The sequence below is a fragment of the Aeromonas tecta genome (assembly GCF_000820185.1).
Taxonomy (GTDB): domain Bacteria; phylum Pseudomonadota; class Gammaproteobacteria; order Enterobacterales; family Aeromonadaceae; genus Aeromonas; species Aeromonas tecta.
Genome location: NZ_CDCA01000019.1, coordinates 55,060 through 111,248, shown reverse-complemented (window position 1 = coordinate 111,248; position 56,189 = coordinate 55,060). Strand labels below are relative to the sequence as shown.

The following is a 56,189-nucleotide window of genomic DNA, read 5'->3' as shown; positions in this document are numbered from 1 at the left end:
ATCTATCAGGCTGAAATTCCACCGGTTGAACAGTTAATAATTCTCTAATCATAATATCTTCATTGTGAAAATATTTAAACTGGCCTTGTTCATTTTTCCTAAATAGAGATGGCTCTAGATGAAAGTCTTTACTTGCATGTCCACGATAAAAAACTTCATTATTTTTAGACACATTAAGTACTAAAACTGTACTGAGAAACTCTTCAATGCTATCAATTGTCTTTATGTCTTCTTCGGGTAAAAAATGTACCCCATTCTGATCATCCTCAAGATCGGTGGTAGAAGAATTATTACCTAAACCCAATTCTAGTAAAATATCAGAAAGCCTTTTGTTTTTAATTGCCCAGTGCGTTCTTGTAAGACCAAAAGAGCCTGCTTCTAAAATTTCTCTATATTGCTTCTGTTTATCTCTATTGAGTTCTATTTCCCCAAAGTTCTCTTCAACTAAAAATTCGAATTCTATATCACCATCATTTATCCTTGGGCTTATTATTTTTCCTGTGCAAATTTTTATTAATTCATCATAGCCACCGTTATCATTATCCCTTGAAAAGAGCTCGGTCATAAAGAGTGTTGGTAAATTTTCTATAAATTTCAAGGCGGCATGATTAATTGGATAGAATTGCTTTGATATTTCTCGTGGTGTATTTTCTAGAAATCTAGAAATGGGGAACGATGTTGTGCCACTGGTTTTACCATGAATGTCCCAGTCGTCATTTTCTATACACATTAAAAGATTAAACATCACTCGTTCCTATATGGAAATAATTTATCAATAGAATAACCACAGCCATAATTTCATTTGGAAATATAACGCTGACTATTTATATTTTATTAAATCACTGGATCAACTTGCTCTCCATCACCCCTTGTCTACCCTCATCTTCGCTGACTTCGCTGACTTCGCTGACTTCGCTGACTTCGCTGACTTCGCTGACTTCGCTGACTTCGCTGACTTCGCTGACTTCGCTGACTTCGCTGACTTCGCTGAGCTTGGAGCGGGCCATCAGCAGGCCCATCTTGACCTCCTGCCAGACGTAGTAGTTTTTACCTGCCTCTGTGCTGAGGGTCAGGGTGGCATCGTTCTCCGACTTGGAGGTGATGGTGTGGCTGCCTAGTGTCACCTGCTTGAGGATATAGCTGTGGGCCACCGTGTCGCCGACCGCCATGCCATCCACCAGCACCGGCATCTTGAGAGCCGCACCAAAGGTTTCATTGCGATAGACATAGAGGTTGGCCACATCCTTGAGTGCAACAAACTGCTTGGCCTGGACATCCGCGGTGGCATCGGCCATGGGTATGGAAGCACAACCGGAAAGCAGCGCCACCGACAGCAGGGCAGCACTCATCATTATTTGCCTGAACATAGTGCTTGGTTTTAGTGGGCTAGCGGGGTTTAAAGGTTCGCATGAGGCTTTGTTACCGGGCAACCACTCAAACCGCAGTTGGTGTGACGGGATTCAATATTCCAACAATTAACCGGAATGGTGCGGTGCTTTGACGGTACGGCGAACCACGGCATACTGCCCCGTCACCAGATGGGAGTCATTGATGTCTAAGTTGATGCCGACACTGCGCCGGCTGGGGCGCTGTTTTTTGCGAAAAGCGACGCTGGCGCTGTTGACCAGCCTGCTGTTTCTGCTCTCCTTCACTCTGTTCCAGTACGCCTCCTGGTGGCCGATGCTGACGGAGGATGATTCTCTGCACTGGGGCGGCTACTTTCAGGGGCGCACCTTTACCGAACTGGCCCTGCCCATGCTGGAGTTTGGCGCCTTGCTGGGTGCACTCTTCTGGCCGCTGTTTCTGTTGGCACCCCGTCTGCTATTGCCACCACTCTTTACCGTGCTTTGGTTATGGCAGGCCTATGAGACAGCCTTCGTGACGGCCAGTGCCTCGACCTGGCTGCCCCACGAGATCATCTGGGCTTTTATCCTGCCTCACACTCACTGGCTGCTGCTCACTCTGTTGCCGCCTCTGCTGCTGATCTGCCATCTCGGCAGGCGGCTGCTGGCGACTGTGCCAGAAACCCAGTCAGGGGCGTCCATCATGTCGGCCAAGTCATAATCAGAACGGGGGAAACGAGGCGTGGGCAAAGCTTGATCTGCACGGGTCTGTGGGACGCCAATGCAATGAGCCATGGGCAAAACAGGGAGAGAAGCGGGGAGGGGGAAATCAGAAACCCGACCGCAGATGGGGCTTGGCGGCCGGGTGAATTGTAAAGAGTAGGGTGACAGGTAATGCCGGGTATCAGCCTAGTCTAATCAACTCGATGGGCGCGTAACGCTCTCGGGAGTTGGCCAGCAGCACGCACTTCTCATGCTCCGCCTCGTAGGGGGTCATATTGTCGGTGTGGGCCTCTTTCAGGGTATCGACGGCGCCGGTGGCGGCAATCATGACGCGCTGACCCAGTTGCAGCGCATTTCTGTTCCGGTCATAGATCTTCATTGCAGTCTCCTTTTGTTGTTCCCGGCGGGGTGCTCCGGGTTGCAGGATCAGACTACGCCCCTGAAAAAGGGTGATGTATGTCACAGATCAAAAAAGAGGCGAAGAGGGACTCATGCAGTGGGTAAGCCCGAGCGGGTCGGTCACAGGGGTCTTGCGGGCTTGCCATATCCTGTTGCCTTGAACGGGGCCGCCTGTGCTTTTTATCGGCATGGGCTCGAACCACAAAGGGGATGCGCTATAGTGGATGCCGCTTGTTTCACTGCCTTCAACCAACCGAGAGTGCATTATGAATCGTGATATCGCCGCCCAGTTTATCAAGATGCTGACCAACCTCGACCAGTGCCTGGCCAAGGCCGAGGCCCACGCCGAAGGGAAGAAGTTCAACGTGGAGAACTTCGTCAATGAGCGTCTCATCGTCGACATGCTGCCCTTCTCCAAGCAGGTGTTGATCTGCTGCGACAGCGCCCGCGCCGTGGTCGCTACCGCCAGCCACAGCGAGCCGCCTGTGCTCGGGGATGACCCCAAGACCATGGCGGATCTGCGCGCCCATATCGGCAAGACCATCGCCTATCTGCAAAGCAAGCTGGAGGCCGATTTCAGCCAGTATGCGAGCAGCCACTACTATCCCTACTGGGCCGGTGGCAAGGGCATGGATGGTCATACCTGCGTGCATGAGTACGGTATCCCTAACTTCTACTTCCACCTGACCATGGCCTATGCCCTGCTGCGTCAGGCCGGGGTCAACCTCGGCAAGGGGGATTACTTGGGTGGCCTGAACCTGCAATAAGAACCCATCCCATTTGGCTATTTAACTCGCCATTTTGAACCCAGGCAGTGCTCGAAATCCTCACGTACTCCAGTACGCTCCGGTTTCTGCGCGCTGGCTGTGTCCAAACTGCCTTCGACAATGACGCCTATTGGGATAGGTTGTAAGTCGCGGTCTGTCGAAACGAAGAGAGCCTGCCAGTTTGGCAGGCTCTCTGCATTTTGGGGGAGCGTCGATGGTTGTTTCTTCTCCCTTTGGGAGAGATGGCCCCTTGCCGGTGACTCGGCAAGCGCCGCCAAGATCATGAATGTTCCCATCCCTCATCCCCAACCCTGCTCCTGCTTATTTGAAAAGTAAGGGGAGAAGGGATCGAAGAGCCGCAACCCGATCCGGGAACTGTGCCCCATTATTCGCTCGGGATCTCCGGTTCCACCAGGGCGGCGAGCTGGGTCAGGGACTCCTGCCAGCCGAGGTAGCACATCTCCACCGGGATAACCGCCGGGATCCCTGCCTGTTCGATGGCGAGCTCGGTGCCGCACAGCACCTTGGTCAAGGTGATGGTGACCCGCATCTCCCCCGGCAGGTTGGGGTCATCGAAACGGTCGGTGTAGCGAATGCGCTTGCCCGGCTCCAGCTCCTGATACTCGCCGCCAAAGGAGTGGGTGTGGCCGGTGCCGAAGTTCGAGAACGCCATCCGAAAGCGACCGCCGACCCTGGCGTCCAGCTCTGCCACCTTGCAGGTGAAGCCATGGGGCGGCAGCCACTTGGCGAGTGCCTCCCCCTCGATAAAGGCGCGATAGACCCGCAGCGGCGGGGCCTTGAGGACGCGATGCAGCGTCACTGTTCCTGTGCTCATATTGGGTTCCTTCTCGGTGGTGTCGCAGCAAGGATAGTCGCTCGGGGGAAGGACAACCGGGAGGAGGGAGTCGTGGCGCTCCCTATGACGGGGTCAGCTTGCTGTCAGGCGTTGCTGGTCCTGGTCGCCATGAGTGGCCGCATTTGCCGCTGGCTGGTCCTCCTTTGTCAGGCACTCCTGCACGCACGCCATAAACACCCGCATGGCGGGGCTGACAAACTTGCCGGCGTGGTGGGCGCACAGGGCCGTGATGACGAGGGGCGTGGGGGAGAAGGGCAGCTCCTGCAGCTCACCCGAACTCAGCTCCCGCTCGACGGCGAAGCGGGGCAGGAAGGAGACGCCGAGGTTGCTGGCCACGCAGCGCTTGATGCTCTCTATGCTCCACAGCTCTATGGTGCCGTCCAGGGTGATGCCACGCTGGCGCAGGGCGCTCTCGAACAGCTGGCGGAAGATGCACTGCGGCTCGTTGATGATGAAGCTGACCGGCAGGTGTTGATCCGGGCGGGTGAAGTCGATGCCGCTGAGGGCGGGGGAGGCCACCAGCACCAGGGGTTGCTCGCCAAAGCTCTCCATCTGCAAGGCGGCGTCGTTGCCGACCCGATAGAAGATGCCGAGATCGGCCTCGCCCGCCAGCAGCGCATCGCGAATGACGTAACAGTTCAGGGACTGGAGCGACAGCCGCACTCCGGGGGCCCGCTGCTTGAAGCGCTCAAGCACTGCCGGCATCTTGTAGGCCAGCAGGGTTTCGCCGATGGCAACCCTGAGCTCGCCGCTCGGCTCGGCGTCCTGTTGCGCCGCCTGACGCAGACCCGCCATCACCCGGATCAGTTCGTGTACATGCGGCATGATATTCTGCCCTGCCTCGGTCAGGCACATGCGGCGGCCTATTTTTTCGAACAATTGCAGCGAAAGCTCCTGCTCCAGCTGCTGGATATGGAAGGTCACCGTGGACTGAGTGCAACAGAGCTTGCGGGATGCCTTCACGAAGGAGCCCTCCTCGATCACCGTCTTGAGGGTCATAAAGCGTCGCAGATCCATGGGGTGCTCCAATTCATCGGAAGTGTTGAAGTCATGATGCTAAAACATTCGATTTTTTGATGCTAGTAGAGACGCTAAGGTGTCACTCCCATTCGGAGAAACACCATGACCTCGACCCTTGTCAGCGCATTTTTAACCTACACCCTGATCACGGCCATGACGCCGGGACCGAATAACATCCTGGCCCTGAGCGCCGCCAACCAGCATGGCCTGCGCCGCAGCGGCCGGGTGCTGGCGGGCATGAGTGCGGGCTTTCTGCTGATCATGCTGCTGTGTGCCCTGTTCACCTTCACCCTGATCAGTCTCTCGCCCATGCTGGTCGGCTGGCTCAGCTGGGCCGGGGCGGCCTACGTGCTCTGGCTGGCCTGGCGTATAGCGACCAGCGACACGACGCTATCCCGCGCCGATGGGGCCTTGCCGGATTTTTGGACCAGCTTCTGGCTGCAGTTCGTGAACGTGAAGATCATCCTCTACGGCATCACGGCGCTTTCCACCTTCGTGCTGCCTCACACCACTGAACTGGTCTGGGTGTTGGGCGTGAGCCTGCTGCTGGCGCTGATCGGCACGTTGGGAAACCTCTGCTGGGCGCTGGCGGGTCATCTGCTGCAGCCCCTGTTTCAGCGCCACGGTCGTCTCGTGAACCTGACGCTGGCGGCCCTGCTGGTGTATTGCGCGGCTCGGATGCTGATCTGACCTGCGTCGTAGTTGTTCGCTAACGCAGTGATTTTTCATCGGATTTTGAAGGAGTTGATCAAGGTAGAGGTTATTGCCGTCGTTCGCTCATATAATCGCCGCCATGCAAGCGACTCGGAAGGATTCGATGATAAAGCTGATGGCGGCCCTGCTTGGGTTGTTTTACGCCTGCCTGGTGTGGGCGGCGCCAACCCCCTTTGTGACGCCGCCGGCCACTTCGCTGGTACACCAGTCCAGCATGGAGCCGCTGCTCTCCTGGTTTACCGGCGAGTTCTCCAGCCAGGAGCAGGCCAGTTACGACAAGCGCTTCACCAGTGCCGAGCTGCGACTGGTGGAGATCTGGCCCGGTTACGATGGCTATCGCTGGGTCTATGCCGAGCAGTTCCTGACCGAGCGGGCGGTGCGGCCGTTTCGCCAGCGCATCTACCGCTTCTCCCCGGTGCCGGATGGCCGCATCCTGATGGCCGAGCTGACTATGCCCAGAGCCATCGACTTCGCCGGCGCCTGGCGCAAGCCCGAGCTGCTCGACACCCTCACCCCGCAACAACTCTCCCTGCGTCAGGGCTGCGAGATCTGGCTGACCCGCCAACCCTCGGGGGAATACGCGGGCCACAGTCAGGTCGGCAGCTGCTCCACCGACTTCGGCGGCGCCAGCACCCTGGTGCAATATCTCTGGATTGGCCCCAACAGCGTCAGGCTGCTGGACAGGGCCTACGACACCGAGGCCCATCAACGTTGGGGCAGCCCCGGCGAGGGCTATGTCTATCTGAGAAGGGTGAAACAGCGTGGGGAGTGACTGGGCCGAGATGGCCCCTTCTTGTGTGCCGTTGATGCTGATTTCAGGGCGGGTCGCCCCCGGGGCGGTGCCTTCACGCCATGGCAAGCGTCGCGATGAACGTGATGGGGGAAGCTGCGAGAGAGGGATTAGCCGGGCGGAGCGAATCGCATGGTAAACAAGCCGCTCAGGCGGGCAGATCCAGCTGGTGGCGGTGTTCGCTGAGATAGTCGATCAGCAGCCGTAACCGCAGCGGCATCGGCTCCCTGGCCGGGTAGAGCATGTTGACCGGGCGCGGGGCGGGCAGGGCATCCGGCAGTATCTCCAGCAGGGCGCCACTTTTGAGTTCGTCGATCAGCAGGGCGCGCGGCTGCAGCACTATGCCCGCATGATGCAGTGCGGCCACCTTGAGGGCACTGCCGTTATTGCTGATGAACTGGCTGTCCCACAGATGCAGGTGTTCGAGGGGAAACGCCTGGGCCAGGCTGGATTGTGTCAGCCAGGGGCTGAAACCCAGGCAGCGGTGACGGGCCAGATCCGCCAGCGCCAGCGGGGTGCCGTGGCGCTGCAAATAGTGCGGCGAGGCGCAGAACACCGAGCCCGAGCTGGCCAGCGGGCGGGCGATGTAGGCGGCATCCTTGGGGGTGCCGACCCGGAAGATGAGGTCGAAGCCATCGCCAATCACATCGACCAGCCGATCGCAGAGATCCAGCTCGATGCGGATCTGCGGATAGCACGCCATGAAGTCGCACAACAAGGGAGTCAGCCGCAGGCTGCCGAAGGTGATGGGGGCATTGATGCGGATCTTGCCCGCTGCCTGGCCGGTGTGGGCCAGGGTGTTTTGCTCCAGCTCCCGATAGTGTTGCAGCAGGTGCTGGCAACCGCCGAGGTACTCCCTGCCCGCCTCGGTCAGGCTCTGGCGGCGGGTGTTGCGGTTGAGCAGGCGGGAGCCGACGCGGGCCTCCAGCCATTTGATGTATTTGCCGATCATGGCCGGCGTCATCTCGAATCGCTCCGCCACGGCACTGAAGCTGCCCGCGCGGGCGACTTCGACGAAGATCTCGATGGCGGTCAGGCGATCCACTCTAAACTCCTGGTTTATAAAGCCGAGCGCCACTATGTCTGGCTGGCGAAGCGGCTGTCAATATACTGGGCGGCATCAAACGAAGATGGAATGCCCCATGAGCCTCGACTATTACGCCCTCTACCTGCTACTCGCCATCGGCACCGTGCTCAGCCCCGGCCCGGCGGTGATCTACACCATAGGCAACACCCTGACCCGGGGAACCCGCCATGCTATCGCCGGCTTCATCGGGGTGGCGGTCGGGATCCTGCTGGTGGCGACCCTGGCCTCGCTGGCGGTGCTCTGGTTTACCCACTGGCTGGCCGCGGGTCAGCAGATCCTGACCCTGGGGGGCGCCCTCTACCTGCTCTATCTCGGGGTGAACTCCTGGCGCCAGCGCGCGGTCAGCCCGCTGATAAGCACGCCAAGCGATCGGGACTGCGGCCGCAGCTTCCTCAAGGGGGCGCTCATCAGCCTGCTCAATCCCAAGGCGATCATCTTCTTCACCAGCCTGTTTCCCCAATTTATCGACTTTCGCCAGGGTGCGCTTGGCCAGTGCATGCTGTTGGCGCTGACCTTCAGCGCCGTGGTGCTGGTGGTGCACGGCGGTTACTGCCTGGTGTTTCGTTGGGTGGGCTTGCAGGGCTATGGCGAGCGTTTCGCCAGAGGGATCAACCGGATGTCGGCACTGATGTTCAGCGGCTTCGCGCTGTTGCTGCTGATCAGGGCACTCGGCTAAGGGATAAAAGGGGAAAGGAGCAGGAGGGAGATGTCTTGCTGCCGAAACAGTGCGGGATGACGCCGGGTAGCGGGCGTCATCCCGTTGTTGTATCAGAGCTTGAACAACGGCCGCAGACGGATGCCGATCAGGCTGCCGCCCAGCGCCATCAGCATCCAGACCCAGCCGTGCAGGCTGCCGGACGCGGTGCCATCGAAGAAGCCGCCGAGGTTGCAGGCGCTGTACATGGCGCCCATGCCCATCAGCAGGCCGCCGATGATGGATGCCAGGCTGTTGCCGAGCCGCATCGGGGCGAAGTTGCCGCCCCCGCTGAGGCAGCGCGCGAGCATGGCCCCCAGGATCCCGAGCCAGAACATGCCGACCATGGGGTTGATGAACAGCGGCTGGGCCAGCTTGGGATTACCTTCAAACAGGCCGAACACAGAGGCGCCGCGCAGCGCCATGTCATAAACGGCCCCGGTGATGGTCCAGGCCGAGCCGTGCAGTGCGACCACGGCGGAGTTGAGCAGGGCGATGAGGATGCCGCCGGTCAGCACGGTGAAGCGGCCATCGCGCCAGAACAGATTGCCACCGCTGAAGATGGGCTTGAGCTCACCGGTGCGCTTCAACTCGCTCCTGCGAAACAGCATGAACAGCACGGCGACCAGCGCCAGGTTCAGCAGCATGCCGCTCCAGATATTGCCGGTCAGATCCTTGGCCAATACCACCTGGCTGGAGAAGGTGGCGTCCAGGGTGGGCCTGAACTGGTTGCTGATCAGGGTGCCGATGCCGTAGCAGAGCAGCACCAGCCAGAAGCGGGGCTGCCCCTCGCCGCAGCAGTAGAGGGTACCGGTGGCGCAGACCCCCGCCAGCTGCATGCCGATGCCAAACAGGAAGGCGCCGACGATGAAGGGCACGCCGATGGCCATGACGTTGCCCACCATGGCATCGCCAAACAGGGCGTGAGTGAAGGAGAGGAAGCAGGTGAACAGCAGAATTTCGATGGCGATGGTAAGCAGGTGAATTCGCACATAGTAGCTGTTGCGCTTGGTCAGCATCTCGCGCCAACCGAAGACGATGCCGAAGCGACTGAAGGAGAGGGTGAAGCCGAAGCCAAATCCGATGAGGGCCATCAGGGCCCATTTCATGCCGAAGCTGCTGCCGAGCCAAAATAAAGCTCCCCCCGCGAGAGCCACGATGGGGAGCGACCATTGTCGAGTCATGCCGATACGTCCATAACGTTATTGTGGTGAAGGCGTGCATCCTAATCCCACAATGAGTCCGACACCAGCTTGCTCGGGGGTAATCTCGCTGTCAGGGCCCGATCAGAGCCTCAGACATAGGCGCTTGCCTCGACGGCCAGCTCGGCCAGGATGGAGAGACTGACGGCGCCAAATAGCAGGCCGGTGACCAGGTTGAGCGGCCGTTGCACCCGGCTGAGTAGCCCCTGAGCTTTCGGGGTGGAGAGGCTCCAGGCCAGCAGCCCGAACCAGGCCAATGACAGCAGGAACAGCTCCAGGATCAGCAGGCCTCGGGTCAGGCCATCCACCTGCGGGGTCACCATGGCCGCCAGCAATCCCATGAAAAACAGCAGCGCCTTGGGGTTGAGCAGATTGGTGGCAAGCCCGCTCTTGATGCCTTTGCGCCAGCCCTGACGCTCTCCGCCCGCCTTGAAAGCCTGCCCCGCAGCGCCCTGCCAGGCGCCCTTGAGTGCCCCCCAACCGAGCCAGCCCAGATAGAGGGCGCCCACTATCTTCACCACCATAAACAGCCAGGGTTGGCTGGCGATGAGCAGGCTGATGCCGGTGAGGCTCAAGGTGGCGTGCAGCAAGATCGCCAGCGCTATGCCAAGCGCCGCGCCGAGGGCGGTGGGTCTGTGCAAGCTGGTGCGCAGGATCAGCGCGAAGTCGGGCCCCGGGCTCGCCAGGGCGATCAGGTGGATGAGACCTATGGTCAGAAACAGGCTGGTGAACATGACATACCTCTACACAAGACGATGAGGTGGCAGCATGGGGGATCGGGGAGAGGCTTGGCTTGTAAAAGATTGCACAGCGGCGGCGTTCGACGGTGCGAGGCTGTTAAATACGGCGGCAACAGGCAGTGTTTGACACTGATTAATAGTAATTAAGCGAAGTTTTATATCGCAAAAGAAAACAAATTCAGTATTAAATTTAGCGAAATAACCGATTGTCGACTGGGTTGGCGGGTAAAGAAGACCCTCTGTTGGCGGTAATCCGTGGGACTGGTTGGTCTAGGGCCTTATCTGCTGGCGGTAATCCACGGGGCTGGCTGGTCTAGGGCCATATCTGCTGGCGGTCATCGACGGAGCTGACTTGTCTAATGCTGAATCCACTGGCGGTCATCGACGGAGCTGATTTGTCTAATGCTGAATCCACTGACGGTCATCTGCGGGACTGGCTGGTTTAGGGCCGAATCTGCTGGCGGTAATCCGCCGGCGTGAGCCCGAAGGCCTGGCGAAAGCCATGGTGGAAGTGGCTCTGATCGAAGAAGCCGACCGACAATGCCACCTCGCTCACCGGCATGCCGGCGCCGAGCAGGCGCTTGCCCTGCTCGAGCCGCAGCCGCTTGAGCCAGGCGTAGGGGGTCATACCGGTCTTCTTCTTGAACTGACGCAGGAAGGCGAAGCGATCCAGCCCGAATTGGGCGGCCAGATCCTCCAGGCTGTGGCGCTGATCGAGCTGACCCAGCAGGTAATCGCGCAGGTAGCGCAGTTGGGGATCCGCCAGGGCGTGGCGCTCCGGCACCAGGTGCAACAGCTCGCCGAGCAGGCCGAGCAGCTCGCTCTCCGCCAGCAAGCCGTCCGGCTGGGATTGGTCCAGATACATGTGCAGACGGGCGAAGCCCTGATAGAGATCGGGTCTGGTCTGCAGGCCCTTGTCGAAGAAGGGCTCGGGGTTGTCTGGCAGCCAGCGCGCCAACTGCTCCGGGGCGATGGCAAACACCCGCACCTCGTAGCCTTCCGGCAACAGGCTGAGGCCGTCGTGCATCTCGTCCGGGTTGACGGTGGAGAGCTCGCCGCGCACCAGATTGTGGCTGCTGCCCTTGTGGATGAACTTCTGGCCACCCTGCTGCACCAGACCGATGTGATAGTCCAGGTGTACGTGGCGGCCATAGCTGAACTCCCGGTGGTGGGAGTGGGATAGTTCAACCCCCGGCAGCAGCCGGGGTTGCCAGTAGTGGATGCGGGATTGGGGAGCACTCATGGCTTATTGATACCCCAAATCCCGCTGGCTGGCTTGTAGATTATTGCGCTGCCTCAGGCCGCATCCCGGCGCCGTTTGCCGCTGCGCAGGCCATCCAGGCTGAACAGCACCAGCGCGCTCCAGATGCAGCCGAAGGTGATCATCTTGTCCAGTGCCAGCTCTTCTCCGTACAGGGTGACCGCCAGGATGAACATCAGGCTGGGGCCTATGTACTGGAAGAAGCCGAGGGTGGAGAGCTTGAGACGGGTGGCGGCGGCGGTGAAGCAGAGCAGCGGCGCCGTGGTGACGGCCCCGGCGGCGATCAGCAACAGGTTGAGGTGCCAGTCGTTCTGGGTCAGATGGCTGGTCGGGCTGTCGGCGAAGCCCCACAGATAGATGGCCGCCGGCGGCAGCATGATCATGGTTTCGATCAGTAGGCCGGTGAGGGCATCGAGGGCCAGTTTTTTACGGATGAGGCCGTAGATGGCGAAGCTCGAGGCCAGCACCAGCGCAATCCAGGGCAGGGAGCCGAAGGCGATGAGCTGGACGACGACCCCGATCACCGCGAGACCGACTGCCCACCACTGCAAGCGGCGCAGCTGCTCGCTCAGAAACAGCATGCCGAGCAGCACGTTGAACAGCGGGTTGATGTAGTAGCCGAGGCTGGCATCGAGCATGTGGCCGTTGTTGATGGCCCAGATGAACAGCAGCCAGTTGCCACCGACGGTGACCGAGGTGAAGGCCAGGGTGAGCAGCACCTTGGGCTGGCGCAGCACCGCCTGCACCTTGTGCCACTGGCGGGCGAGCAGGGTCAGCACCATCAGCAGGGCGCAGGACCAGATCATGCGGTGGGTCAGGATCTCGGCGGCCGGGACGGCAGCAATGGTCTTGAAGTAGATGGGGGCCAGGCCCCAAAGGGTATAGGCGCACAGGGCATAGATGACGCCCTGACGCTGAACTTGTTGCTGCATGCGGATAACCTTCACTGGAGAGTTGGATGTTGGAAAACATCGCAAAAAATCAGTGTAGCGATCCTTTTGGGGGGAAAGAAGTCAATAAATTGGTCGGAGGGGATTTTTACAGTGTGACTGGCGTCAGCGACCGCCGCCACGACGGATCTTCTCCACATCCATCAACAACCACAGCATGAGCACGATGGCGGAGATCCAGGGGCCCCAGGTCACGTAGGCTTCACCCTGACCCAACATGAAGAACAGCAGCGGCAACCCTACCACCAGAAACAGTACACTTCCCAGAAAGAACAACATTTTTATCTTTATATTTAAGGGTTTGCTATTTGATGATTATATCGATTGAGGCTGCTGAGGAAAGGGCAAACATGAAAAAGGGGGATTTCTCCCCCTTTGTTGCCTGATATCGTCATATTCGACGTTAATCGAGCTGGATCCAGGTACTTTTCAACTCGGTATATTTCTCCAGCGCGTGCAGTGACTTGTCGCGGCCGTTGCCGGATTGCTTGAAGCCGCCAAACGGCATCGTCATGTCACCGCCATCCCAGTTGTTGACGAACACGGTGCCGGCGCGCAGGGCGCGGGAGCCCTTGATCGCCTGGTTCAAGTCCGCCGTCCAGATGGCGGCGGCCAGGCCGTAGTCGGTGTCGTTGCCAAGGGCGATGGCTTCTTCGAGGGTGTCGAAACCGGTCACCGCCAGCACCGGGCCGAAGATCTCTTCCCGGAAGATGCGCATCTGCGGCGTCACATTGTCAAAGATGGTGGGGGCGATGTAGAAGCCGCCACTCTCCGGCTGGGTGCGCTCGCCGCCCAGCAGCAGCTTGGCCCCCTCCTGTTTGCCAATCTCGATGTAGCGCAGTACCTGCTCCAGTTGGATGCCATCCACCATGGCGCCGATGCGGGTGCTGGGATCGAGCGGGTTGGCCGAGATCCATTCGCGGGCATGGGCCAGCAGGCGCTCCATGAACTGCGGCTTGATGCTGTTTTGTACCAGCAGGCGGGAGGCTGCGGTGCACACCTCACCCTGGTTGTAGAAGATGGCGCCCACCGCACTCTTGGCGGCGGCGTCCAGATCCGGCGCGTCCGCCAGCACGATATTGGGGCTCTTGCCGCCGCACTCCATAAAGGCGCGCTTGAGGTTCGACTTGCCGGAGCACTGCACCAGATGTTTGCCGATCTTGGTGGAGCCGGTGAAGGTGATGCAGTCCACGTCCATGTGCATGGCCAGCGCCTCGCCGACCGTGTGGCCAAAGCCCGGCAGCACGTTGAACACCCCGTCCGGGATGCCCGCTTCCTTCGCCAGTCCCGCGATGCGCAGGGCGGTGAGGGGGGATTTTTCGGAGGGTTTGAGGATCACCGAGTTGCCGGTGGCAAGCGCCGGTCCCAGTTTCCAGCAGGCCATCACCAGCGGGAAGTTCCAGGGCACGATGGCGGCCACGACGCCAAGCGCCTCGCGGGTCACCAGCGCCAGCGCGGACTCTTCTACCGGGGCGACCTGATCGTAGATCTTGTCGATGGCTTCGGCGTTCCAGGCGATGCAGTTGGCGGCGGCGGGGGCGTCGTAGCCCATGGCGTCACCGATGGGCTTGCCCATGTCCAGCGATTCCAGCAGTGCCAGCTCCACCTGATTGAGGCGCATCAGATCGGCGAAGCGCTGCATGATGAGCTTGCGCTGTTTCGGGGATAACCCGCTCCAGCGTTTGTCGGTGAAGGCGGCGCGGGCGGCTTGTACCGCCAGCTCGGCGTCGGCGGCGTCGCAGGAGGCCACCTTGGTCAGCAGCTGGCCGTTGGCCGGATTGATGCAATCGAAGGTGGCGCCGTTCACGGCGTCCCGGTAGCTGCCGTCGATGAAGGCTTGTGAGGGCAGGGTCAGGTGGGCGGCCTTGTGTTGCCACTGGGCCAGGGTCAGGTCACTCATGTTCACTCCTTGAACCGACAGATAAGGTCTCTGCGTATCAATATGCTAAACATGCCGCCGCTTGTAAATCCATTCTGTAACATTTTGTTAAACATTCGCCCTCGTCAGCAATGAGATACTGACGAGGGCGTTAGCCGGGCTCGGCCGAGTTTTAGAGGGTCTGACCGCAGTTGCTGGAGGTTAGAAGCTGGCGGGGGTATTGGCGGAAATCAGCACGCACTCCTGCTCGCCGACGTTGCGAAAACGGTGCGGGGTGCGGCTGTCGAAGTAGTAGCCATCCCCCGGCGTCAGCAGGTGGATCTGCTCGCCGACGGTGACCTCGACCTGGCCCCGGATGACGATGCCGCACTCTTCCCCTTCGTGGCTCAGCATGTCGTCGCCGGTGTCGGCGCCGGGGGGAAGGATCTCTTGCATCATGCCGATGGCACGGTTGGCGCGGCTGTGGCCGACCAGTCGGTAGCTGATGGGGTGGGTGCCGAGATCCGGCATGTCATCCGCACGGAAGATCACCTCGGAATCCATCTCCGTCTCATCGGTGAAGAAGCTGGCGAGCGACATGGGAATGCCTTCCAGCACCTTGCGCAGTGAGGCCACCGAGGGGCTCACCTGATTTTTCTCGATCTGGGAGATAAAGCCGTTGGTCACACCAGAGCGCTTGGCCAGCTCGCGCTGGGAGAGGGCTGCCTTGGTGCGAACCGCCTTGAGGCGGTGACCGATATCCATCGATAGACACTCCTTGACTGTTTACTATTATTAAAATTGTGTTAAATATCTTATACCACCCCGAGGGGGTGACACCAAGCCGGGGCGATAAAGAGCCCCTTTTTATGGATTCAGGTGTTTAATTTAATAGGCATAAGCCAAGCGTTACTAAACGCCTTAAGGATGAGGTGACCATGAAACCGATCAGCGACATCAATACCCCCGACATGTCCGCCTTCTGGATGCCCTTCACCGCCAACCAGCAGTTCAAGGCGGCGCCGCGCATCCTGAAGTCGGCAGAGGGGATGTATTATCACTCAGAGGATGGCCGCAAGATACTGGATGGCACCGCCGGACTCTGGTGTTGCAACGCGGGTCATGGTCGGCGCGAGATTGCCGAGGCGGTCTCCCAGCAGATCTCCCACCTCGATTTCGCCCCTACGTTCCAGATGGGCCACCCGCTGCCGTTCGAGCTGGCCAACCAACTGGTGGAGATAGCCCCCAAGGGCTTCGGCCACGTCTTCTATACCAACTCCGGCTCAGAGGCCGTGGACACGGCGCTGAAAATGGCGCTGGCCTGGCAGCGGGCACGCGGTCAGGGCACCCGCACCCGGCTGATTGGCCGTGAGCGCGGCTATCACGGGGTGGGCTTCGGCGGTATCTCGGTCGGCGGCATTCCCGGCAATCGCAAGTGGTTCGGTTCCCTGCTCGGTGGGGTGGATCATCTGCCCCACACCCTCAACATAGGGAAAAATGCGTTCACCAAGGGGTTGCCAGCGGAAGATCTCAGTCTGGCCGATGAATTGGAGAAGATTGTGTTCCTGCATGACGCCAGCAACATCGCCGCCGTCATCGTCGAACCTATCGCCGGCAGCACCGGTGTCATCATGCCGCCAAAGGGCTACCTCAAGCGGCTGCGTGAGATCTGCACCAAACACGGCATCTTGTTGATTTTTGATGAAGTGATCACCGGCTTCGGCCGACTGGGGGCCCCCTTCGCCGCCCAGGAGTTCGATGTCATGCCCGACATGATCACCTGCGCCAAGGGGCTCACCAACGGCGCCATCCCCATGGGAGCCGTGTTGGTACGCGATGGCATCTATAACGACATGATGGCCGCCGGCAAAGGCGCCATCGAGCTGTTCCACGGCTACACCTATTCCGGTCACCCGGTGGCCGCCGCCGCGGGTCTGGCGACCCTGGAGATCTACCGCAACGAGAACCTGTTCAGCCGCGCCGCCGATCTGGCGGGTTACTGGGAGGAGGCGGCCCATTCCCTCAAGGGCTGCAAGCATGTCAAAGACGTGCGCAACTACGGTCTGGTGGCGGGCATCGAGCTGGAATCCCTGCCCGATGCGCCGGGCAAGCGTGCCTACGAGGTGTTCGTGCGCTGCTTCGAGAAGGGGGCCCTGATCCGGGTCACCGGCGACATCATTGCCCTGTCGCCACCGCTCATCATCGAGCGCAGCCAGATCGACGACCTCTTCACCCTGCTGCAGGATGTGTTGCAGACGCAGGACTGATTTTTTCACCAGATTGCAGGGTGCCCGCCGTTGCGGGCGCCCTCTTCCTGCGTCTGCGCCAGCAAGCCACGCAGGATCGAGACGGATACCCCATCACGGAGGATTTATGACATACCGGGTTAGCAACTTCATCGACGGCGAGACCATAGAGAGCCGCAGCGAGCGTTTCGGCGCCATCTTCAATCCGGCCACCGGCCAGCAGCAGGGTCAGGTGGTGCTCAGTACCGCCGCCGAGTGCCAGGACGCCATCGCCAGCGCCGAGCGCGCCTTCGCCGACTGGTCCCAGACTCCACCGCTGGTGCGGGCCCGGGTGATGTTCCGCTTCAAGGAGCTGATGGAGCAGCACAGGGATGAGCTGGCCAGGCTCATCAGCCGCGAACATGGCAAGGTGTTCTCCGACGCCCAGGGTGAGCTGACCCGGGGTCTGGAAGTGGTGGAGTTTGCCTGTGGCATCCCCCATCTGCTGAAGGGGGAGCACTCCCTCAACGTGGGCCGCGGGGTCGACAGCCACTCCATGATGCAACCTGTCGGGGTCTGCGCCGGTATCACGCCGTTCAATTTCCCGGCCATGGTGCCGCTCTGGATGTTCCCGGTGGCGCTGGCCTGCGGCAACAGCTTCATCCTCAAGCCCTCCGAGAAGGATCCGTCCCTCTCCCTGCGCATGGCCGAGCTGCTCAAGCAGGCGGGTTTGCCGGACGGGGTGCTGAACGTGGTCAACGGCGACAAGGAGGTGGTGGACGTGCTGCTGACCGACCCGCGGGTGGCTGCGGTGTCGTTTGTCGGCTCCACTCCCATCGCCCAGTACATCTATGCCACCGCCTCGGCTCACGGCAAGCGGGTGCAGGCCCTTGGCGGCGCCAAGAACCACATGCTGGTGATGCCGGATGCGGATCTCGATCAGGCAGTCTCCGCCCTGATGGGCGCGGCCTATGGCGCGGCCGGCGAGCGCTGCATGGCGATCTCGGTGGCCCTGGTGGTCGGCGATGACACCGCCGATGCCCTGGTCGCCAGGCTGTCGCCGCTGGTGGCGGCGCTGCGCGTCGGCCCGGGGCTGGGTCAGAGCCCGGAGAACGAGATGGGACCGCTCATCAGCCGTGAACACCTGGCCAAGGTGCGTGGTTATGTGGATCAGGGGGTGGCCGAGGGCGCCGAGCTGGTGGTCGATGGCCGCACCCATCACAGCGATGAGGGCTACTTTATCGGCGGCAGCCTGTTCGATCGGGTGAGCCCCGAGATGCGCATTTACCGGGAGGAGATCTTCGGCCCTGTGCTGGTCATAGTGCGGGCGCCGGACTATGAAACCGGACTCAAACTCATAAACGAGCACGAGTATGGCAACGGCACCGCCATCTTTACCTGCGACGGCGACACCGCAAGGGACTTCACCACAAGGGTACAGGTCGGTATGGTAGGGGTGAACGTACCCATCCCGGTGCCCATGGCGTTTCACAGTTTCGGTGGCTGGAAGCGATCCATCTTCGGGCCGCTCAACATGCACGGGCCGGATGGGGTGCGTTTCTACACCCGGATGAAGACGGTAACTGCCCGTTGGCCCCAGAGCCTGCGTGCCGGCGCCGAGTTCTCCATGCCGACCATGAAATGACAACCATGCAGTAGCTAGCCCAGGCATGGCCCGGCGGAGGGATCCGCCGGAATGCCCCGCTATCCCTGTGAAGGAGTAACAGATGCGACTGGGAATTCTCGATTGTGACCGGCTGGACCCCGATTTGGTGGGTGATTTTGGCCCCGTTTACTCCGAGATGTTTATCAAGGGTTTCCGGGCGCTGGCCCCGGCGCTGGAATACAGGGTCTGGTCGGCCCTCGACGGCGAGCTGCCAGCGGACTTTAGTGAGTGCGATGCCTGGCTCATCACAGGTTCGCGCCACGATGCCTACAGCGATCTGCCCTGGATCCTGGCGCTGCGCGAGTGGATCCGGCGGGCCCACGATGCCAACGTCAAGCTGGCCGGGGTCTGCTTCGGCCATCAGGTGATCGCCCAGGCACTGGGGGGGGAGGTGATGAAGTCCACCAAGGGCTGGGGGCTCGGCGTCTCGGTGCACCCCATGCAGGCGGCAAAAGCCTGGATGCAGCCGGAGCTTGAGACCATCCGGATCCTGGCGAGTCACCAGGATCAGGTGGAGCAGCTGCCGCCGGGGGCGACCCTGTTGGCGGGCAACGATTTCTGCCCCAACTTCATGTTCTTGCAGGGAGATCACATCGTCGCCATTCAGGGGCACCCGGAGTTCTCGGTGGAGTACAACCGGGCGCTGATCGAGCGGCGCCGGGACCGGCTGCCCGATGAGCATTACCAGAGCAGCCTCTCTTCCCTCGAGGGGGAGGTGGATTCGAATACCATGATGCAGTGGCTGTTGCAGTTCCTCGGCATACTGCCGGTCGGGGCCCCATTGCGCTGAAGCACGTTTGTCATATCCCCCCTGCAGATGCTAGATTTTGTAGCAAAATGAAGGATCAAGCGGTGATATGCCAAGTTCGGGTGATACACTGGCCGCCATCTGTGGCGGCCTTGTCCATCTGATAAACGTCATCTGACGGCAGCCGCGCCAGCCTGTGAGGGTGCAATCTTGAAACTACAGCAGTTGAAGTATCTGATCGCGGTGCGGGACCACAATCTCAACGTTTCCGTTGCTTCCGATGCGCTCTATACCAGCCAGCCTGGGGTGAGCAAGCAGATCGGCTTGCTGGAGAGCGAGTTAGGGGTGCGTATCTTCGAGCGACGGGGCAAGCACCTGCATCGCATCACCCCGGTGGGGGAGGAGATCATCAAGTGTGCCGAGGCCATGCTCAACATCGAGGGCAAGATCAAGGCCATCTCCCGCGAGTATCTGGATCCGACCGTGGGCACGCTCAACATCCACACCACCCACACCATAGCGCGCTACCTGCTGCCCAAGAGCGTCACCTATTTCACCAAGAAGTACCCCAAGATCTCGTTCCATCTGCATCCGGTGATGTCGGCCAACAGGGAGCAGATCAGCAAGGGCTATTCCGATTTTTCCATCGTGGCCCACGAGATTGGCTTCGACAAGGAGCTGATCGCACTGCCCGCCTACCTCTGGACCCTCTCCTTGGTCGTGCCGCAGGATCACCCGTTGGCCAAGGTGAAGAAGCCGACCCTGGAGCAGCTCTGCCAGTACCCCATCCTCAGCTACGAGAGCGGCGCCACCGGGCGTCAGGTACAGGATCAGGTGTTCCAGGCCGCCGGTCTCACCCCTAATTACTACATGACGGTGATGGACGCCGGCGTCATCAAGCGCTACGTCGAACTGGGCTTTGGCATCGGCATCATCTCCTCCCTGGTGGCGAACGATCACGATGCGCCTGGCCTCGTGGCCATCAATCTGGAGTACCTGTTCAACCCCTGCCCGGCCCAGCTCTGCTTTAGCAAGAGCATACTGTTGCAGAACTACATGTACGACTTCATCAGCTCCTTCTCGCCGCACCTCACCAAGGAGGTGATCCAGAACGTCATGCAACAGCCAACCCAGGCGCGCATCGACGAGCTGCTGGCCGGGGTGGAACTGCCCGTCTATTGAGTCACATCGCATCATCGGCCCGAGGCTGATGATGCGGTCACCGGGGCCCTGCCTGGGCCCTTCCTGCCGAGGTACCCATGTCCCGCATCCTGCTGCTTGCCAATCTCAACTGTGACCATGTGCTCTCCCTGGCCGAACCGCTGGTGGCGGGGGCGCGCCTACAGTATGTGGATCAGGGGCGCAGGCTCGGCGGCGGCGCCGCCAACACCGGCATCGGCCTGGTGTGGGCGGGGCACGAGGTCACTATCGCCTCACGGGTCGGGCTGGACGAGACCGGTGACTGGCTACTGGATCAGGCGGCCAGTCATGGCCTGGATTGCACCCATGTGGAGCGCTTCGGGGGGGAGACCGGTGAGCTGCTGATCCTGGTGGACTCCACCGGTGAGCGCACCATCTTGCGGCGGCCGCGTCGCCCGGATCTGCCCGGCGACGTGCCGGTGGAGGGGGTGGATTGTCTCTACGTGAACTATCCCGGCACAGCCATCATCGGCTACATGCGCCAGATGCTCGGCAAGAGTTTCGTGGTGGCCCAGTACCCCAAGGGCGGTCAGGCTCGTCGTCCCTGCCACGTGCTGGTGGCGTCGCGCTCCGATCTGGCGGAGGTGAGCGATCCCTGGCTGCATGCGCGCCAGCTCGCCGGTGATCAGCTTGAATGGCTTGTGCTGACCGAGGGCAAGGCGGGGGCCGTGGCCATCCACGGCGAGGAGCAGATCCGGGTGGCGGCGCGGCCGGTGTCGGTGGTGGATACTACGGGGGCGGGAGATGCCTTCGCCGGCGGTCTCATTCACGGTCTGGCGCGGGGCATGGCTATCAAGGACGCGCTGCAATGTGCGGTGGACTGGGCCGCCTTCGCGGTGGCCTCGGAGAGCTCCATTCCCTCCCAGGCCCTGAAAAACTGGCTCAGATAGCCCCATTGAAGGCAGCGGCTCCACTCTACAACTCCTCTTTTCGGGTCGATCTCTTCGTGCTGGCTGGCGGGATTTAGCCGCCAGAAATGGCCAAAACCTCGCGCCAACCCTGCAAGTTTGCGATCAATCAAAGAAAGTGTCGATTTATGTGCATCTTCATCGACACCCGTTCGGGCTGCTCTTAACCTTGTCACTCCACGACTCGGCTCAAGATGCGGATCCGGTGCGGGCGCACGCGCAATCCCCATCCCCTGGCCCCTGGTTGTCGTCCTGATTTCTGACTTGTAGTAAGAGGCAAGTGCGACCATGCAACTGACACGATTTACCGACTACGCCCTGCGTACCCTGACGTTTCTGGCGATCCAGCCAGGTGATCGCCTGTCGACCATCACAGAGGTGGCCGATACCTTCGCCATCTCCCGCAATCACGTGGTCAAGATAGTGCATCAGCTCGGCATCAAGGGTTACATCGAGACAATACGTGGCAAGCATGGCGGCATTCGCCTCGGTCGCTCCGCGGTCTCCATCAACCTGCGCGACGTGGTGATGGACATGGAGCACGTGCTCTGTCCGGTGGACTGCAAACGCGAGAACTGCCGTCTCTCCGGTGGCTGCCGCATCCAGGGCATCTTGCGCCGCGCGATGAACGCCTTTCTCGAGGTGCTGGGGGAGTACACCCTGGCGGATGCGGTGCGAGATCCCACCCGGTTATGCCATCTGCTTGGCATAGAGCAGGACAATATCCTGACGATGGCCTGAGGGTCATGACTATGAAAGGGCCCCTCGGGGCCCTTTTTGCTGTCTGGAGGCGGCAGGGCCGATTTGAATGCGTGACACCGCCGGGGAGTGTGGATCTTCGGACTATAAGAGCAGTCAGTGTTGGGGGATCAGGGTGATGGCTCCGTGCAGGCAGGCGAGACCGCAGGCGCCGCAACCATCGCAGGCCGCCATGTTGACGCTCACCCCCTCGCTGCTGGCCTTGATCGCCTGCTGGGGACAGGCATCCTCGCACAGCAGGCAGTAGAAGCCCTGACGGGCCTGGCAGCTTTCCTCGATCCTGACCCGGGTCTGTACCTGACGGCCGAGTTGCAGGTCCAGTGCCCCGGTGGGGCAGGCCCTGGCGCAACTGCCGCAATAGCTGCACTGACCGCAGGCGAGATCCAGCACCGGGGTGCCGGCGATGGGGGTGCCGTCGTATTCCGGCTGGTCGGCCGGTTTGAGCAGGCCGTTGGGACAGGCCTTGAAGCAGTCGCCGCAGCGGCTGCAGAGGGAGAGAAACTGCGACTCTTCGATGGCCCAGGGCGGGCGTGCCTCATGGCAAGTCACGGCCGGTTTTGCGGGACTCCCCAGTGCGTGCATCAACCAGCGACAGAAATAATGCGTCATGCCTACCCCTAATACCTATTAGGGGTTAATTTTAGCGAGATTCCCGCCGGCAAGCCAGAGAATAGCGCGACACAGGATCGCAAGCCGGGTTGGCCTTGTGTAAGCTAGGCAGGTCTTTTTGCGTGGTTGAACATACACATGTGGTTATTTCTTTGGCGTGCCTCCCTGCTCTATGTGTTCCCGCTGCTGATGTGGGCCTACTGCCACATCAAGGGGATTGAGTTCGCCGAGCTCGATACCGGGGTCAATAGCCACAAGTGGGTGGTGTTGGCCGCCTACCTGCTCTATGCCCTGATCTGGCTGCTGCTCAACCGCTATCTCGAGCTGTTCTTGCGCCAACGGAGCCGTCGATGATCGCGATGGGTGCCTGGCTGCCTGCGCTGCTGGCGGGGCTGCTCGCCCTGGGCCTCGGCTGGCTGGTGGGGCGCCGGGCGGCTCGTGAGCAGACACTGCTCACCGAGGAGCGTTATCAGGCGCTGCAAGACCGATTCGACGAGCTGCAGGACGAGAAGATGCTGGGCCAGCAGAAGCTGGAGCAGCAGCAGACCCTGCTGCTCAAGCTCACCGCCCGCCTCAAGGATGCCGAGGCCACCCTGCGCAGCGAGCGCCTCGCCAGCGCCGAGAAGCTGCAGTTGCAGCAGCAAGCCGAGGCTCGCCTCAGCCAGCAGTTCGAAAACCTCGCCAACCGAATTTTTGAACAAAACTCCGGCAACTTCCGCGAATTGAACCAGAACAGCCTGGATCTGCTGCTAACGCCGCTCAAGGAGCAGTTGGAGGGCTTTCGCCGCCAGGTGGGGGAGACCCATGCCCAGGAGACCGCCCAGCGCCACAGTCTGAAGTTCGAGCTGGAACGCCTCGCCGAGCTCAACGCCCGCATGACCGAAGAGGCGGCGGCGCTGACTCGCGCCCTCAAGGGAGACAGCAAGCAGCAGGGCAACTGGGGTGAGGTGGTGCTGGCCCGGATCCTGTCCGAGTGCGGCCTGCGGGAGGGTCACGAGTACCACACCCAGGTCAACATCGAGGTGGAGAAGAACAAGCGCTACCAGCCGGACGTGATAGTTCACCTGCCCCAGGAAAAAGACATCATCATCGATGCCAAGGTGTCGCTGACCGCCTACGAGCGCTGGTACAACAGCGACGACGAGCTGGCCAAGGCGGTGGCGCTCAAAGAGCACGTCGCCTCGGTACGCAACCATATCCGTGAGCTGGGCCGCAAGGATTACCAGCAATTGCCCGGGGTGCGGACCCTGGACTATGTGCTGATGTTCGTGGCGGTGGAGCCCGCCTTCCTGACCGCGGTGGAGACGGATCCCTCACTGGTGCGCTACGGGCTGGATCACAACATCCTGCTGGTGAGCCCCACCAACCTGATGGTGGCGCTGCGCACCATCGAAAATCTGTGGCGCTACGAGCGCCAGAACCAGAACTCGCGCCAGATAGCGGAGCGGGCAGGGCGGCTCTACGAGAAGCTGCGGCTGTTCGTGGAGGAGATGCAGCAGATGGGGGGCAGCCTGCACAAGGCGCAAGAGAGCTACGACAAGGCGATGGGCCGGCTGGTCAACGGTCGTGGCAACCTGATTGCCCAGGCCGAGCGTTTTCGCGAGTTGGGGGTGGAGGTGACCAAACCGCTGCCAGAACCGCTGATCAATCGCGCGCTGGAGCGGGAAGACCAGGCCGAGTAGCGCCTCGCCATGCAGTACACATCATGAAGAAGGGCAGCCCAGGGGCTGCCCTTCTTGTTTCCTCGTTTGTTACCGCAACCTGTCGGCCGTAGGTTTGATTAGCCGTGCAGCGGCGTCATCAGCCGTTGCGGCTACTGCTTCCAGAACGAGGGGAAGAAGATCACCGCCACCGTCAGGATCTCGAGCCGTCCCAGCAGCATGCCAAACGACAGTATCCACTTGGCCGAGTCCGGCAGCACGGCGAAGTTGGTGCTGGGACCGATGACCGGGCCCATGCCGGGACCCACGTTCGCCACCGCCGTGATGGAGCCCGAGATGGCGGTCAGGGGATCCAGCCCGATGGCGGCGAGCAGGGCGGCGATAAACAGGATGACGGCGAAGTAGGCCAGCACGAAGGAGATGAGAGAGCGGATGATGGCGTCGTTGACCGGCCGGCCGTTGTATTTTTGCGGGAACACCGCCGAGGGGTGCATCAGCTGGCGCATCTGTTTCTTGAACAGGGAAAAAGCCACCTGTACCCGGAAGATCTTGAGCCCGCCGGCGGTGGAACCGGAGCAGGCACCGAGGGCCAGCAAGATGATGAAGATGATGCTGGTGAGCGGCCCCCAGGCGCCAAAATCACCGAGGCCGAAGCCGGTGGTGGTCAGCACCGAGACGATGTTGAAGCAGCTGATGCGCAGCGCATCCATGAAGCCGTAAATATCTCTTACCCAGAGATAGAAGGTGACCACTACCGTCACCCAGACCACCAACCAGAAGAAGCCCTGCACCTGGGCATCCTTGAGCAGGCTGTTGTCACGGCGTGACAGCGCCTGCACATAGAGCAGGAACGGCAGGCCGCCGAGGAACATGAACAGGGTGCCAATCCAGTGCGCCTCGTGAGAGAAGTGGGACATGGACTGATCCGAGGTGGAGTAGCCGCCGGTGCTGAGCGTCGTCATGGAATGGTTGACTGCCTCGAACAGGGTCATGCCGCTCACCCAGTAGGCGAGGAAGCAGAGCATGGAGAGCACCAGATAGACCACCACTATGTTGTTGGCCACCGTCCTGGCCCGGGGCGCACTCTTGTCAGACCAATCCGAGCTCTCGGTCTGGAACAGCTTCATGCCGCCGACGTTGAGGTAGGGCAGCACCGCCACTGCCATCACGATGAATCCCACCCCGCCGAGCCATTGCAAGATGGAGCGCCACAGCAAGATGCTGTGGGCCATGCCATCGAGGCCGGACAGCACGGTGGAACCGGTGGTGGTGACCCCGGACATGGTCTCGAAATAGGCGTCGGTGAAGTTGATGTGGTTGATGAAGACGAACGGCAGGGCGCCGAAGATACAGGCCACCACCCAGACCGAGGTGGTGAGCAGAAACATCTCCCGTACCCCGAGGTGAAACTCCGCCTTGCGGCCATAGTGCAGACAGAGTAGGGCGGCGCTGTGGGTGATGAGCACGGATTTGAGAAACTCAACGAAGCCCTCGGAGCCGCTAAGCAGCGCCAGCAGGGTGGGCAGCCACATGAACAGAGCCAGCTTGGAGAGCACCAGGCCGAGGGTGAAGACGATGGGACGCAGCTTGATCATGCAGGATAACCTGGTCGTTGATTAACAAAAGACCCGGACGATTCTCTGTGAATCGGTCCGGGTCTGGTTGTTGTCGCCTGTCGCATGGCAGGTTAGAGGAAGAAAGGACTTGGCTGGAACAAACGCTCCACTTCCGGGATGTATTTCTTGTCCACCAGGAACATCACCACGTGGTCATCCTGCTGGATCTGGGTCCGATCGTGGGCGATCAGCACCTCGTCACCCCGTACCACGGCGCCTATGGTGGTGCCCGGCGGCAACTTGAGCTCACCCACCGTCTTGCCCACCACCTTGGAGGTGTTCTCATCCCCGTGGGCGATGGCTTCGATGGCCTCGGCCGCGCCACGGCGCAGGCTGTAGACGTTGGCGATGTCGGCACGGCGCACATGGGTCAGTAGGGCCGAGATGGTGGCCTGCTGCGGTGAGATGGCGATGTCGATGGAGCCGCCCTGCACCAGATCCACGTAGGCGCCGCGCTGGATCAGCACCATTGTCTTCTTGGCGCCCATCTTCTTGGCGAGCAGGGCCGACATGATGTTGGACTCGTCCTCGTTGGTCACCGCGATGAAGACGTCGATCTGATCGATGTGCTCCTCCGCCAGCAGCTCCTGATCCGCCGCATCGCCACAGAAGACGATGGTGTTCTCCAGGATCTCCGAGAGCTGCTCGGCCCGCTTCTGGTTGCGCTCGATAAGCTTCACGCTGTAACGCTTCTCCAGCTGACGGGCGAGGCCGGCCCCGATGTTGCCACCCCCGACGATCATGATGCGGCGATAGGGACTCTCGAGGCGCTGCAGCTCCGACATCACGGCCCGGATGTGGCCGGCGGCGGCGACGAAGAACACCTCGTCATCCGCCTCTATGATGGTGGTGCCTTGCGGACGGATGGAGCGCCCCTGGCGGAAGATGGCGGCGACCCGGGTCTCGATGTTGGGCATGTGATCCCGCAGGGTAGACAGCGCATTGCCCACCAGCGGGCCGCCGTAGTACGCCTTGACCGCCACCAGACCCACCTTGCCACCGGCGAAATCCACCACCTGCAGCGCGCCCGGGTACTCGATGAGGCGACGCACATAGTCGGTCACCAGCTGCTCGGGGGCGATCAGGTGATCCACCGGCACGGATTCCGGCAGGAACAGCCGGTCCCGCTCCACCAGATAGGCCGGGGAGCGAATACGCGCCACCTTGTTCGGGGTGTTGAACAGGGAGTAGGCCACCTGGCAGGCGATCATGTTGGTCTCATCGCTGTTGGTGACCGCGACCAGCATGTCCGCATCCTGGGCGCCGGCTTCCCGCAGCACCCTGGGGTGGGCACCGTGGCCGTTCACCACCCGCAGGTCGAATTTGTCCTGCAGCTCCCGCAGCCGATCGCTGTCGGTGTCGACTATGGTGATGTCGTTGTTCTCGCCGGCGAGGTTCTCCGCCAGGGTGCCGCCGACCTGACCTGCGCCAAGAATGATGATTTTCATAGAGAAATCTTGCTCAAGGTTGGTTCGAAACGAGGGCGCCCAATGTGGCGCCCCGACCCCTCAACTACCGCTTACTGCTTGATCAGCTTGGCGTAATAGAAGCCGTCCATCTCCGCCTCGCCGGGCAGGAACTGGCGACCCGGATTGGCCGGGGTGTCCTGCTGGTGCAGGGGCACCAGACGGGCGTCCTTGGTGTCGGCCAGGAAGGCACGGATCTGATCCCGGTTCTCTTCCGGCAGTACGGAGCAGGTGGCGTAGAGCAGGGTGCCGCCGCTCTTCAGTTTTCCCCAGAGTGCATTGAGGATGCGGCGCTGCAGCTCGGCCAGTTCGCGGATGTCCTGATCCCGACGCAGCCACTTGATGTCCGGGTGGCGACGGATGACGCCGGTGGCGGAGCAGGGAGCGTCCAGCAGGATCCGGTCGAACTGACCCTCTGGCCACCACTGCTCGGGGGTGCTGGCATCGCCGTGGATGACGCGGGCCTCGAGGCCGATGCGTTCCAGGTTCTCCCGCACTCGCTTGAGGCGATTGTCGTCGGCATCGACGGCGACCACGCCAGCCAGCTTGGGTTGCAGTTCCAGCAGGTGAGCCGTCTTGCCACCGGGGGCGGCGCAGGCATCCAGCACCCACTCACCCGGCTGCGGGTCGAGCAGGCGGGCGGCTTGCTGGGCGGCACCATCTTGCACCGAACAGTCACCCTGCTCGAAGCCGGGCAGCTTGGTCACGTCGCAAGGGCGCTCCAGCAAGATGCAGTCATCCCCTTCCTCACCGGCCACCGCGTTGATGCCGACCTCGGCCATGCGGGCCAGCATCTGCTCGCGGCTCTGGCGCTGGCTGTTGTTGCGGATCCACATGGGGGGACGCTGGTTGTTGGCCTCCATGATGAACTCCCAATCTTCGGGATAGGCCTGGCGCAGCCGCTTGGTGATCCACTCGGGGTGGCCGAGGCGGATGCTGGGGACGCGGTCGATGCGCAGCAAGATGACTTCGGCACTGCGCTGGAAGTTGCGCAGCACGCCGTTGATGAGGCCGCGCAGGGAGGTGCCCTTGAGCAGTTTGACGGCGTTGACGGTCTCGGCCACCGCGGCGTGAGCCGGAATGCGGGTGTAGATGAGCTGATAGAGACCGACCAGGATCAGATAATGGAAGATACGGCTCTTGTTCTTGAGCGGCTTGTCCATCATCTCGCTCACCGCCGCATCGAGGCGGGGCAGCCAGCGCAGGGTGCCGTAGCAGAGTTCTTGCAGGAGGGCGCGGTCGCGAGGGGCGACCTTCTCCTGGGCAGCAGGCAGAACAGCGGAGAGGGATTGGCCCTGATCCAGCACCTGTTGAATAACGAGAGCGGCCTGTGCACGTGTTTTCATAATGTTACCTTAGATGCGCAAGTCGGGGCCTGGGCCCCGCTTGGTTCATTTCAATTGCGTGCCGGGTACAAACCAGTCGCGGCGAGAGTTGAGCAGATCCGAGGCGGACATGGCCTTCTTGCCGGGAGGTTGCAGAGCCAGCAGACGCAGCACGCCCTTGCCGGTGGCGACGTCGATACCCTGCTTGTCGGCCTTGAGCAGAGTGCCCGCCGTCTGGCCGTGCTCAGTGTCGATGACCTCGGCCTGCCAGACCTTGATGGTCTGCTCGGCCACCTCGAACCAGCTGATGGGCCAGGGGTTGAAGGCGCGGATGCAGCGCTCGATGGCGGCGGCGTCCATGGACCAGTCGATGCGGGCCTCCTCCTTGGAGAGCTTCTGGGCGTAGTTGGCCAGCGCATCGTCCTGCTCTTCTGCGCGCGCTTCACCGGCAGCCATGGCATTCACCGTATCGACCAGCGCCTGGGGACCCAGCTCGGCCAGCTTGTCATACAGGCTGGTGGAGGTCTCGTCATGGGCGATGGGGCAGGTGACCTTGCGGATCATGGCGCCGGTATCCAGCCCCACATCCATCTGCATGATGGTGACGCCGGTTTCGGCATCGCCCGCCCAGATGGAGCGCTGGATGGGCGCGGCGCCGCGCCAGCGCGGCAGCAGGGAGCCGTGTACATTGATGCAACCGAGACGCGGGGTGTCGAGCACCACTTTCGGCAGGATCAGGCCATAGGCCACCACCACCATCAGATCGGCGCCAAGGGCAGCGAGCTCGGCCTGGGCTTCTTCATTGCGCAGGGAGGCGGGCTGATAGACCGGCAGATCGTGGGCGAGGGCCAACTCCTTGACCGGGCTGGCGGTGAGCTTCTGGCCACGGCCTGCCGGCTTGTCGGGCTGGGTGTAAACGGCGACGACCTCGTGGTCGGAAGACAACAACGCCGCCAGGTGACGGGCGGCGAAGTCGGGGGTACCGGCAAAAATGAGTTTCAGCTTATTCAATGGGGCAGATCCTCAGAGGGCTTTGCGATCTTCACGGGCCATTTTTTCCAGCTTCTGACGAATGCGCTGGCGCTTGAGTGGGGACAAGTAATCCACAAACAGCTTGCCGACCAGATGATCCATCTCATGCTGAATGCAGATAGCGAGCAGATCGTCTGCTTCCAGCTCGAATGGTTTGCCGTTGCGATCCAGTGCCCGTACCTTGACCCACTCGGCGCGCGGCACCAGGGCGCGGCTACCGGGGACGGAGAGGCATCCCTCTTCGATGCCGGTGCTGCCGGATTGTTCCAGGATTTCCGGGTTGATCAGTACCAGCTGATCCTCACGGTCTTCGGAGACGTCGATCACTATGATGCGCTGATGGATGTCGACCTGAGTCGCGGCCAGGCCTATGCCTTCCTCCGCGTACATGGTTTCGAACATATCATCTACAATCTGTTGTAACTCGGGTGTAATGGTCTCGACAGGGGCTGCGATAGTACGCAGACGCTCATCGGGGAAACGCAATACATCTAGAATGGCCATAATTTTTTCTTTAGTTTCGTATAAATGCAGTCAATATTGACGTAATTCTAGTCATTTACGCCGACAAAAAACAGCAACACTTTGCGAGCAGAAATAACAGGGAGTGTTATGTATCTGAAGCAAACCATCTTCGCCTGCCTGGCGGTCACTCTGGCTGGTGGTGCCCTGGCGGCGCCGCTGACGTTAAAAGCCGGTCATCCCGAGAACTATGTCGTCCAGAAGGGGGATACCCTCTGGGACATCTCGGGCCAGTTTCTAGCCGAGCCCTGGCTCTGGCCGCGGCTCTGGAACATCAATCCACAGATTGCCAATCCGCACTGGATTTATCCCGGTGACGTGCTGCAATTGAGCTGGGTCAACGGCGAGCCTCGCCTTGGCAAGGCCAGCCAGGGAGGCAAGCAGGTCATTCACCTATCCCCCAAGAATCGCTATGAGAACAAGGCCAGCCCGATCCCGACCCTGCCGCTCAGCGAGATAGGTCCCTTCTTGCAGACCGATCATATTCTGGCCGACAGCCAGCAGGCCAAGGCTCTGCCCTATGTGCTCGGCAACAACGAGCGCCATGTCGGCATGCTGGAGGGGGATGTTCTCTTTGTGCAGGGTTCGTTGACGTCCGGTCAGGACTACGGGGTTTATCGCCCTGGTGTCACCTACAAGGACCGAAAAACCGGGGAGCTACTCGGTCAGGAAGCCATCTTTGTCGGTACGGTGCGGGCGGAGGAGCGGCTGGCCAATAACAGCACCCGAGTTACGCTGACCCACAACCGACGCGAGGTGTATCAGGGTGACAAGGTCATCCCCTTGCCGCCGCAGGAGAGCCTCACTGCCGTCTTCATGCCAAAGGCGGCACCCGCCATATCACCTGGCTATGTGATCGAGTTGCCGAGCAAGGCCCGTGGGGGTGGCAAGTTTGACGTTGTGCTCATCAACAAGGGGTTACGGGATCAGGTCTCACCCGGCGATGTGCTGGAGATCCAGCGCCCCGGCGCCAAGATGGTGGACAAGAATGGTAAGGTGTCATACCGCGAATATGCCTCCGTCTATGACAAGGCATTCTATTCCGCTGGCAAATCATCCCTGCCGACCGAGGCCGTGGCCAGGGTCATGTTGTTTAAGGTGTATGACAAGTTGAGTTATGGCCTGATCCTGCAGAGCCAGGAAATGGTCGGTTCGGGTTATCAGGTCAACAACTTCTGACGTGTCGCCTCCACTCGAACGACTCGCATTGTGGCTGACACTGGACGCGGTGGTGGGGATAGGCCCCGTCACCGCATCCCGCCTGTTGGGCCGCTTTGAAGGCGACATCGTCGCTCTGTTTGGCAGTGAGGATGGCCGGTTACGGGAGCTTGGCCTCAGCGAGGCCCAGATCCGGCAACTCAGGTGGCCAGGACCCGAGGTGGAGCAGGGTCTGTATTGGGCAACCGGATCGGATCACCATCTCATCAGCCTGGATTCACCGCATTATCCCACCCTGTTAAGAGAGATACCCGCCGCCCCCTTGCTCCTCTATTGCCGTGGTGCGCTCGATGCGTTGGCACTGCCACAGCTGGCAATGGTGGGCACGCGTCACCCCACCTATGCCGGCAAAGATAACGCCGCTCGTTTGTGCGCCGAGCTGGTGGACAACGGGCTGGCCATCACCTCGGGGTTGGCGTTGGGCATCGACGGGGTTTGCCATCAACAGGCGTTGGCTACGGGCGGCGTGACCCTGGCGGTATTGGGATCCGGGCTCGACTGCCTCTATCCGAAGCGCCATCAGGGTCTGGCCATGCAAATCCTGGAGAGTGGCGGCCTGCTTGTCTCGGAACTGGCACCGGACAAGGGGCCGCTGGCCGAACATTTCCCCCGTCGTAATCGCATCATCAGCGGCTTGTCGCTGGGGACGCTGGTCATTGAGGCGACCGAGCAGAGCGGTTCCCTCATCACGGCCCGCTACGCACTGGAGCAGGGGCGCGAAGTCTTTGCCGTCCCCGGCGCCCCTCAGAATACGCAGGCGCTGGGTTGCAACAGGCTGATCCAGCAAGGTGCCAAGTTGGTCCTAACCGCGGCCGATGTCATGGAGGAGCTACCTGCAATAGCGGCGCAAGTGAGAGCGGTCACTGCTTCGTCCGAGCCTTCGGATAATAGCGAATTGCCTTATGCCGATTTGTTGGATAACGTAGATTATGAAGCCACGAGCGTGGATACCGTTGCCGAGCGGTCCCGGCTTCCTGTCGAGCAAGTGCTTGGCAGGTTGGTAGAGCTGGAGCTGGCCGGTGCAGTGATGGCGGTAGCCGGTGGATACGTCAGAACGAGGAGGGCGAATCATGTTTGATGTATTGATGTACCTTTTCGAGACCTACATCCACAGCGATGCAGATGTGATGGTCGAGCAGGATGAACTCACCGACGAACTGAGCCGGGCCGGTTTCAATCAAGAGGAGATCGAGAAGGCGCTCAACTGGCTGGAAAGGCTGGCCAATCTGCATGATAGCGAGCGGGAGGTGTATGTCACCGCCAGCGCGCAAGGCTCGATTCGGATCTATGCCCCGCAAGAGCTGGCGCGTCTCAGTACCGAGTGCCGTGGTTTCCTGCTGTTCCTGGAACAGGCTCAGGTGCTGAACGCCGAGACCCGCGAGATCTGTATCGAACGCCTGCTCGAACTGGACAAACCGGATATCGAGCTGGATGACCTCAAATGGGTAGTCATGATGGTGCTGTTTAACGTACCGGGCAGTGAAAATGCCTACCAGCAGATGGAAGAGCTGGTGTTTGATGAGTCAGACGGCGTCATCCACTGACAGTCCGGTGCCGCGCTGGTAGAATTCAGACCATCTGGATTTCAAGGCGCGGCCCATGTCAAAGATCGATCATCACCTGTTTTCTGCCCACGAACCTGCGTTCGAGCGAGAACCCTGCCCGCAGTGTGGTGCCGAGCTGGTGATCCGCCAGGGTAAACATGGCCCCTTTCTGGGCTGTTCTGCCTATCCTGCCTGCGACTATATCCGCTCCCTGACTCCCTCCGGTCGCGACATCGAGAAAATACTCGAGGGATCTGCCTGCCCGGATTGCGGTCAGCCGCTGGCGATCAAGAAGGGGCGCTACGGCCTGTTCGTCGGCTGTACCCAGTATCCGGCCTGTCAGCACATCGAATCCCTGCAGGAGCGTGACGATACCCAGATCCTCTGTCCCGAGTGTGGCAAGGGGCACCTGGTGAGCCGCACTTCCCGCTATGGAAAGCAGTTTTATTCCTGTGATGATTATCCCCATTGTAAATATGTGGTTAATGACAAGCCGATCTCGATGCCGTGCCCCGAATGTGGCTGGGGCATCATGGTGGAGAAGAAAGTGAGGGGAAATCTACGCTGGATCTGCCCGCAAAAGAAATGCGGCCATCAGAGCGAGCAGGTATAATCCCGCCGCCGTAACCAAATTGAAACGTTTTCGGCGAACTTCAACCCCCCACTTGGAGTAAGGAAATTCCCACCATGAATAAACCCTTTGTTGCCGTATTGATGGGCTCTGACTCAGATTTCCCCGTGATGCAATCCACCCTTGACGTCCTCAAGACCTTTGATATCACCGTGGAAGTGAAAGTTACCTCCGCGCACCGTACCCCGGCCGCGACTCATCAGTATGTCACCGATGCCGAAGCCCGTGGTTGCAAGGTCTTCATCTGTGCCGCCGGGCTGGCCGCCCACCTGGCCGGTGCCGTTGCTGGCATCACCACCCGTCCCGTGATCGGGGTGCCCATCGATGGCGGCCCGCTCAAGGGATTGGATGCACTGCTCTCCACCGTGCAGATGCCGGGTGGCGTACCAGTAGCAACCGTGGCCATCGGCAAGGCTGGCGCCAAGAACGCTGGCTATCTGGCTGCCCAGATGCTGGCCGTGGCCGATGACGCTCTGGCCGCCAAGGTGCGGGCCGAGCGCCAGAAGAATGCCGAAGAAGTGATGGCAAAGGATGCCGCCCTGCAGGCTCAACTGCTCAAGTAAGCGATGAGGCGGCAACCAAGCTGAGATGTCGTGCCTTTCCCTGTGTCATGGGAAGTACAGACTTGCCTCAGTGGTTGCCGCTCTCACAGGCTCAACGTCAATAAGTGATGAGGCGGTAGCTTGGCTGCCGCATTTTTTATGCCAAACGAATTTGAACAAGCGGTTGCCGCCCTCCGCAGTGAAGGGGTGATTGCCTATGCGACCGAGGCCGTGTTTGGTCTGGGGTGCGATCCCGACTCAGAGCTGGCGGTGCAACGCCTGCTGACCATCAAGCAGCGCCCGGTGGAGAAGGGATTGATCCTGATCGCCGCCGATATCGCGCAGTTGCAGGATTACATCGATCTGGACCAGCTCAGCGCCGAGCAGCTGGTGCGGGTTGAGGCCAGCTGGCCCGGTCCTTTCACCTGGATCATGCCCGCCCGCGCCACGACGCCAGCCTGGCTGACCGGCCGTTTCGATACCTTGGCGGTACGAGTGACGGCGCATCCCCAGGTGCAGGCCCTGTGCCGCGCCTTTGGTAAGCCACTGGTATCGACCAGTGCCAATTTGACCGGTGAAGAGCCGGCCCGCTGTACCGCCGATATCGAGGCGCCACTGGCACAGATGCTGGCTTATATTCTGCCCGGTGACGTGGGCGGTCAGGCCAATCCGTCCGAGATCAAGGACGCCAGAACCGGCGCCGTCATCCGCCCCTCCTGAAAAGGGGCGTAGCCGAAAATCACCAGGCTGCGGGCGTTGGCACTGACACCATAATAAGACGAGCGGGACAGCGATCCCGGCTGACTGGAGACGACATGAGCAAACCGGACGTGGCCCAGATCAAGGCCTTTCTACTGCGGTTGCAGGATGAGATCTGCCATGGCCTGGAGCAGGCCGATGGCGAAGGGCGCTTCGTGGAAGACGCCTGGACCCGTGAAGGGGGCGGCGGTGGTCGGACCCGAGTGTTGCGTCATGGCGCCGTGATCGAGCAGGGGGGGGTCAACTTCTCCCACGTCTATGGTGATGCCATGCCGGCGTCGGCAACCGCTCATCGTCCCGAGCTGGCGGGTCGTACCTTCGAGGCCATGGGCGTCTCGCTGGTGATCCACCCGCACAACCCCTATGTGCCGACCAGCCATGCCAACGTCCGTTTCTTCATCGCCGAGAAAGAGGGCGAAGATCCCATCTGGTGGTTCGGCGGCGGTTTCGATCTGACGCCGTTTTATCCCTTTGCCGAGGATGTACAGCACTGGCATCAGGTGTCGCACGATCTCTGCCAGCCCTTTGGCGAGGAGATCTATCCCGAGTTCAAGGGCTGGTGCGATCGTTACTTCTTCCTCAAGCACCGCAACGAGACGCGCGGGGTCGGTGGCCTGTTCTTCGACGATCTGAACCGTTGGCCGTTCGAGGAGTGTTTCGCCTTTATGCAGGCGGTGGGGCAGGGCTACCTGGCCGCGTATCTGCCGATAGTGGCACGGCGCAAGGCGTTACTCTATGGTGAGCGGGAACGGGCCTTCCAGCTCTATCGCCGTGGCCGCTACGTGGAGTTCAACCTGGTCTATGACCGCGGTACCCTGTTCGGTCTGCAGACTGGCGGTCGCACCGAGTCGATCCTGATGTCGATGCCACCCCTGGCGCGTTGGGAGTACGACTGGCAACCTGAGCCCGACAGCCCGGAGGCATCGCTCTACCGCGATTACCTCACCCCCAGAAACTGGGTATGACATGAAGGGCCTGCGGGCCCTTTCTCGTCGCCGAGATTCGGCTTGTCCCTCGGCGGGAAAACCCGTTAAATCGGGAGACCGCCTTTCGATGGACATATTTGATGGATCGTTATCTGGTTTTTGGCCACCCGGTGCGCCACAGCAAGTCTCCCTTCATTCACACCCTGTTCGCCAGACAGACCCAGCAAGCGCTGGAGTATGGCTTGGCCGAGCCCGCCGTCGATGCGTTCGCCGCCACCCTGCAAGGCTTCTTCGCCGATGGGGGCAAGGGGTGCAATGTGACCGTGCCCTTCAAGGAGCAGGCTTTCACCCTCGTCGATCGGCTGAGCCCAAGGGCCCAGCGGGCTGGGGCGGTCAACACCATCAAGTTGACCGATGACGGCATACTGCTCGGAGACAATACCGATGGCGCCGGTCTGGTGGCCGATCTCAAGGCGCACGGCGTGGATCTGGTCGCTAGCCGGGTATTGCTGCTGGGGGCGGGCGGCGCGGCGCGAGGAGCCTTGGCACCGCTGCTGGCCGAGCGGCCGAGCGAGCTGGTGATTGCCAACCGCACTCATGCCAAGGCCGAACAGCTGGCTGCCGAATTTCACGATCTCGGCGCCGTGACGGCCAAGCCCTACGCCGATCTGCAGGGACGATTCGATCTCATCATCAACTCGACTTCCGCCAGCCTGCAAGGGGATCTGCCGCCTCTGGCACCGGCCTTGATCCATCACGAGATAGCGATCTACGACATGATGTACGGGGCGACGGACACCCCCTTCATTCACTGGGCCAAGCAACATGGTGCCCTGCAGACCATGGATGGGCTGGGCATGCTGGTGGAGCAGGCGGCCGAGGCGTTTACCGTCTGGCGCGGTATCCGTCCCGGGACCAAGCAGGTGTTGAGGGAGTTGAAGCGTAACCTGGGGATCCTGTGAATCAGGGCTGAGTACCTTGTGCCCCGAGTTGATGCTGCACCACATGAGCAGTAAGTGGCTTGCAGGCTTTCTGACCGGACTGAGAAGGCATAAATAGACAGCCACCTCTGTTGCGGTCGGCTAGGCTGCGCTGGTTCGGCTGATCCTCGCTAGAGAAGTGGCTTTTTCTACGCTCAACAGGGTAGAGATAAAAGAAAAAGTGCTTCAAAAACAATTATTTAAGTTGTTTTCATTCGATCGTTCTGAAATGTTCTCAAGTTTTTTTTCAATACAGCGGAACTTGAGCGAAACGGCGCTGACTAACTAGATAGTTGAGGAAGTGCTAGCTAGTCACCTTTATAACTCCCCGGTATTCATACTGGGGATTTTTTTATCTATATGAAAAATAAAGTAATTTATCTTATCTATTTTCGTTGAAACTAAATTACATAAATTACTTTCACCTTTTGCTGCTTTGATGTACAGTTCTGGACGTAGGGTACAGAGGTAAGATGTTCTATCTTTCAGACCTTTTATTTCACGTAATTGAATGTGGCTGAATAGCAGCCCCGATGAGTCATCGTCGGGGTGTTTTTTTATGCCTTTCGTTTAGAGTAAATGCTTTAATTACGTTGATTTTTTGCTAGAATGAGATGTTTCTTGAGGAAAACCAATCGTCTTTGTTCTCGAGAATTAGCTTTTTCCCAATTTTTTGAACTCATTGCTTCAGGCCAGACCGCAGCTAGCGGGACTGGCCTCATTTTTATACCATCCACTATTACGTCCTGTAATAAACTTTCATTTTCGTGCCTGAAACGCCTTTGATAGGCCACCTGGCGTTGGAATAATGAAAACGTTGTCAAAGAGACGAAAAGTTAATTCTTTAAGCAGCCTAACTAAATATCTGGCTGATCTTTAATGGTTTTTGTAAAACGATTGAGTGCGGGGTTGCAAGGGCAGGAGGCCTGGAGGGATTGAACGTCTTTCAATCAGCGGAGGGCCAACTCCGCTCATTGCCGCAGGAAGAGGAGTAACTTACTCCTCGACCTGATTGTCTTCGTCAGTGTCTATCGGCTCTGCATCGGCGCCGGACAGGTACCAGCCGGTCAGGGTTTGAGCGAGTTTTTCCACTCCAATCTGGTTGAGCGAGGAAAACGCTTCAACCTGGATCTGAGGACCCAGATTGGCGATAGCCTGACGCACCTTGATCACCTGGGTGTTGCGGGGGCCTGGGCTCAGCTTGTCGGCCTTGGTCAGCAGCAGCATGACCGGCAGTTCGCGGTGAGAGCTCCACTCCAGCATGTTCATATCGGTTTCCTTGAGCGGGTGGCGGATATCCATCAGGATCACCAGACCTTTCAAGGACTCACGGCGCTGCAGGTATTCTGCCAGTGACTTTTGCCACTTCAGCTTCATTTCCAGCGGGACCTGGGCATAACCATAGCCAGGCAGATCGACCAGACGTTTGCCCGGTTCCAGCTCGAACAGGTTGATCAGCTGAGTACGGCCCGGGGTCTTACTGGTCCGTGCCAGGTTCTTGTGTTTGGTTAAAGTATTCAATGCAGATGACTTACCGGCGTTGGAACGGCCGGCAAACGCAATTTCGACACCCCCATCATTGGGTAGGTGGCGGATGTCGGGTGCGCTGGTCACAAAATGCACCTTATTGAAATTCAGAGTTTGTGTATCCAACGTAAATTCCCCATAGAGATAGAGGGTTATAGAGTTACTTTTATGTGAAATCGTGTAAAATAGCGTCGCTTAAACGCGTTTATTTTAACATGCCTTCAGCGGCATGGGATCTGGAAGCCTAATAACGAGAAAGTTGGAACGCCATGAAGAACCTAGTCATTACTCTTGCTCTGATGGTTGGCGTAACGGGGATGGCACAAGCCAAGGGCGATGCCGCTGCGGGACAAACCAAGGCTGCCGTGTGTGCGGCTTGTCATGGACCGGACGGTAACAGCCCAGTCGATATGTATCCCAAGATTGCTGGTCAGCACGCATCATATATCAAAAAACAATTAGTTGAACTGAAGGCTGCAGCTTCTGGCCAAACTGGCCGGGTTGCTCCCATCATGGGACCCATGGCGTTGCCCCTGTCCGATCAGGACATGGATGACCTGGCCGCCTACTTCTCCACCCAGAAGGTCACTCCGATCGCCGTACCCGATGATGTGGTTGCCGCCGGCAAGGCACTCTACATGGGAGGCGACATGAGCCGTGGTCTGGCTGCCTGTACTGCCTGCCATGGACCGCGTGGTTCCGGCATTGAGCAGGCCAAGTATCCCAACCTGTCGGGGCAGCATCCTGCCTATATCAAGGCCCAGCTCATCGCATTTCGCACTGCGGCCCGTGAAAATGATCCCAATGGCATGATGCGGGATGTGGCCAAGAAGCTGACAGATCAGGATATCGAGGCATTGTCCAAATACGTGTCTGGCCTGCACTGATAAATACCTGCTGTTTATCTTCTTGAAAAGAACGGGGAACCATTGGTTTCCCGTTTATTTTTGACCTTTAAAACCATTTTTCATAAATGGCTCGCATTGTTGTAAGAGATCTCCCATTTCAAAGTCCGGTCCGGGCTGAAACAAGCGACAGCTTTCATTATGGAAGCTATAACTTTCAATATGTTAAATATGAACTGGCAAATTATCTTCGTTTGAAAACATTTTGAGTGGATTGAGCCATTTTGCCAAGTTGCTACAGTGGATACATGGAGTGACCCAGCGAGCCGATTCATGCTCGGGAAGGTTGGACAGGGAGTCGGCTCAGTCCACGACAAGTGATGAGCACGGATTGAAAGACCAGGATGGTGACCGCTCTGGACGAGCGGGGCTGCGGGAGGCAACCACCCCGGATGGATGGCAGGATGTCATCGGGACGGGTCAGGCAAGCACACGCACATTCAGGATTGACCAACAAGGGTCAGGAAGACCTCAAGATATGATGCGCAGAGGTACGCCTGGGGAAAAGGCGATTTGCAGCCAGGGAATGGGACTCGCATAAACATATCAAGGCAGCTTCGGCTGCCTTTTTTCTATTGGGTCATTAACCCGCCTAGCCATTCTGTGTCAAAATACCAGCAACATGCCCAGAGGATGCCGATCCTGCGGTGTTCAGCGGTCAAATATGGCCGAATTGGCGCAGGATCCCACTCTTGTTCCAGATTTACTGTTCCCGCTTCAGCATCTTCCCCGGACGAGAACATCCCGGGTTCGGGCTTCAATCCAGTTATTTGTCGGAGTCATTCATGTCGGCCAAACAACCCACCCGCAAGCCTACCGGCAAGCGCAAAGAATCAGATACCAGTGCCCTGGAAGGCCGTGAGCGTAAACGCGCCGCCAAGCGCAAGGGCTTGAAGGCAGGCTCCCGCCAGCAGACAGAACAGTCTCATAACAGCGGTAACAAGCAGCCCAAGGATCCGCGCATCGGTTCCCGCAAGCCGGTCGTGCTGATCATGGACGAGAAGAAAACCAAGTCAGTCGCTCCCAAGCCGCTAAAAGAGAAGCTGTTGGTGATGACACCTGAGCAGGAACTCGCCTCCATCGAGAACGATGATCGTCTGAACGACCTGCTGGATCGGCTGGATAACGGCGAGACCCTGGAAGCGGCCGAACAGAGCTGGGTAGATCAGCGCGTCGATCGTTACCAGGAGCTGATGGACGAACTCGGCATCATCGACACCGATGAAGACGAAGATGACGATGCTGTATTTGAAGAGGCCGACTTCGACGAGCCGAGCCAGCCCGCCTCCGAAGAGGAGTTGTGGGAGCGCTTCAACCAGGCCGGTTATCAGCCTGAACCCAAGCCAGAGCCGAAGAAGAAGTGATGAGTGGATGGATGCTGGCTGCCCTGTTGGGTGGCCTTGTCTTGCTGGGGCTGGCGGTTTACGCCGGTACCCTGCTGGCCCGTCTCAAGCGCCAGCGCGATGCGCAGCAACAGGCCATCGCGGCCCGCAATGAACGCATCCTCGACAGCGTCAGGGTGATCGCCCATGCGGTGCGGGACGGGCAGTGCGACTATTCGGAAGGGGCCATCCGTCTGACCAACCTGCTGGATGCCCTGCAGATCAAAGGCGGGCGCGTGTTTGCCAGCGAGTTCCCCGGTCTGTATGGCCTCTATGAGAAGGTGAAGGAGATGCCGACTCACGAGGCGAGGCGCGCACTCAAACGCAATGAAGTGATGAGAATGGATCTCGAGCGCAGCGGCTACGAGGCCGAGCTGGAGGCGCAGATCCTCAAGGATGTGGCCCAGCTGAAGGATTTTCAGTTAAGCCGTTGATAAAAAAGAAAGAGGAAGCAAGCGTGCAAGTAGAACAGATTGTATGGGACCAGGCCCTGATCGAGAAATACAACTACAGCGGCCCGCGTTATACCTCCTATCCCACTGCGCTGGAGTTCAACGAACAGTTCGGCTACCCGGATTTCGTTCACGCCGCAGGCCAGTATCCGGCCCGCAACCTGTCGCTCTACGTGCACATCCCTTTCTGCCACAAACTCTGCTACTACTGCGGCTGCAACAAGGTGATCACCCGTCACCAGCACAAGGCCGATCAGTATCTGGATTTCCTCGAGCAAGAGATCAAGGCGCAGGCCCTGCTATTCAAGCACCGGCTGGTGACCCAGCTGCACTGGGGCGGTGGCACTCCCACCTATCTGGACGAAGCCCAAGCCCGCCGCCTGATGGCCATGTTGCGCGAGCACTTCCAGTTTGCAGACGAAGGCGAGATCAGCATCGAAGTGGATCCGCGAGAGATCGAGCTCAACATGCTGGATGTGCTGCGGGAGCTGGGCTTCAACCGCATCAGCCTTGGCGTGCAGGACTTCAACAAGGCGGTCCAGGTTGCGGTCAACCGTGAGCAGGACAACGACTTCATTCGCGCCATGCTGGAGCATGCCCGTAAATTGGGTTTCCGCTCCACCAACCTCGACCTTATCTACGGATTGCCGCACCAGAACCGTGACAGCTTCCACCACACCCTGGAAGAAGTGCTCAAGACGGATCCGGCCCGCCTCTCCATCTTCAACTACGCCCACCTGCCGAGTCGCTTCGCCGCCCAGCACAAGCTGAAAGAAGCGGACATGCCGGCGCCCCGGGAGAAGCTGGCCATGCTGCAAGACACCATCGCCTTCCTCACCGGCCAGGGCTACCAGTTCATCGGCATGGATCACTTCGCCAAGCCGGATGACGAGCTGGCGGTGGCCCAGCGTGAAGGCAAGCTGCACCGCAACTTCCAGGGTTACACCACCCAGGGGGATTGCGATCTGTTGGGCCTCGGCGTCTCCTCCATCAGCATGATCGGCGATGCCTACTCCCAGAACCAGAAGGATCTCAAGGCCTATTACGCTCAGGTGGACGAGCTGGGCCATGCCCAGTGGAAGGGGTGTTCCCTCAATCAGGATGACCTGATCCGCCGCGAGGTGATCAAGCGCCTCATCTGCGACTTCTCTCTGAACTTTGCCGCCGTCGAGCAGGTCCACGGTCTGGTCTTCAAGGACTACTTTGCGGAAGATCTCAAGCTACTGCAGACCTTCATCGACGACGGTCTGGTGCGTATGATGGACGATGGACTGGAGGTGGTCTCCACCGGTCAGCTGCTCATCCGCAACATCTGCATGTGCTTCGATGTGTACCTGCGCAGCAAGGCGCGTCAGCAGCAGTTCTCCCGAGTGATCTGACGGCAGCCTGCCCGAAAGCATAAAAAAAACCGCCTCTCGGCGGTTTTTTTATGGACGCTGAGCGAACCTTAGCGGTTGGCGGCGCGGGCGCTCAGTTCGGCCTTCTCGGCCTCGCTCAGGAAGGCCAGTGTCAGACCATTGCGCTGTGCGGTGCGTATTTCATCCGCAGTCATGCCAGCCGCAGGGGCTACGACCTCGTATTCGTATGGCAGATCTATGCCTTCAACAGCAGGGTCGTCGGTATTGAGGCAAGCCAGTACGCCGGCGGCCAGGAACTGGCGGATCGGGTGCTCGGTCAGACTTGCCACCGTGGTGGTCTGCAGGTTGGAGGTGAGGCAGGACTCGATGCCGATGCGATGCTCCGCCAGATAGGCCATCAGGGCCGGATCCTGGATGGCCTTGACGCCGTGACCGATACGCTCGGCCCCCAGCTCGCGGATGGCCTGCCACATGCTTTCGGGGCCCGCCGCTTCACCGGCGTGAACGCTGACCCGCATGCCGGCATCACGTACCTTGCGGAAGTGGTCGGTGAACAGCTCGCCGGGGAAGCCCAGCTCGTCGCCGGCCAGATCGATGGCGACCAGGCGATCACGGTGAGCCAGGCAAGCTTCCAATTCGGCATGACACTGTGCGGTGCCGAAGGTGCGGCTCATGATGCCGATGAGGTTGGTCTTGATGCCAAAGTCACGGCTGCCGGCGGCGACGCCGTCGATGATGGCTTCTACCACGCCTTGCGGGTGCAGCTTGTGGGCCATCGCCATGTAGGCCGGGCTGAAGCGCAACTCGGCATAATCGATACCGGCGCGCAGCAGGTCTTCCACGTTCTCGTAGGCGACCCGGCGACAGGCATCGTAGTCGGCCAGCACGGCCACACCCCAGTCCAGTTTCTTCAGGAAGGCGACCAGGCTTGGCTCGTTTTCGACGATCTGCACGTGGGGGCGCAGCGCCTCCAGCTCATCGGCGGGCAGCTGGATGTTGTGCAGACGACCCAGCTCGAGAATGGTCTGCGGGCGGATGTTGCCATCCAGATGGCGGTGCAGGTCGGTCAGGGGGAGGGATCTGTCAATCATGGTGGCGCCTTCTGCGAGTCGGGTTGGAAAGCCTGCCATTCTAGGCAGGGCTCCTAAAAAAGATACCCCGTTTGCAAGCAAACGGGGTCTTATTGGTCGGCGATGCGTCAAGGCGTGATGGTAATCGTTTTTCCCAACGGCTTAAGGGATATCGAGTTCCTTCAACTTGCGGGTCAGGGTATTGCGACCCCAGCCGAGCAGGCGAGCGGCCTCTTGCTTGTGGCCGCGGGTATGTTCCAGCGCCGTCTCCAGCATGATGCGCTCGAATTGGGGCAGGGCATCGGCCAGGATGTCGGTCTCACCCAGCGCCAATTTGCTGGCCACCCAATCCTGCAACTGCTGTTGCCAGCCGCCGGCCGCGGCGGGCTGGCCGGGTTCCGCCGTGCTGGTGATGGGCGTCAGCAGCTCCGGCGGCAGATCGCTCACCAGTACCTCCTGGCCCGAGGCCATCACCGTCAGCCAGCGGCAGACGTTCTCCAGCTGACGCACGTTGCCCGGCCAGGACAAGCGGCTGATATAGGTCTGGGTGTCCGGGTGCAGGCTCTTGGCCTCCACATTGAGCTCCTTGGCGGCGCGCAGCAGGAAGTGCTGGGCCAGCTGGGGGATGTCCTCACGGCGCTCCTTGAGGGCCGGGATGTGGATACGGATGACGTTGAGACGATGGAACAAGTCTTCGCGAAACTCGCCATCGGCAACCCGTTTCTCCAGATTCTGGTGAGTCGCGGCGATGATCCGCACATCCACCTGCACCGGTTGATGGCCGCCGACCCGATAGAACTGGCCATCCGCCAACACCCGCAGCAGCCGGGTCTGCACATCGAGCGGCATGTCGCCGATCTCGTCGAGAAACAGGGTGCCGCCGTCGGCCTGCTCGAAGCGGCCGTGACGGATGTTGTTGGCACCGGTGAAGGCCCCCTTCTCATGGCCGAACAGCTCGGATTCGATGAGATCTTTCGGGATGGCCGCCATGTTAAGGGCGATGAAGTTCTTGTGGGCGCGCGGGCTGTGCTTGTGCAAGGCGTGGGCGACCAGCTCCTTGCCGGTGCCGCTCTGGCCGTTGATCAGCACAGAGATGCTGGAGCGCGACAGTCGACCGATGGCGCGAAACACCTCCTGCATCGCCGGCGCCTCGCCGATGATCTCCGGGCTGTTGCCAGGCTCCTGCTGGCGCGCCTTGCGCTTGGTGCGTTGCTCTTTCAGGTGATTCTCGGCGCGGCGTACCAAGGTGACCGCCTCGTCGATGTCGAACGGTTTGGGCAGGTATTCGAAGGCGCCACGCTGGTAGGCGTTGACCGCGCTATCGAGATCCGAGTGGGCGGTCATGATGATGATGGGCAAGTCTGCCTGACGGCGATGGATCTGCTCCAGCAGGCTGAGACCGTCGATGCCCGGCATGCGAATATCGGACAGGATCACGTCGGGGGAGCGGATCTCCAGCGAGCTCAACAGGGCCTCGCCATCGGCAAAGCTCTCGCATTCGAAGCCTTCGCTACCCAAGGTGCGCTCCAGGACCCACCGGATGGAGCTGTCGTCATCGACGATCCACACTTTTGCTGTCATGAGGTTCCCTTATTTGCGAAGCGGTAGGTAGATGGTGAATTCGGTGTGGCCGGGCCAGCTGATACAGTCGATGCGTCCCTTGTGCTGATCGATCAGGTTCTGGGCGATGGAGAGGCCAAGCCCCGTGCCTCCCTCCTTGCCGGTGATCATGGGGTAGAACAGGGTGTCGCGGATGGCATCGGGAATGCCGGGGCCGTTGTCGATGATCTTGATCTCCGCCGCCAAGCGGTAGCGCTGACCGTGGATGGTGATCTGGAAGGCGGTACGAGTCTTGATGCGGATGAGCCCGGTTTGTTCCCCCAGCGCCTCGGCGGCGTTGCGCACCATGTTGAGGAACGCCTGCTGCAGCTGATCCGGCTCCATCTCGAATTCCGGGATGCTGGGATCATAGTCCCGCTCGATGCGGATCTGGGGCGGCAGCTCCAGATCCACCAGGCGGCGCACCTGCTCTAGCACCGAGTGCACGTTGTGCATCTGATGACGACCCGGCCGCTGGGGGCCGAGCAGGCGATCGACCAGCACCCGCAGCCGATCGGCCTGCTCGATGATGATGCCGGTGTATTCGCGCAAGGCCGGATCTGGCAACTCCTTTTGCAGCAGCTGGGCCGCGCCACGCAGCCCGCCCAGCGGATTCTTGATCTCGTGGGCCAGGCCACGCACCAGCTCCTTGGCAGCCTGCTGCTGGGCATGCTGCTGCAGCTCCTGACTGATCTTCTTCTGCTGATCGATCTTGCGCAGCTCCACCACCATCAGCCGTTGCTCATGCTCGCCGAGGGTGTCGGCCATGGGGCTCACGCTGATCTCGACCAGCCTGGGCTCCCCTTCCACCACCAGCGTGACTTCGCTGTCGGTGAAGCCTTGCCCTGAAATGAGGCACTGCTTGAAGCGTTGCAAGTCGAGGGAGATGTGCTCAAGCAGATGGGGTAGCTCGATCCCGATCAATCGTCGTTCGCTGAGGGAGAGCAGCTGTTCGGCCGCCGGATTGACGAATTGAATGCAGAGCCGTTCGTCCATCAGGATGACGGCGGTCAGCAGGTTGTCCAAGAGTGTCTTGGCATGATCCGAGCGGGTTGGCACAGGTTTCTCCCTAAAACGGTGCTACACACCAATGATGCACCGATATGGTGCATTTAGTTTACCCGCATCGGTGTATCACATCACCCCTAATCAGCCTTGGGGGTGGGTTTGGGAGTGGGATCGACCGTCGTTCTGTGCAGGTAAAAGGTGACTGGCTTAGATTTAGCAAGGATCGTACCGTCTTTGGCGAGCAGCTCGAGTTGCGCCTCGTGGGCGCCGCGATCGAGGTTCTCGACCCGGATCGCCAGGCTGTTATGAACGAGGGGGGCCGCCTTGCCGTTCAGGGTAAGACGCACATCAAATTGCACCGGCGCGCGGGGAGTGACCTCGGCCTGGAACACCACGTTGCCGGTATTGTCACGCAGAGTGCTGCCCGGCTCGGGGGAGATCAGCTCAATGGTTGGCTGAACGCTCTCCTGCGCCTTCTTGGCATCGACGCCGGTCAGGCTGTTGAAGTTGTCGACCTGCACAGAGTGGGGGGAGCTACCGATGAGGGGCGAGACCCGCAGGTCCAGCTCCTTGGCATTCTTGCCGGGGGGAGGGGCATCGGTGTAATGAGTGATGCCATTGGCATCGACCCAGGAATAAACCGTGGCGGCCTGCACGGTGCAGATCATCAGCAGCAGCCCCGGTGTCCATATCGGGTGTATTGTCTTCATCCATCTCTCCTTGACGGTATTCTGCTTAATCCTATCAGAGAAAAAAACGTTAGGCGGATTAGTGGCTTGGTTGTGATGAGACGCTGCCGATGGCGGCCTGATCCGGCCGGCAAATCTCACACGGCTCCCGGGCAATACCAATAAAAAAACCCGCCAGTTGGCGGGTTTATCAGGATCTAGCAAGCGAGCCGGCTTAGACGGAGTAGTACAGCTCGAACTCCAGCGGGTGCGGGGTCATGCGTACACGGTCCACATCGTGCTGCTTCAGCTCCAGATAGGAGTTGATGAAGTCATCGCTGAACACGCCGCCACGAGTCAGGAACTCGCGATCCGCGTCCAGTGCGGACAGGGCTTCGTCCAGGGAGCCGGCAACGGTCGGCACTTCGGCGGCTTCTTCCGGCGGCAGGTCATACAAGTTCTTGTCCATGGCGTCGCCCGGATGGATTTTGTTGATGATGCCGTCCAAACCGGCCATCAGCTGGGCTGCGAAGGCCAGGTACGGGTTGGCAGCCGGATCCGGGAAGCGCACCTCGATACGGCGGGCTTTCGGGCTCGGTACCACCGGGATACGGATGGAGGCAGAGCGGTTACGGGCGGAGTACGCCAGCATGACAGGTGCTTCGTAGCCTGGTACCAGACGCTTGTAGGAGTTGGTGGTCGGGTTGGCGAAGGCGTTGATGGCCTTGGCGTGCTTGATGATGCCGCCGATGTAGTGCAGCGCCATCTCGGACAGACCGCCGTACAGGTCACCGGCGAACAGGTTGACGCCGTTCTTGACCAGGGACTGGTGGCAGTGCATGCCGGAGCCGTTGTCACCGAACATGGGTTTTGGCATGAAGGTGACGGTCTTGTTGTAGGCGTGGGCCACGTTGTGGATCACGTACTTCAGTACCTGAACTTCATCCGCTTTCAGGGTGAGGGTGTTGAAGCGAGTGGCGATCTCGTTCTGACCGGCAGTGGCCACCTCATGGTGGTGAGCCTCGACGACCTGGCCCATCTCTTCCAGCACCAGACACATGGCGGCGCGGATGTCCTGGGAGGAGTCAACCGGTGCAACCGGGAAGTACCCACCCTTGACGAAGGGACGGTGGCCCTTGTTGCCGTGCTCGTATTCGGTGCCCGAGTTCCAGGCGGCTTCTTCAGATTCGATTTTGACGAAACTGTGACCCATGGTGTTCGAGAAGGTGATGTTGTCGAACATGAAGAATTCCGGCTCCGGCCCGAACAGCACGGTGTCAGCGATGCCGCTGGCTTTCAGGAAATCTTCGGCACGCTTGGAGATGGAGCGCGGGTCGCGGTCATAACCTTGCATGGTGGCCGGTTCCAGCACATCACAGACGATGTTCAGGGTGGTCTCTTCGGTGAACGGATCCAGCTTGGCGGAGGCCGCATCCGGCATCAGCACCATGTCAGACTCGTTGATGCCCTTCCAGCCGCCGATGGAGGAACCATCGAACATCTTGCCGTCTTCGAAGAACTCTTCGTTGACCTGATGGGAAGGAATAGATACGTGCTGCTCTTTACCCTTGGTATCGGTAAAACGCAGATCAACAAACTTGACTTCGTGTTCCTGGATCAAGGCCAAAACGTTCTGAGCTGACATGCTAAGTAACCTCCGGTGTTAAAACTCTTTGGGTGAATGCGTCATCACATTCACATAAGCCAGTATCGTGCCAAGTTTGTGACAGCCTGATTTCAGGGCGCTTGCACCGTTTCAGACTGCCGGGACACCCGTTCTCGTGCGCGGTTGCGCTTCAAAGTGGTGCAACCTTGGATCGTTTTGGTGCACCAGGTTGGTGCGCCGACGCGATCTGCCCCCATCTAAGCAGGCTTTCGGCACGGGGTCCATGATCCTGATCCGTTGTTGTGTGCGAATGAACTGCAATTCTGCTAGGCAGATCACAAAGGCGAGAGTACAATTAGCGCCCAATTTTACCCGGTGATTGAGGCGAGAATGTTAGAGAATTTACGCAATATTGCGATTATTGCGCACGTTGACCACGGCAAGACGACTCTGGTTGATAAGCTGCTGCAGCAGTCCGGTACTTTGGACCGCACCAGTGAAGGTCAGGAACGGATCATGGACTCCAATGATCTGGAACGGGAACGTGGCATCACCATTCTCGCCAAGAACACTGCGATCCGCTGGAACGACTACCGCATCAACATCGTAGATACCCCGGGTCACGCCGACTTCGGTGGTGAAGTTGAGCGCGTTATGTCCATGGTTGACTCCGTGCTGCTGCTGGTTGACGCCGTTGACGGCCCAATGCCGCAAACCCGTTTCGTGACCCAGAAAGCCTTCGCTCAGGGTCTGAAGCCGATCGTGGTCATCAACAAGATCGACCGTCCGGGTGCTCGTCCTGATTGGGTAATGGACCAGGTATTCGACCTGTTTGACAACCTGGGTGCGACCGATGAGCAGCTGGACTTCAAGGTTGTTTACGCCTCTGCCCTGAATGGCTTTGCCACCATGGATCCGAATGTTCCTTCTGAGAACATGGAGCCCCTGTTCCAGGCCATCGTTGACAACGTGGAAGCCCCTGCGGCGGACGCTGACGGTGGTTTCCAGATGCAGATCTCCCAGCTGGACTACAACTCCTACGTCGGTGTTATCGGTATCGGCCGCATCACCCGTGGTCGCGTCAAGACCAACCAGCAAGTCACCATCGTCGGTGCCAACGGCAAGAGCCGTACCGGTAAAGTCGGTCAGGTGCTGGGTTACCTGGGTCTGTCCCGTACCGAAGTGACCGACGCGCAAGCGGGCGACATCATTGCCATCACCGGTCTGGGCGAGCTGAAAATCTCCGACACCATCTGTGACAACAATGCCGTCGAAGCCCTGCCGCCGCTGTCCGTTGACGAGCCGACCGTGAACATGACCTTCCAGGTCAACACCTCCCCGTTCGCCGGTAAAGAAGGCAAGTTCGTGACCTCCCGCAACATCATGGAGCGTCTGAACCAGGAACTGGTCCACAACGTGGCCCTGCGCGTGGAAGAGACTGAAGATCCGGACAAGTTCCGCGTCTCCGGCCGTGGTGAACTGCACCTGTCCATCCTGATCGAAAACATGCGTCGCGAAGGTTACGAGCTGGCCGTATCCCGTCCGGAAGTAATCCTGCGCACCGTTGACGGCGTTCTGCACGAACCGTTCGAAACCGTAACCGTGGATGTGGAAGAAGCGCACCAGGGTTCAGTGATGGAGCAACTCGGCCTGCGTAAGGGCGAGATGACCAACATGATTCTGGATGGCAAGGGTCGCGTCCGTCTGGACTTCATGATCCCGAGCCGTGGTTTGATCGGCTTCCAGACCGAGTTCCTGACCATGACCTCAGGTACCGGTCTGCTGTACCACACCTTCGACCATTACGGTCCGCACAAGGGTGGCAGCATCGGCGAGCGTCAGAACGGCGTGCTGATCTCCAACGCTACCGGTAAGGCCCTGACCTTCGCCCTGTTCGGTCTGCAGGACCGCGGTCGTCTGTTCATCGGTCACGCCGCAGAAGTATACGAAGGTCAGGTGATCGGGATTCACTCCCGCTCCAACGACCTGACTGTCAACTGCCTGAAGGGCAAACAGCTGACCAACATGCGTGCCTCCGGTACCGATGAAGCCCAGGTGCTGACTCCGCCGATCCGCATGACCCTGGAGCAAGCGCTCGAGTTCATCGACAACGATGAGCTGGTTGAGGTCACCCCTAAGGCGATCCGTATCCGTAAGAAACTGCTGACCGAGATGGATCGCAAGCGCGCCGGTCGTGCTTGATATCTGTTCATCGACAGACAGAGAGAGGCCTTCGGGCCTCTTTTTTTATGTCCGTTTGGTAGGTGGCAGCGCGACAGCCGCCAGATCCAGCCGGCCATGGGTGGTCAAATGGCCACGCCATCTGACACAATATCTGCATGATGAAGAGCCTGGAAATCACAATGCAGCAGAAAATCGCTGGCCGTCTCGGCCATGCCCTCACCTTCTTGCGCCACGATGGTGCTCACTTCGCCCAGTTTGTCTGGCGCCGTTTTCAACAAGACAGGTTGACCGTCACCGCCGGCTACCTGGCCTATGTGACTCTGCTCTCCCTGGTGCCGATGATCGCCGTGGTGTTCGGCATGATGTCGGCCTTCCCGGTGTTCCAGAGCCTGAAGCAGCAGATGGAGCAGTTCGTCTATCACAACTTCGTGCCCACCGCTGGCGAGATGCTCAAGGAGTACATCGACGGCTTCGTGGCCAATGCCACCAACACCACGGCGGTCGGCATCGGTGCCCTGATCGTGGTCGCCTTGATGTTGATCTCGGCCATCGACAAGAACCTCAACTACATCTGGCGTTCGACCCAGAATCGACCGCTGGCCCAGGCGTTCGCCATGTACTGGATGATCCTGACCCTGGGCCCCGTGCTTATCGGTGCCAGCCTCGCCATCTCTTCCTACATCCTCTCGCTCAAGCTGTTTGCCGCTGACAGCCTGTTCGGTGCCGGCTATCTGCTGCTGCGCAGCCTGCCATTCCTGTTCTCGGTGCTCACCTTCCTACTGATCTACACCGTGGTGCCCAACTGCAAGGTGCGGCTGACCCACGCCTTGATCGGCGCCCTGGTGGCGGCCATCCTGTTCGAGCTGGCCAAACGGGGTTTCTCCATCTATATCACCAACTTCCCCTCCTATCAGGCCATCTATGGCGCCCTGGCGACCATTCCCATCCTGTTTGTCTGGGTCTATCTGAGCTGGTTGGTGGTATTGCTGGGCGCCGAGACCACCGCCTGCCTCGGTGAATATGAGAAACCGGGTGCCGAGGAGCTGGGCTGAGCCCGTAGCCTGCTTTGCTGAGCACCCCGGCGGGTACTGTGCCGAGAAATTAGCCTCGCCCCGCCGCTTATTGCTAACATCAGCGACCGCCTTCGGGCGGTCGTTCATTTTTGATAACAACCAAGGAGTCGTGGGTGATTGCATTGATTCAGCGGGTATCCGAGGCCAGCGTGACGGTGGACGGCGAGGTGGTGGGTGCCATCGAGGGCGGTCTGCTGGTGCTGCTCGGGGTGGAGCAGGGGGATGACGAGGCCAAGGCCGACAAGCTGCTGCACAAGGTGAGTGGCTATCGCATCTTCTCCGACGAGAACGGCAAGATGAACCTCAATGTGAGCCAGGCGGGCGGCAGCCTGCTGGTCGTCTCCCAGTTCACCCTGGCGGCGGATACCGGCAAGGGCATGAGGCCCAGCTTCTCCGGCGGCGCCCATCCGGTCGAGGCCGAGCGGCTGTACGACTATTTCGTCGCCAAGGCGCGAGAGAGCGGCCTGGCCACCGAGACCGGTCGCTTCGCCGCCGACATGAAGGTGAGACTGCTTAACGACGGCCCCGTGACCTTCTGGCTACAGGCCTGATAACTTATAAGTTATATCGGTAAATCGACTTTTATCGATGTAATCGGTTGTTAAATGCCATCTAAATAGCGACTGCATCTGCCTTAAATGCCGCACATGCAAGGTGTCGGCGGCCTCTCTCGGCAGATCGGCGCCCGGCCTTATGGGATCACGCGGGTGCTGTGCAAGATGACATTGCGGTAGCCGGGCACGGCATGGGCCTCGGTGGGGCCAATCCACTCCCACGCCAGTCGCAGCGCTTGCTCCAGCTCGAGACGGGTGCGTGGCAGCAGGTTGATGATGAGGGTGCCACCCAGGCGCTGGGCCAGCGCCTGATAGAGCGGGGCCTGAAACAGCAGCAATGGGTTGCCGTCCTGGCTGAACAGATCCAGCAGCACCAGATCGTAGTGCTCGCGACTCTCTAGCAGGAAGTGCAGCGCATCGGCGTGATGCAGCTGAGGGGGGCGCTGCTGTGCTGGCTGAAAGAACTGCTGGAACAGGGTAAGGATCTCGGCGTCCAGATCCACGCAGTCGCGGTGGGCATCTGGCCAGCGCATCGCCAGATTGCGGGTGAGATCGCCGCCGCCGAGGCCGAGCTCCAGGACTCGGGTGGCCTGCGCCGGTAACTGCTCGGCGATCTGTTGTTGATGAGGCAAGCAGAGATGGCCCGGCTGGGCGAGGCTCATGGCCGACTGCACCACGCCGTCTATTTCCAGCCAGCGGTGCGTGGCATTTTCCAGGATGCTGAGCCGACGCCCGGCTTTGACGCTGAGGTGCAATAAGTGATCGGCTTGGTACGCTTGCAGATTGAAGTCCATGAATTTGCACGGCAAGATGGTTTTCGACCAGTGTAACTCAAGGATGTATCTATGTACCGGGTGGTCACCCCTCAAACGGCAGCCGAGCTGGACTCTTACTACCAGCTGCGCTGGGAACTACTGCGCAAGCCCTTCAATCTGCCCATCGGCTCCGAGCGCGACGAGTATGACAGCGTGGCCATTCATCGACTGATGCTGGCCGACGATGGCACTCCCATTGCCGTCGGTCGGCTGTTCATCGGCGGCGACGAGGCCCAGATCCGCTTCATGGCGCTGCGTACCGAGTACCGGGGTCAGGGGCTGGGGGCCCGCATGGTGGAAGATCTCGAGCAGCTGGCCCGCGACGAGAAGGTGAAGCGGCTGGTGATGAACGCCCGCCAGGAGGCGGTGGAGTTCTATCGTCGCTGCGGTTTTCTCGAGGTGGGGGAAGGGCCCGTCTCCTTCGGTCGCATCGCCCACCGGCAGATGATCAAGTCACTGAGCCCGCTGCAGACCATCCAGTATCGCCCGGAGTGGTGTCAGGATCTCACCACTCGCTGGTCGAGGGGCATCCCCATCAGCGAGAAGATGGGGGTTCACATCACCCATTACGACGGTCAGACCTTCCACCTCAAGGCCAATCTGGCGGCCAACCTCAACGTCCACGACACCATGTTTGCCGGCAGCATCTACAGCCAGTGCGTGCTGGCGGGCTGGGGCCTCATCTGGTTGCAACTCAAGGAGGCCGGGCTGGGGGGGGACATCGTACTGGCGGAGGGCAACATCAAGTATTACCGCCCGGTGAGCGAGGAGCCGGAGGCCAAGGTCGCCCGGGAGGGGATGCCCGCGGTGCTGGCGCCACTCAAGCAGGGCGAGTCGGCCAGGTTCAGCCTCAAGGTGCAGCTGTTCAGCGGTGGCAAGCTGGCTGCCGAATTTGCAGGCCAATATGTGGTGCAACGGATTAAACCGGGCCAACCACCGGGCCAATAACGGCGCATTGCGACCCATCACAAACAAGGCCTCGTTATGAGGCCTTGTTTGTTACTGCGTTGCCGTTTGCGCCGCCGGCTTGGGCGGCGTCGGTCGCCAGAGCGGACTGCTGCGCCCCTGAGCAGGGTAGCGAACGCCTGCCTCCCATCCACAAGAAGACTGATCGGCGTTCGGGAAGCTCCAGCCCAGGGTGGGCGCGTTGAGCGGCCCGCGCCAGCGGGCCAGCAGTTCGGCGCAGCGCTGGCCGTTGAGCACGCCGAGATCCAGCAGCCATTGGCCGTTGACCAGGTCGATGCCGCCCTGCAGGGCCAGCAGATGGGTGATGGTGGAAGCCCCGGCCTGTTCGACCCGCAATTGGCCATGCTCGACACTGGCCTGCAGCTTGATGTGATAGAAGGGGGTATCACCCTCCTGCATCGCCTGCCACAGGTTCTCCGCCGTCAAGGTCGGCGGGGTAGCGCCCTTGAACCACTCGTCCAGCAGCGGATCTATCTTCACCTTGTCCCAGAAGGGATCCTTGGCATCCAGGGTCAGGCTGCCCTGCAGGGTGCTGCGCCAGCTGTCGGGGGTGTCACCGGCCTTGGCCTGCAAGTCGGCGCCGATATCCAGCTTGCCCGCCAGGGAGACGGGAGAGACCGCCAGGGGGCGCAGCAGTTTGATCCACTGCTCCAGATCCAGCTGCTTGCCTTGCAGTTGTAGTCGGCTGAGCTGGCCCGGCTGCTTGCCCCATTGGCCGCTCATGGCGAGCGTGCCTTCGTCGGGTAGGCTGGCAGACAACTTGTTGAGCTGCCAGACGCTCGGCGTCAGCTCGGCGTCCAGCTCACCGTTGCGGGTGGGCAGACCGTCCCACACCAGTTCAAACCACTTGCTCTCGACCCTGGCCCGGCCGAGCAGGGAGGCAGGCTGATTGCCGTTCAGGCCGAGATCGGTCAGGTAGAGCTGCCAGCCGGTCAGCGACAGGGGCAGGGTGTCGTCAAAGGAGAGCACCTTGAGCTTGTCGAACGCCAGCTTGCGTACCTCGATCTGCTCGGGTCGCCAGCTTTGCCAATCCTGCCACCACCCCTCCGGCAGGCTGATGTCCATGCCGCTCAGGCTCAGCTCCTTGAGGGCCAGCTTGTGCAGACTCGGGTCCAGCGTCAGCTCCAGATTGAACTCTCCCTCATAGGCCTTGCCCTGCAGCTCGGCATCGAGTTGCTGCGGCGAGAAGGCGAGCCGCCCCTTGATCTCTTCCAGCTGGAACAGACCGCGACCCATATCGGCCAGGCTGCCAGACAGGTAGCCGCTGGCTGGGTTGCCCGCTTGCCATTCGAAGGCGGTGAGCTGGCCGTTGAAGTTGTTGAGGGCAATCTCCTGCTGGGTGGCATTGATGCTGGTCTGCTCGAACTGGCCCCGATCCAGGCTGATCTTGCGCAGGGGAAACTCATCCTGGTTGAGGGTATCCAGCTCGACCCGCATGGCGCGGGCCTTGAGTGCGTGCAACTGCAGGCTGCGGCTGGGCCAGTCCAGCACCATGCCGGTTTCCAGCAAGCCGTCGAACAGGTTGGCGGTCAGCTTGTCGGTGCTCAGCACCTGACCCTCCAGTCGCCCCTTGAGGTTGAGGCGAGCCAGGGTGATGGCGGGGGTTTCCAGCTGATTGAGGCTGAGGCTGAGGTTCGCTTGCGGCTGACGCCGGGGGTCGATCAGTTCCCAGTCGCTCAGGGTGGCGCTCAGGCCGCGCAGGGTCAGCTCGGGGCTCAACAGGCTGAGGTTGTCGATGTTGCTGTCGCTGATGGTGAGTGAACGCACCGGCAGGGTCGGCAGCTGATTGGGGAGTGGCAGTTTGATGATGGGACGGATGAGATCGAGATGGGCGATGCGCACGTCCCGGTTCAGCCAGTCGATGTTGTCGATTTCCAGATAGATCTTGTCGAGCTGTATCGCGTCCCCGTAGTGCACCTGTTCCGCCAGCAATGTGTAGGGGTGGAGCGGATTGAACACCAGCCGGCCAATGGTGACGGGCACGCCGGTCTGCTGGCTGAGCCAGTTGGTGATGGGCCCCCGGGCCCGCTCGGCGTCAAACAGGCCGAGCCCGACCCAGACAAATAACAGCAGGAAGGCAAAGAGATAGAGCAGGGCGCGTAGCCAGGAATTCATTGGTGCTTTCCTCCTCGTCAGGACGTTGTCAGGCGTTGGAATAGTGATCCCGCAGGCCGAGCCAGCGGCGGATCAGCGGGTCGACATGGCTCGGGTGCCGATCCATTAAGAAATTTGACCATCTTCTGCCTATCCCAGGATCAGGCATTGGAATAGTGATCTCGCA

Annotated in this window: 56 protein-coding genes (1 of these 56 running past the window's edge); 29 read left to right on the top strand and 27 right to left on the bottom strand. The window is 60.2% G+C overall.

The window, feature by feature from the left end; all coding sequences use genetic code 11:
• Both BN1137_RS21800 and BN1137_RS04605 read right to left on the bottom strand, forming a co-directional pair.
• Positions 1-745: the 5' portion of an FRG domain-containing protein gene (locus BN1137_RS21800; protein ID WP_083443361.1), read on the bottom strand. It extends 647 nt beyond the left edge of the window; the window shows 745 of its 1,392 coding nt (coding positions 1-745); its start codon is at positions 743-745; the stop codon falls past the left edge of the window.
• A gap of 94 nt (positions 746-839) precedes the next feature.
• A complete protein-coding gene (locus BN1137_RS04605) occupies positions 840-1,367 on the bottom strand; it encodes a DUF2846 domain-containing protein (RefSeq protein WP_083443360.1) in 528 nt (175 codons plus the stop codon).
• 184 nt (positions 1,368-1,551) lie between these two features.
• Between BN1137_RS04605 and BN1137_RS04600 the strand changes: the two genes are divergently transcribed.
• The gene (locus BN1137_RS04600; RefSeq protein ID WP_157433628.1) at positions 1,552-2,064 is read left to right on the top strand and encodes a hypothetical protein; all 513 of its coding nucleotides are present in this window, start codon (positions 1,552-1,554) and stop codon (positions 2,062-2,064) included.
• 183 nt (positions 2,065-2,247) lie between these two features.
• Here the strand turns inward: BN1137_RS04600 and ydfZ are convergent, their stop codons facing one another.
• Positions 2,248-2,445, bottom strand: coding sequence for a putative selenium delivery protein YdfZ (gene ydfZ, locus BN1137_RS04595; protein ID WP_050717473.1), 198 nt, complete (start codon positions 2,443-2,445; stop codon positions 2,248-2,250).
• Positions 2,446-2,731: 286 nt separating this feature from the next.
• Between ydfZ and BN1137_RS04590 the strand changes: the two genes are divergently transcribed.
• Positions 2,732-3,232 carry a DUF1993 domain-containing protein gene (locus tag BN1137_RS04590; RefSeq protein WP_050717472.1) on the top strand — a complete coding sequence of 167 codons (501 nt, stop codon included), beginning with the start codon at positions 2,732-2,734 and terminating at the stop codon, positions 3,230-3,232.
• A 385-nt stretch (positions 3,233-3,617) separates the two neighbouring features.
• On the opposite strand, the gene BN1137_RS04580 is transcribed toward BN1137_RS04590, so the two are convergent.
• Together BN1137_RS04580 and BN1137_RS04575 are read right to left on the bottom strand one after the other, a co-directional pair.
• A complete protein-coding gene (locus BN1137_RS04580; RefSeq protein WP_050717470.1) occupies positions 3,618-4,067 on the bottom strand; it encodes an SRPBCC family protein in 450 nt (149 codons plus the stop codon).
• A 93-nt stretch (positions 4,068-4,160) separates the two neighbouring features.
• Positions 4,161-5,105: a LysR family transcriptional regulator gene (locus tag BN1137_RS04575; protein ID WP_050717469.1), complete on the bottom strand. Its 945-nt coding sequence runs from the start codon at positions 5,103-5,105 to the stop codon at positions 4,161-4,163.
• A 105-nt stretch (positions 5,106-5,210) separates the two neighbouring features.
• Here BN1137_RS04575 and eamB point away from each other — a divergent pair, with 105 nt between their 5' ends.
• Together eamB and BN1137_RS04565 are read left to right on the top strand one after the other, a co-directional pair.
• Positions 5,211-5,798 carry a cysteine/O-acetylserine transporter gene (gene eamB, locus BN1137_RS04570; protein WP_050717468.1) on the top strand — a complete coding sequence of 196 codons (588 nt, stop codon included), beginning with the start codon at positions 5,211-5,213 and terminating at the stop codon, positions 5,796-5,798.
• Between the two features lie 127 nt (positions 5,799-5,925).
• Positions 5,926-6,594 carry a chromophore lyase CpcT/CpeT gene (locus tag BN1137_RS04565; protein ID WP_083443359.1) on the top strand — a complete coding sequence of 223 codons (669 nt, stop codon included), beginning with the start codon at positions 5,926-5,928 and terminating at the stop codon, positions 6,592-6,594.
• A gap of 166 nt (positions 6,595-6,760) precedes the next feature.
• On the opposite strand, the gene BN1137_RS04560 is transcribed toward BN1137_RS04565, so the two are convergent.
• Positions 6,761-7,657, bottom strand: coding sequence for a LysR family transcriptional regulator (locus BN1137_RS04560; protein WP_050717467.1), 897 nt, complete (start codon positions 7,655-7,657; stop codon positions 6,761-6,763).
• A gap of 97 nt (positions 7,658-7,754) precedes the next feature.
• Between BN1137_RS04560 and BN1137_RS04555 the strand changes: the two genes are divergently transcribed.
• Positions 7,755-8,375: a LysE family translocator gene (locus tag BN1137_RS04555; protein ID WP_050717466.1), complete on the top strand. Its 621-nt coding sequence runs from the start codon at positions 7,755-7,757 to the stop codon at positions 8,373-8,375.
• A 92-nt stretch (positions 8,376-8,467) separates the two neighbouring features.
• Here the strand turns inward: BN1137_RS04555 and BN1137_RS04550 are convergent, their stop codons facing one another.
• The 7 genes from BN1137_RS04550 to BN1137_RS04525 form a co-directional block, all read right to left on the bottom strand.
• Positions 8,468-9,502, bottom strand: coding sequence for a YeeE/YedE family protein (locus tag BN1137_RS04550; protein WP_050717465.1), 1,035 nt, complete (start codon positions 9,500-9,502; stop codon positions 8,468-8,470).
• A 185-nt stretch (positions 9,503-9,687) separates the two neighbouring features.
• Positions 9,688-10,329: a LysE family translocator gene (locus tag BN1137_RS04545; RefSeq protein ID WP_050717464.1), complete on the bottom strand. Its 642-nt coding sequence runs from the start codon at positions 10,327-10,329 to the stop codon at positions 9,688-9,690.
• A 448-nt stretch (positions 10,330-10,777) separates the two neighbouring features.
• Positions 10,778-11,578, bottom strand: coding sequence for an AraC family transcriptional regulator (locus BN1137_RS04540; RefSeq protein ID WP_050717463.1), 801 nt, complete (start codon positions 11,576-11,578; stop codon positions 10,778-10,780).
• Between the two features lie 53 nt (positions 11,579-11,631).
• Positions 11,632-12,528, bottom strand: a complete 897-nt coding sequence (rarD, locus tag BN1137_RS04535) for an EamA family transporter RarD (RefSeq protein WP_050717462.1) — start codon at positions 12,526-12,528, stop codon at positions 11,632-11,634.
• Positions 12,529-12,651: 123 nt separating this feature from the next.
• Complete coding sequence (locus BN1137_RS22695; RefSeq protein WP_198150594.1) at positions 12,652-12,825, bottom strand: hypothetical protein; 174 nt, start codon at positions 12,823-12,825, stop codon at positions 12,652-12,654.
• A 124-nt stretch (positions 12,826-12,949) separates the two neighbouring features.
• Positions 12,950-14,446: an aldehyde dehydrogenase gene (locus BN1137_RS04530; RefSeq protein ID WP_050717461.1), complete on the bottom strand. Its 1,497-nt coding sequence runs from the start codon at positions 14,444-14,446 to the stop codon at positions 12,950-12,952.
• A gap of 180 nt (positions 14,447-14,626) precedes the next feature.
• On the bottom strand, positions 14,627-15,169 hold the full coding sequence (locus BN1137_RS04525; protein WP_050717460.1) for a cupin domain-containing protein: 543 nt from the start codon (positions 15,167-15,169) through the stop codon (positions 14,627-14,629).
• Positions 15,170-15,342: 173 nt separating this feature from the next.
• Between BN1137_RS04525 and BN1137_RS04520 the strand changes: the two genes are divergently transcribed.
• The 6 genes from BN1137_RS04520 to BN1137_RS04495 all read left to right on the top strand — a co-directional run bounded on the left by BN1137_RS04520 (position 15,343) and on the right by BN1137_RS04495 (position 21,892).
• A complete protein-coding gene (locus tag BN1137_RS04520) occupies positions 15,343-16,671 on the top strand; it encodes an omega-aminotransferase AptA (protein WP_050717459.1) in 1,329 nt (442 codons plus the stop codon).
• A 106-nt stretch (positions 16,672-16,777) separates the two neighbouring features.
• Positions 16,778-18,274: a CoA-acylating methylmalonate-semialdehyde dehydrogenase gene (locus tag BN1137_RS04515; protein WP_050717458.1), complete on the top strand. Its 1,497-nt coding sequence runs from the start codon at positions 16,778-16,780 to the stop codon at positions 18,272-18,274.
• Between the two features lie 82 nt (positions 18,275-18,356).
• The gene (locus tag BN1137_RS04510) at positions 18,357-19,085 is read left to right on the top strand and encodes a glutamine amidotransferase-related protein (RefSeq protein WP_050717457.1); all 729 of its coding nucleotides are present in this window, start codon (positions 18,357-18,359) and stop codon (positions 19,083-19,085) included.
• 168 nt (positions 19,086-19,253) lie between these two features.
• Positions 19,254-20,225: a LysR substrate-binding domain-containing protein gene (locus tag BN1137_RS04505; protein ID WP_050717456.1), complete on the top strand. Its 972-nt coding sequence runs from the start codon at positions 19,254-19,256 to the stop codon at positions 20,223-20,225.
• 77 nt (positions 20,226-20,302) lie between these two features.
• Positions 20,303-21,133, top strand: a complete 831-nt coding sequence (locus tag BN1137_RS04500; RefSeq protein ID WP_050717455.1) for a PfkB family carbohydrate kinase — start codon at positions 20,303-20,305, stop codon at positions 21,131-21,133.
• 306 nt (positions 21,134-21,439) lie between these two features.
• Positions 21,440-21,892 carry an Rrf2 family transcriptional regulator gene (locus tag BN1137_RS04495; RefSeq protein WP_050717454.1) on the top strand — a complete coding sequence of 151 codons (453 nt, stop codon included), beginning with the start codon at positions 21,440-21,442 and terminating at the stop codon, positions 21,890-21,892.
• 114 nt (positions 21,893-22,006) lie between these two features.
• Here BN1137_RS04495 and BN1137_RS04490 read toward each other — a convergent pair whose 3' ends face one another.
• Positions 22,007-22,519, bottom strand: coding sequence for a ferredoxin-type protein NapF (locus BN1137_RS04490; protein WP_050717453.1), 513 nt, complete (start codon positions 22,517-22,519; stop codon positions 22,007-22,009).
• A 138-nt stretch (positions 22,520-22,657) separates the two neighbouring features.
• Between BN1137_RS04490 and BN1137_RS04485 the strand changes: the two genes are divergently transcribed.
• Complete coding sequence (locus BN1137_RS04485) at positions 22,658-22,873, top strand: hypothetical protein (RefSeq protein WP_050717452.1); 216 nt, start codon at positions 22,658-22,660, stop codon at positions 22,871-22,873.
• Positions 22,870-24,201 (top strand): DNA recombination protein RmuC, encoded by a 1,332-nt coding sequence (gene rmuC / locus BN1137_RS04480; protein ID WP_050717451.1) that lies wholly within the window; start codon positions 22,870-22,872, stop codon positions 24,199-24,201. Before BN1137_RS04485 ends, rmuC begins: the two co-directional genes overlap by 4 nt.
• 131 nt (positions 24,202-24,332) lie before the next feature.
• Here the strand turns inward: rmuC and BN1137_RS04475 are convergent, their stop codons facing one another.
• From BN1137_RS04475 to def, 5 genes are all read right to left on the bottom strand, one after another.
• Positions 24,333-25,775, bottom strand: coding sequence for a TrkH family potassium uptake protein (locus BN1137_RS04475; RefSeq protein WP_050717450.1), 1,443 nt, complete (start codon positions 25,773-25,775; stop codon positions 24,333-24,335).
• A gap of 92 nt (positions 25,776-25,867) precedes the next feature.
• Entirely contained in the window at positions 25,868-27,244 is a 1,377-nt protein-coding gene (gene trkA / locus BN1137_RS04470; RefSeq protein ID WP_050717449.1) for a Trk system potassium transporter TrkA, read from the bottom strand.
• A gap of 71 nt (positions 27,245-27,315) precedes the next feature.
• A complete protein-coding gene (rsmB, locus tag BN1137_RS04465; protein ID WP_050717448.1) occupies positions 27,316-28,608 on the bottom strand; it encodes a 16S rRNA (cytosine(967)-C(5))-methyltransferase RsmB in 1,293 nt (430 codons plus the stop codon).
• Between the two features lie 45 nt (positions 28,609-28,653).
• Complete coding sequence (fmt, locus tag BN1137_RS04460; protein ID WP_050717447.1) at positions 28,654-29,598, bottom strand: methionyl-tRNA formyltransferase; 945 nt, start codon at positions 29,596-29,598, stop codon at positions 28,654-28,656.
• A gap of 12 nt (positions 29,599-29,610) precedes the next feature.
• On the bottom strand, positions 29,611-30,123 hold the full coding sequence (gene def, locus BN1137_RS04455) for a peptide deformylase (protein WP_050717446.1): 513 nt from the start codon (positions 30,121-30,123) through the stop codon (positions 29,611-29,613).
• Between the two features lie 108 nt (positions 30,124-30,231).
• On the opposite strand from def, the gene BN1137_RS04450 reads away from it, so the two are divergent.
• The 8 genes from BN1137_RS04450 (at position 30,232) to aroE (ending at position 36,723) form a co-directional block, all read left to right on the top strand.
• Positions 30,232-31,320, top strand: coding sequence for a LysM peptidoglycan-binding domain-containing protein (locus BN1137_RS04450; protein ID WP_050717445.1), 1,089 nt, complete (start codon positions 30,232-30,234; stop codon positions 31,318-31,320).
• A 1-nt stretch (position 31,321) separates the two neighbouring features.
• Entirely contained in the window at positions 31,322-32,437 is a 1,116-nt protein-coding gene (gene dprA / locus BN1137_RS04445) for a DNA-processing protein DprA (protein WP_050717444.1), read from the top strand.
• Complete coding sequence (locus tag BN1137_RS04440) at positions 32,430-32,903, top strand: DUF494 family protein (protein ID WP_050717443.1); 474 nt, start codon at positions 32,430-32,432, stop codon at positions 32,901-32,903. Before dprA ends, BN1137_RS04440 begins: the two co-directional genes overlap by 8 nt.
• A 55-nt stretch (positions 32,904-32,958) precedes the next feature.
• A complete protein-coding gene (locus BN1137_RS04435; RefSeq protein ID WP_050717442.1) occupies positions 32,959-33,516 on the top strand; it encodes a DNA topoisomerase family protein in 558 nt (185 codons plus the stop codon).
• A 74-nt stretch (positions 33,517-33,590) separates the two neighbouring features.
• Positions 33,591-34,097, top strand: coding sequence for a 5-(carboxyamino)imidazole ribonucleotide mutase (gene purE / locus BN1137_RS04430; RefSeq protein ID WP_050717441.1), 507 nt, complete (start codon positions 33,591-33,593; stop codon positions 34,095-34,097).
• A 138-nt stretch (positions 34,098-34,235) separates the two neighbouring features.
• Positions 34,236-34,796: an L-threonylcarbamoyladenylate synthase type 1 TsaC gene (locus BN1137_RS04425; protein WP_050717440.1), complete on the top strand. Its 561-nt coding sequence runs from the start codon at positions 34,236-34,238 to the stop codon at positions 34,794-34,796.
• 95 nt (positions 34,797-34,891) lie between these two features.
• Positions 34,892-35,800: an oxygen-dependent coproporphyrinogen oxidase gene (hemF, locus tag BN1137_RS04420; RefSeq protein WP_050717439.1), complete on the top strand. Its 909-nt coding sequence runs from the start codon at positions 34,892-34,894 to the stop codon at positions 35,798-35,800.
• Between the two features lie 101 nt (positions 35,801-35,901).
• A complete protein-coding gene (gene aroE, locus BN1137_RS04415) occupies positions 35,902-36,723 on the top strand; it encodes a shikimate dehydrogenase (protein WP_050717438.1) in 822 nt (273 codons plus the stop codon).
• 1,014 nt (positions 36,724-37,737) lie between these two features.
• On the opposite strand, the gene yihA is transcribed toward aroE, so the two are convergent.
• Positions 37,738-38,394 carry a ribosome biogenesis GTP-binding protein YihA/YsxC gene (gene yihA, locus BN1137_RS04410; protein ID WP_050717437.1) on the bottom strand — a complete coding sequence of 219 codons (657 nt, stop codon included), beginning with the start codon at positions 38,392-38,394 and terminating at the stop codon, positions 37,738-37,740.
• A 143-nt stretch (positions 38,395-38,537) separates the two neighbouring features.
• Here yihA and BN1137_RS04405 point away from each other — a divergent pair, with 143 nt between their 5' ends.
• The 4 genes from BN1137_RS04405 (at position 38,538) to hemN (ending at position 42,386) form a co-directional block, all read left to right on the top strand.
• A complete protein-coding gene (locus BN1137_RS04405) occupies positions 38,538-39,155 on the top strand; it encodes a c-type cytochrome (RefSeq protein WP_050717436.1) in 618 nt (205 codons plus the stop codon).
• Positions 39,156-39,958: 803 nt separating this feature from the next.
• Positions 39,959-40,537, top strand: a complete 579-nt coding sequence (gene yihI, locus BN1137_RS04400) for a Der GTPase-activating protein YihI (protein WP_050717435.1) — start codon at positions 39,959-39,961, stop codon at positions 40,535-40,537.
• Between the two features lie 11 nt (positions 40,538-40,548).
• Entirely contained in the window at positions 40,549-40,989 is a 441-nt protein-coding gene (locus BN1137_RS04395) for a DUF2489 domain-containing protein (RefSeq protein ID WP_050717434.1), read from the top strand.
• Between the two features lie 23 nt (positions 40,990-41,012).
• Positions 41,013-42,386 (top strand): oxygen-independent coproporphyrinogen III oxidase, encoded by a 1,374-nt coding sequence (gene hemN / locus BN1137_RS04390; protein WP_050717487.1) that lies wholly within the window; start codon positions 41,013-41,015, stop codon positions 42,384-42,386.
• 68 nt (positions 42,387-42,454) lie between these two features.
• Here the strand turns inward: hemN and add are convergent, their stop codons facing one another.
• The 5 genes from add to glnA form a co-directional block, all read right to left on the bottom strand.
• The gene (add, locus tag BN1137_RS04385; RefSeq protein ID WP_050717433.1) at positions 42,455-43,456 is read right to left on the bottom strand and encodes an adenosine deaminase; all 1,002 of its coding nucleotides are present in this window, start codon (positions 43,454-43,456) and stop codon (positions 42,455-42,457) included.
• A gap of 141 nt (positions 43,457-43,597) precedes the next feature.
• Positions 43,598-45,016 carry a nitrogen regulation protein NR(I) gene (glnG, locus tag BN1137_RS04380; RefSeq protein ID WP_050717432.1) on the bottom strand — a complete coding sequence of 473 codons (1,419 nt, stop codon included), beginning with the start codon at positions 45,014-45,016 and terminating at the stop codon, positions 43,598-43,600.
• Positions 45,017-45,025: 9 nt separating this feature from the next.
• The gene (gene glnL, locus BN1137_RS04375) at positions 45,026-46,093 is read right to left on the bottom strand and encodes a nitrogen regulation protein NR(II) (RefSeq protein ID WP_050717431.1); all 1,068 of its coding nucleotides are present in this window, start codon (positions 46,091-46,093) and stop codon (positions 45,026-45,028) included.
• Positions 46,094-46,179: 86 nt separating this feature from the next.
• Complete coding sequence (locus tag BN1137_RS04370) at positions 46,180-46,752, bottom strand: DUF4124 domain-containing protein (protein WP_050717430.1); 573 nt, start codon at positions 46,750-46,752, stop codon at positions 46,180-46,182.
• A 193-nt stretch (positions 46,753-46,945) separates the two neighbouring features.
• The gene (glnA, locus tag BN1137_RS04365; protein WP_050717429.1) at positions 46,946-48,355 is read right to left on the bottom strand and encodes a glutamate--ammonia ligase; all 1,410 of its coding nucleotides are present in this window, start codon (positions 48,353-48,355) and stop codon (positions 46,946-46,948) included.
• A 351-nt stretch (positions 48,356-48,706) separates the two neighbouring features.
• On the opposite strand from glnA, the gene typA reads away from it, so the two are divergent.
• From typA to dtd, 3 genes are all read left to right on the top strand, one after another.
• Positions 48,707-50,518: a translational GTPase TypA gene (gene typA, locus BN1137_RS04360; protein ID WP_050717428.1), complete on the top strand. Its 1,812-nt coding sequence runs from the start codon at positions 48,707-48,709 to the stop codon at positions 50,516-50,518.
• 161 nt (positions 50,519-50,679) lie between these two features.
• The gene (locus BN1137_RS04355) at positions 50,680-51,552 is read left to right on the top strand and encodes a virulence factor BrkB family protein (RefSeq protein ID WP_050717427.1); all 873 of its coding nucleotides are present in this window, start codon (positions 50,680-50,682) and stop codon (positions 51,550-51,552) included.
• Between the two features lie 134 nt (positions 51,553-51,686).
• Positions 51,687-52,124, top strand: a complete 438-nt coding sequence (gene dtd / locus BN1137_RS04350; protein ID WP_050717426.1) for a D-aminoacyl-tRNA deacylase — start codon at positions 51,687-51,689, stop codon at positions 52,122-52,124.
• Between the two features lie 140 nt (positions 52,125-52,264).
• Here the strand turns inward: dtd and BN1137_RS04345 are convergent, their stop codons facing one another.
• A complete protein-coding gene (locus tag BN1137_RS04345; RefSeq protein WP_050717486.1) occupies positions 52,265-52,921 on the bottom strand; it encodes a methyltransferase domain-containing protein in 657 nt (218 codons plus the stop codon).
• Between the two features lie 51 nt (positions 52,922-52,972).
• On the opposite strand from BN1137_RS04345, the gene BN1137_RS04340 reads away from it, so the two are divergent.
• The gene (locus BN1137_RS04340) at positions 52,973-53,890 is read left to right on the top strand and encodes a bifunctional GNAT family N-acetyltransferase/hotdog fold thioesterase (RefSeq protein ID WP_050717425.1); all 918 of its coding nucleotides are present in this window, start codon (positions 52,973-52,975) and stop codon (positions 53,888-53,890) included.
• Between the two features lie 51 nt (positions 53,891-53,941).
• On the opposite strand, the gene BN1137_RS04335 is transcribed toward BN1137_RS04340, so the two are convergent.
• Positions 53,942-56,023 (bottom strand): AsmA family protein, encoded by a 2,082-nt coding sequence (locus tag BN1137_RS04335; protein WP_050717424.1) that lies wholly within the window; start codon positions 56,021-56,023, stop codon positions 53,942-53,944.
• Positions 56,024-56,189: the final 166 nt, after the last annotated feature.

Excerpts from the sequence above, each read along its gene's own strand:
- BN1137_RS04605 (WP_083443360.1), bottom strand. The coding sequence starts at position 1,367 with ATGTTCAGGCAAATAATGATGAGTGCTGCCCTGCTGTCGGTGGCGCTG.
- BN1137_RS04600 (WP_157433628.1), top strand. The coding sequence starts at position 1,552 with ATGTCTAAGTTGATGCCGACACTGCGCCGGCTGGGGCGCTGTTTTTTG.
- ydfZ (WP_050717473.1), bottom strand. The coding sequence starts at position 2,445 with ATGAAGATCTATGACCGGAACAGAAATGCGCTGCAACTGGGTCAGCGC.
- BN1137_RS04590 (WP_050717472.1), top strand. The coding sequence starts at position 2,732 with ATGAATCGTGATATCGCCGCCCAGTTTATCAAGATGCTGACCAACCTC.
- BN1137_RS04580 (WP_050717470.1), bottom strand. The coding sequence starts at position 4,067 with ATGAGCACAGGAACAGTGACGCTGCATCGCGTCCTCAAGGCCCCGCCG.
- BN1137_RS04575 (WP_050717469.1), bottom strand. The coding sequence starts at position 5,105 with ATGGATCTGCGACGCTTTATGACCCTCAAGACGGTGATCGAGGAGGGC.
- eamB (WP_050717468.1), top strand. The coding sequence starts at position 5,211 with ATGACCTCGACCCTTGTCAGCGCATTTTTAACCTACACCCTGATCACG.
- BN1137_RS04565 (WP_083443359.1), top strand. The coding sequence starts at position 5,926 with ATGATAAAGCTGATGGCGGCCCTGCTTGGGTTGTTTTACGCCTGCCTG.
- BN1137_RS04555 (WP_050717466.1), top strand. The coding sequence starts at position 7,755 with ATGAGCCTCGACTATTACGCCCTCTACCTGCTACTCGCCATCGGCACC.
- BN1137_RS04550 (WP_050717465.1), bottom strand. The coding sequence starts at position 9,502 with ATGAAATGGGCCCTGATGGCCCTCATCGGATTTGGCTTCGGCTTCACC.
- BN1137_RS04545 (WP_050717464.1), bottom strand. The coding sequence starts at position 10,329 with ATGTTCACCAGCCTGTTTCTGACCATAGGTCTCATCCACCTGATCGCC.
- BN1137_RS04540 (WP_050717463.1), bottom strand. The coding sequence starts at position 11,578 with ATGAGTGCTCCCCAATCCCGCATCCACTACTGGCAACCCCGGCTGCTG.
- rarD (WP_050717462.1), bottom strand. The coding sequence starts at position 12,528 with ATGCAGCAACAAGTTCAGCGTCAGGGCGTCATCTATGCCCTGTGCGCC.
- BN1137_RS22695 (WP_198150594.1), bottom strand. The coding sequence starts at position 12,825 with ATGTTGTTCTTTCTGGGAAGTGTACTGTTTCTGGTGGTAGGGTTGCCG.
- BN1137_RS04530 (WP_050717461.1), bottom strand. The coding sequence starts at position 14,446 with ATGAGTGACCTGACCCTGGCCCAGTGGCAACACAAGGCCGCCCACCTG.
- BN1137_RS04525 (WP_050717460.1), bottom strand. The coding sequence starts at position 15,169 with ATGGATATCGGTCACCGCCTCAAGGCGGTTCGCACCAAGGCAGCCCTC.
- BN1137_RS04520 (WP_050717459.1), top strand. The coding sequence starts at position 15,343 with ATGAAACCGATCAGCGACATCAATACCCCCGACATGTCCGCCTTCTGG.
- BN1137_RS04515 (WP_050717458.1), top strand. The coding sequence starts at position 16,778 with ATGACATACCGGGTTAGCAACTTCATCGACGGCGAGACCATAGAGAGC.
- BN1137_RS04510 (WP_050717457.1), top strand. The coding sequence starts at position 18,357 with ATGCGACTGGGAATTCTCGATTGTGACCGGCTGGACCCCGATTTGGTG.
- BN1137_RS04500 (WP_050717455.1), top strand. The coding sequence starts at position 20,303 with ATGTCCCGCATCCTGCTGCTTGCCAATCTCAACTGTGACCATGTGCTC.
- BN1137_RS04495 (WP_050717454.1), top strand. The coding sequence starts at position 21,440 with ATGCAACTGACACGATTTACCGACTACGCCCTGCGTACCCTGACGTTT.
- BN1137_RS04490 (WP_050717453.1), bottom strand. The coding sequence starts at position 22,519 with ATGACGCATTATTTCTGTCGCTGGTTGATGCACGCACTGGGGAGTCCC.
- BN1137_RS04485 (WP_050717452.1), top strand. The coding sequence starts at position 22,658 with ATGTGGTTATTTCTTTGGCGTGCCTCCCTGCTCTATGTGTTCCCGCTG.
- rmuC (WP_050717451.1), top strand. The coding sequence starts at position 22,870 with ATGATCGCGATGGGTGCCTGGCTGCCTGCGCTGCTGGCGGGGCTGCTC.
- BN1137_RS04475 (WP_050717450.1), bottom strand. The coding sequence starts at position 25,775 with ATGATCAAGCTGCGTCCCATCGTCTTCACCCTCGGCCTGGTGCTCTCC.
- trkA (WP_050717449.1), bottom strand. The coding sequence starts at position 27,244 with ATGAAAATCATCATTCTTGGCGCAGGTCAGGTCGGCGGCACCCTGGCG.
- rsmB (WP_050717448.1), bottom strand. The coding sequence starts at position 28,608 with ATGAAAACACGTGCACAGGCCGCTCTCGTTATTCAACAGGTGCTGGAT.
- def (WP_050717446.1), bottom strand. The coding sequence starts at position 30,123 with ATGGCCATTCTAGATGTATTGCGTTTCCCCGATGAGCGTCTGCGTACT.
- BN1137_RS04450 (WP_050717445.1), top strand. The coding sequence starts at position 30,232 with ATGTATCTGAAGCAAACCATCTTCGCCTGCCTGGCGGTCACTCTGGCT.
- BN1137_RS04440 (WP_050717443.1), top strand. The coding sequence starts at position 32,430 with ATGTTTGATGTATTGATGTACCTTTTCGAGACCTACATCCACAGCGAT.
- BN1137_RS04435 (WP_050717442.1), top strand. The coding sequence starts at position 32,959 with ATGTCAAAGATCGATCATCACCTGTTTTCTGCCCACGAACCTGCGTTC.
- purE (WP_050717441.1), top strand. The coding sequence starts at position 33,591 with ATGAATAAACCCTTTGTTGCCGTATTGATGGGCTCTGACTCAGATTTC.
- BN1137_RS04425 (WP_050717440.1), top strand. The coding sequence starts at position 34,236 with ATGCCAAACGAATTTGAACAAGCGGTTGCCGCCCTCCGCAGTGAAGGG.
- hemF (WP_050717439.1), top strand. The coding sequence starts at position 34,892 with ATGAGCAAACCGGACGTGGCCCAGATCAAGGCCTTTCTACTGCGGTTG.
- aroE (WP_050717438.1), top strand. The coding sequence starts at position 35,902 with ATGGATCGTTATCTGGTTTTTGGCCACCCGGTGCGCCACAGCAAGTCT.
- BN1137_RS04405 (WP_050717436.1), top strand. The coding sequence starts at position 38,538 with ATGAAGAACCTAGTCATTACTCTTGCTCTGATGGTTGGCGTAACGGGG.
- yihI (WP_050717435.1), top strand. The coding sequence starts at position 39,959 with ATGTCGGCCAAACAACCCACCCGCAAGCCTACCGGCAAGCGCAAAGAA.
- BN1137_RS04395 (WP_050717434.1), top strand. The coding sequence starts at position 40,549 with ATGCTGGCTGCCCTGTTGGGTGGCCTTGTCTTGCTGGGGCTGGCGGTT.
- add (WP_050717433.1), bottom strand. The coding sequence starts at position 43,456 with ATGATTGACAGATCCCTCCCCCTGACCGACCTGCACCGCCATCTGGAT.
- glnG (WP_050717432.1), bottom strand. The coding sequence starts at position 45,016 with ATGACAGCAAAAGTGTGGATCGTCGATGACGACAGCTCCATCCGGTGG.
- BN1137_RS04370 (WP_050717430.1), bottom strand. The coding sequence starts at position 46,752 with ATGAAGACAATACACCCGATATGGACACCGGGGCTGCTGCTGATGATC.
- glnA (WP_050717429.1), bottom strand. The coding sequence starts at position 48,355 with ATGTCAGCTCAGAACGTTTTGGCCTTGATCCAGGAACACGAAGTCAAG.
- typA (WP_050717428.1), top strand. The coding sequence starts at position 48,707 with ATGTTAGAGAATTTACGCAATATTGCGATTATTGCGCACGTTGACCAC.
- BN1137_RS04355 (WP_050717427.1), top strand. The coding sequence starts at position 50,680 with ATGCAGCAGAAAATCGCTGGCCGTCTCGGCCATGCCCTCACCTTCTTG.
- BN1137_RS04345 (WP_050717486.1), bottom strand. The coding sequence starts at position 52,921 with ATGGACTTCAATCTGCAAGCGTACCAAGCCGATCACTTATTGCACCTC.
- BN1137_RS04340 (WP_050717425.1), top strand. The coding sequence starts at position 52,973 with ATGTACCGGGTGGTCACCCCTCAAACGGCAGCCGAGCTGGACTCTTAC.
- BN1137_RS04335 (WP_050717424.1), bottom strand. The coding sequence starts at position 56,023 with ATGAATTCCTGGCTACGCGCCCTGCTCTATCTCTTTGCCTTCCTGCTG.